Below are 45242 nucleotides of genomic sequence, written 5' to 3' on the forward strand. Positions count from 1 at the left end.
GGGTACTCGGAAGCCATGCAACTTGCCGTGATCGCCATCACCAGCCCGTCGCCGGGCTTTGGCGGCTGGCCGATCTCGTTGGCGGCAGCAACGGTCGAGCGGGTCATCGACACGACGGCAGCAGCGAGCGCCGTGGCAGCAGCAGTCGCCGCGATCTTGGCGCGGCGTGCAAAGGCCGCCATGCGTGCATTGGCTTGGTCGAGCTCGCGCGACAGACGCCCCATGCCGCGGGTTCCCGCCTCGCCCACACCTTCCAACTCGGCACGCACTTGGGGCCCGCCGGTCGCAGAGAGGCGGACGGAGACTTTTTTCTCAGCCATGGCGGTGTTCGATCTCTTCGTTTGTCTTGCGCACCATCACCGCCTCAATGGGCGGCAAGAGCTCTGCGATGATGAGGGGCGAGAGCCCCAGGCGTACATGCGCGCTGGTGAGCGGCTGGCAGGCTGGAAGGCGACCACCGCCGCCTGGGGCAAGTTCCTGAGAGCCAACGGCATCGCAGCGGCCCGGGACAACCGGGCACGGCGTATCTTCCAGCACCGGGACGAGATCCTGCGGCAGCGGGGCAGCATCACCGGGCTCGAGGACGCGATCTTCGTCTGTCAGGAAATCGAAGACGGCGCCCATGCCGAGGCCGTCGCCGCTGCCCCGGCCGCTACCCCGGCACCCAAGAGGATGGGGCGACCGAGGAAGTCGGACGCCGCGAAGTGGGAAACCCAACTGAGGAACCTTCTCAGCAAGGCACCGCCCGAAGTTGCCTACCAGATCGACGGCCGGATCGTCACGGTCACGCTGGAAGGGTAAGATAGGACGGCGCGGGCTTCTTCGTGCCAAGGCTGGCCGTAGCGCAGAGAGTGCAGATCAGTCCGCCCTGTCCCTGCGGTCACGATAACGCCTCAGGTAGCCTGATGGTAGCCTAGATCGAAAAGCGGTCTGCACCGACGCCTCTGAAAACCTTCTAAGTGTTTGATTTTTATGGTGCCCCCACACGGACTCGAACCGCGGACCTACTGATTACAAATCAGTTGCTCTACCAGCTGAGCTATAGGGGCTTCGCGCGACGAACTACCCGCAAGATGGCTGTTCTGCAAGACTGAAAACGCGTCAGGATCGAAAGCAGTTTGACTGACCCATCCCAAGGCGCTACCCCAAAAGGATATTCAAGAGCAGGGTCTCCATCAGGACATGCAGATCATTTTTCATATGGGCGCGCATTTCACCGATGATGATCGGCTGATGAAGTGCCTGTTGCGCAACAAGGATGGGTTTTCCGCGCAAGGCATCGCGGTCCCCGGGCCGGGCAAATACCGCCAGTTGCTGCGCTCGACCCTTCAGGCCATGCGCAGCGCAGCGCCCGACCCGCAGGCCCGCGAAGTGTTGCTGGATGCGATCCTCGATGACGAAGACGCCGATCGGGTCATCCTGTCCAATGCGCATTTCTTTGGTGTGGCCAATGCCGCTGTGCGCGATGGCATCCTTTATCCCGCGGCGGCCGAACGACTGGCCAACCTGCGCCGGCTGTTTCCCGAAGACGAGCTTGAGATGTTCATGGCGCTGCGCAACCCGGCGACCTTTCTGCCGCTGGTGCAGGAGAAATCGCCCGAACGCAGCATGGATGAAATCCTTGGCGGGCGCGATCCGCGCACGCTGTTGTGGTCCGACATGATCCGTTCGGTGCGCGATGCGGCACCCGATGTGCCGATCACCATCTGGTGCAACGAAGATACGCCGCTCACATGGGCCCAGATCATCCGCGAAATGGCGGGGCTCGAGCATGGCGACAAGATCATCGGCGGGTTCGATCTGCTCAAGACGATCATGAGCAAGGAAGGCATGAATCGCTTTCGTACCTATCTGCACGAACACCCCCAGATGACCGAGATGCAAAAGCGCCGCGTGATTGCGGCGTTCCTCGACAAATTCGCTCTGGAAGATGAGTTGGAAGAAGAACTCGACATCCCCGGCTGGACCGAAGAACTGGTCGAGCAGATGACCGAGATCTATGACGAGGATGTTTTCGCAATAGAACGCATTCCCGGCGTGCAGTTCATCTCTCCCTAACCCAGAAATACCTTGCAAGCGGGCGATCCGGCTTGTCATATCGCCATGTCATGACACGGCTTTTTCTTCAGATTTACCTTGCGCTTGCCTTGGCTCTCATTGCGGGCACGGCGCAGGCGCGCAATGTGGTTGTCTTCGCCGCTGCCAGCCTCAAGAACGTGCTCGACGACGCGGTGGGCGACTTTGAGGCGCAAACGGGAACGGGCGTCGCGCTCTCTTATGCGGGCAGTTCGGCTCTGGCACGCCAGATTCAGCAGGGGGCACCGGCGGATATCTTCATCTCGGCCAACATGCTCTGGATGGACGCGCTGGAACAGACCGGCCTGATCCGACCCGCAAGCCGTGTGATCATCGCCGGCAACAGTTTGGTGCTGATTTCGCAAACCGACAGCCCGCTTGAACTGTCCTCGGACGCCTTGCGCGCAGCCCTCGGCTCCGAAGGCCGGATCGCCATGGCGCTGGTGGATGCGGTTCCGGCAGGGATCTACGGCAAGGCGGCTTTTGAAACGCTGGGGCTTTGGGAAGATCTCGCGCCTTCGGTCGTGCAGACCGACAATGTGCGTGCGGCCCTGCGCCTTGTGGCCCTGGGCGAGGCGCAACTGGGCGTCGCCTATACCACGGATGCCATGATCGAAAGCCAGGTCCATGTTGCGGCCCGGTTTCCCGAGGGCACGCATCCGGCAATCCTCTACCCGGCCGCCATCACCTCCGAAAGCACGCATGAGGCCGCCCCTGCCCTGCTCGACTTCCTTCTGAGCGCACGGGCCCGCGCCATATTCGCCGACTATGGCTTTACCATAGTCCGGCAATGACCGGTTGGCTGGGCCCCGAGGAATGGCAGGCCGTTGCGCTGTCCATTCAGGTGTCTTTCTGGGCGACCCTGCTCAGCCTGCCCTTCGGCATCGCGGTCGCCTATGCGCTGGCCCGCTGGGAGTTTCGCGGCAAGCAATTGCTGAACATGGCCGTGCATTTGCCGCTGATCCTGCCCCCGGTTGTCACGGGTTATCTGCTGTTGCTCTCATTCGGGCGGCGCGGCCCGATCGGCGGCTGGCTCGAAGAGACATTCGGCCTTGTGCTGGCATTTCGCTGGACCGGCGCGGCACTGGCGGCGGCCATCATGGCCTTTCCGCTGATGGTGCGCGCTATCCGGCTGGCGATCGAGGCGGTCGACCCCCGCCTTGAAGAGGCCGCCGCCACCCTCGGGGCCTCGCGCATCCGGGTCTTCGTGACCATCACCATGCCGCTGATCATGCCCGGATTGATCGCGGGCGCACTTTTGGCTTTTGCCAAGGCCATCGGTGAATTCGGTGCCACCATCACCTTCGTGTCCAACATCCCCGGCCAGACCCAGACCATTCCCTCGGCCATCTATGCCTTCCTGCAGATTCCGGGCGGTGAAAGCGGCGCGATGCGGCTGGTGATTGTCTCCATCTGCATCGCCATGGCCGCGCTGCTGGCCTCCGAGGCGCTGGCCCGGCGTGCCCAGCGCCGTGCCACCGGTCGGGACGAAAGCGCATGAGCCTTTCGGTCGATCTCTCTCACAGCTTCGGTGGCTTTGATCTCAACGTCGCCTTCGAGGCCCCGGACGGCATCACCGTTCTGTTCGGCCGCTCGGGCACCGGCAAAACCACTGTGATCAACGCCGTTGCCGGTCTGTTGCGGCCCGACCACGCGCGGATTTCGCTGAATGGAGATATGCTCCACGACAGCGCCGCGCGCCGCTTTGTGCCTGTGCACAAGCGCCGCCTTGGCTATGTCTTTCAGGAGGCGCGGCTGTTTCCACATCTCAATGTCGCTCAGAACCTCGCCTATGGTCAGAAATACGCGCCCGCCGATGCCAGGGGACCGGGGCGCGACGAGGTCGCCGACCTGCTGGGGATCGGTCATCTGATGGAGCGCGCGCCGAACGCCTTGTCGGGGGGCGAAAAGCAACGCGTCGCCATTGGCCGCGCGCTCCTGACCCGACCCCGGATGCTGCTGATGGACGAACCGCTGGCCGCGCTCGATGCCGCGCGCAAGGCCGATATCCTGCCCTATCTCGAACGGCTGCGCGATCAGCTTGGCCTGCCCATCCTCTATGTCAGCCATTCGGTTGCCGAAGTGGCGCGTCTGGCCACCACGCTTGTGGTCCTCGAAGAGGGGCGCGTCGCCCGTTCAGGCCCCGCCGAAGCGATGCTGTCGGACCCCGACATGGTGCGCCAGATCGGTGTGCGCGAAGCAGGGGCGGTTCTGTCCGCACGGGTGGTCAGCCATCACGACGACGGCCTGACCGAGCTTGAAGCCTCGGGCGGTCGCCTGTTCTTGCCACGCACGCAGACCGAACCGGGCACCGCCACCCGGGTGCGCATTCTCGCACAGGACGTGATCCTGTCGAAATCGCCCCCCGTGGGACTGTCCGCGCTCAATATCCTGCCGGTCAAGGTGGTTGCCCTGCGCGAGGGCGTCGGTCCGGGCGTGATCGTTCAGCTGACCTGTGGCACCGACAAGCTGCTGGCGCGCATCACCCGACGCTCGGCCGAGGCGCTCTCGATCGCCCCCGGCGACGACGCGTTCGCAATTGTCAAAACCGTCTCCATCGCCCGCGTGGATATCGGCGCGGGTTAACCGTCAGCGCCGGCGCGGGAACCGGCGCACGTCACGTTCGGTCACGATCATGTCCAGCGGCTGGTCGGTCGCTTCCAGCGGCAAGGCCTCGCCCTCCTGACCCGCATAGGCAAACCCGATCGCCAGCGTTCCTCGCCGGGCGCGCAACATCTCAAGCGTGCGGTCATAAAACCCGCCGCCATAGCCCAGCCTGTTGCCCTGCGCGTCAAAAGCCACAAGCGGCAAGATCAGAATTTCCGGCTCAAAGAACGCATCCACCTCGGGGATCAGCGCCCCGAACGGACCTTCCTTCATCGCGCAGTCCGGCTCCCAGCGCGAAAACAGCAGCGCCAGACCTGCGCCCTGAATGACCGGCACCCCCACAGGCCCATAGGCCGCGGCCTCTGCCATGGCGGGCAAGGGGTCGATCTCGGTGCGGATCGGCATATAGCCCGAGATCGGCACGCCGCGATGACCCGCAAGAACCTCGGACAGCAAGCCGGCCGCCCCCGGCCCCGCCGCGGCATGCGCCGCCTTGCGCCGGGCAAACCCGGCCTTGCGCGCATCCGCTTTCAGGATGGCCAGATCGCTCACAACAGGATCGCCGCCGCAAGCCCGAGAAAGGCGAAAAAGCCGACCACATCGGTCACCGTCGTCACGAATGCACCCGAGGCCAGCGCCGGGTCGATCCCGAGGCGATCCAGCAGCACCGGGATCACGGTGCCGGCAAACCCGGCAACAACCAGATTGATCACCATGGCCGCTGCGATCACATATCCCAGCACCAGAGAGCCGAACCAGATATACCCGACGATCCCCATCACCAGCGCAAAGACCAAACCATTGATCAGCCCCACCAGCACTTCGCGCCGGATCACCCGCCAGACATTCGACCCGGTCAGATCCTTGGTCGCAATCGCGCGCACCGCCACGGTCAGAGACTGTGTCCCCGCATTGCCCCCCATCGACGCCACGATCGGCATCAAGACCGCAAGCGCCACGATCTGCGCCAGCGCCACCTCGAACTGTGCAATCACCAAAGAAGCCAGAATGGCCGTCGCAAGGTTCACGAACAGCCATGGAAAGCGCCGCTTGGTGGTCTCGATCACACGGTCCGACAATGAGCTTTCCTCGCCCACACCGGCCAGACGCAGAATGTCTTCCTCATGCTCTTCATCCAGAACGGTCATCGCGTCGTCGATGGTGATCACCCCGACCAGCCGCCCCTCTTCGTCCACGACCGGCGCCGAGATCAGGTGATACTGGTTGAACGCGTAAGCCACTTCGCTTTCGGCCTGCGTAGCCGGAATGGCGCGAAACGTGTCTTCGGTCAGATCCAGCAAAGGCACTTCGCGGCGCGAGCGCATCAGCTTGCCCAATGTGACATTGCCCACCGGGTGCAGACGCGGATCAACCAGAACCAGATGATAGAACTGCTCGGGCAGGTTGTCGGACGCACGCAGATGATCAATCGCCTCGCCCACGGTCCAGTGTTCCGGTGCCATGGCAACTTCGCGCTGCATGAGTCGCCCGGCCGAATAGATCGGATAGGCCAGCGCCTGTTCCACCGCGACCCGGTCCGCATCCTCAAGCGCATCAAGGATCGCCTCCTGCTGAGGCTCGGTCAGATCCTCGACCAGATCGACGACATCGTCGCTTTCCATCTCGCGCACGGCATCGGCCAGAACCTGCGGACGCAGAACCGAAATCACCTCTTCGCGGATGCTCTCATCCAGTTCCGACAGGATCTCACCGTCAAACTCGCGGTCATAAAGCCGGATCAGCCGCGCCCGGTCACCGCTGTTGAACTGCTCCAGCATGTCGGCGATATCGGCCGCATGCAAAGGCTCCATAAGTTCGGTCAGCAGGACCTGATCATCGGCCTCGACCGAGGCCAGGATGGCGTTTATGGACTTGCGATCCAGCGTATAGGCAGACTCGTCCCCTGCGATTTCCGCGTCTGTGATGAAATCGTCTGAACTCATATCCGCCCCCTTTGAGCAGCACATCTTCAAGGCAATCAGGCTAAAAGAAGGTGCTGTTGGAAAACAATGATAATGGGCCGATTTACCCCTGCCAGCGCCCGGGCTAATCTGTTGGTCGCCCTGACGCAAGCAGGGTTGCACAAAAAACAGGAGCGCGACACCCCTGGCTTTGACCGTTATCCTGACCGGGCAGGTTCTGTCCTTTCGTGGCTCTCCCTTTGACGGCGATCCGGCGCAGGCCACCCGTCTGGACGAGGCGATCGCGCTAGGCGACGGTCGGGTCGTGGCCCTGGGATCGCTCAGCGATCTTCGTGCTCAATTCCCCGATGCGCCCATCGAACATCACGGCGCGCGCGTGCTGATGGCGGGGTTCGTGGATGCCCATGTCCACTATCCTCAGACCGCGATCATCGCCAGTTGGGGCAAGCGCCTGATCGATTGGCTCAATACCTATACTTTCCCCGAAGAAACGCGATTTTCCGATCCCCGCTATGCCGCCGAAATCGCCACGCGCTATCTTGATGTAACGGTGAAAGAAGGCACCACAACCATCTGTTCATATTGCACAATCCATCCCCAAAGCGTGGATGCGATCATGACCGCCGCACAGGCGCGTGGCCAGCGCATCATCGCCGGGAAAACCTGCATGGACCGCAACGCCCCCGAGGGGCTGCGCGACACCGCCCAATCGGCCTATGACGACAGCCGCGCCCTGCTGCAGCGCTGGCACGGCACCGACCGGCTGTCCTATGCCATCACACCGCGCTTTTCGCCCACCTCGACACCTGAACAGCTCGACGCACTTGGCGCGCTCTGGGCCGAGCATCCCGAGTGCCTGATGCAAACCCATCTGAGCGAGCAGACCGACGAAATCGCCTGGGTCAAGACGCTCTATCCCCAGGCGCGGGACTATCTGGATACCTACGAAGCGCATGGCCTGCTTGGGGCCAACGGGCTTTATGGCCATGCGATCCATCTTGAACCGCGCGAACGCGACCGCCTGCGCGAGGTTGGCGGTGCGCTGATCCATTGCCCGACCTCCAACAGCTTCATCGGCTCGGGGCTGTTCGACATGGCCGCCCGCATGGCCGAGGGCCAGCGCGTGGGGCTGGCCACGGACACCGGGGGCGGGTCATCCTTTTCGATGCTGCGCACGATGGCGGCGGCCTATGAAATCGGCCAGCTCAGCGGAACGGCGCTGCATCCTGCCCAGCTTTTGTGGCTGGCGACCTGCGGATCGGCCCGTGCCCTGCGCTTGGGTGACAGGATCGGCAACCTGGCACCGGGCATGGAGGCCGATCTGATCGCGCTTGACCTTGCCTCGACCCCGGCGATCTCCCAGCGCGCGTCGCGCGCCGATGACATCTGGGAGGCGCTATTTCCCACGATCATGATGGGCGATGACCGCGCAATTGCTCAGGTGTGGATTGCGGGGCGCGCGCAGGTCAGCACCCCGGACGCCCCAGCACCATGACCCAAAGCGCACCCTCGGCACGTGCAAGCCCGATTTCGCTGGCCCGCCGGTCCAGCATGTTGCGCCGGTGCCCGCGCGAGTTGACCCAGCTTTCCATCACCGCCTGCTGCGTGCGCTGCCCCTTGGCGATGTTTTCCGCAATGAAGCAAAAGCCGTATCCCACGCGCCGCGCTCGATCCGACAGGGTCGATCCGTCGCTTCCCCTATGCGAGAAGAACCCCCGTGCCGCCATGTCGCGCGCATGAATTTCAGCGACGCGTTGCAGCCTTGTGGAATAGGTAAGCGCTGCGCGATCGGCATCGGCCCGCAGGGCGTTCACCGCCGATAAAATCGTCGCATCAGCCGCGGCCCCAGAGGCGGAGCACAGCAAGAACATCGCTGAAAGTACCGCATATAACCGGTTGAAAGACATCGCTAAACTCCTTCCGAAAGCCTGGCGGCAAGACGGTTCTGCTGTGCAATGACAGCAGGCAGATCCAGCGTCACGATCTGCCCGTCCCGCACGACCTGTCTGCCTTCGACAATCAGATGGTGCACCCGTGTCGGCCCGGCCAGAAGCAGGGCGGCGGGATCCCAGCTACCTGCGGACTGAAGGCCCGAAACATCCCACAGCGCAAGATCGGCGCGTTTGCCCACGGCGATCTGGCCGCAATCGGGACGGCCCAGAACCTCGGCCCCGCCGCGGGTGGCGATCTCCAATGCTTCGCGCGCGCTCATGGCATCGGCCCCCTTGGCGACCCGTTGCAACAGCATGGCCTGACGCGCCTCCAGCACCAGGTTTCCCGCGTCATTGCTGGCGGATCCGTCAACGCCAAGGCCGACAGGCACGCCCGCATCGCGCATCGCGCGCAACGGCGCGATACCGCTGCCCAATCGACAGTTCGAACAGGGACAATGCGCAACACCTGTTCTGCTTTTGGCAAACAGATCAATCTCCTGGCCGTCCAACTTCACGCAATGGGCATGCCAGACATCCGGCCCGGTCCAGCCAAGATCCTCGGCATATTGCCCCGGCCTGCAGCCGAATTTCGCCTCGGAATAGGCGATATCCTCGTCGTTTTCGGCCAGGTGAGTGTGCATCATCACGCCCTTGTCGCGCGCCAGAATGGCCGCGTCGCGCATCAGGTCACGACTGACCGAAAACGGCGAGCACGGGGCCACGCCCACGCGCAGCATCGCGCCCTCGCAAGGGTCGTGAAACGCGTCGATCACCCGGATCATATCGTCAAGAATGGCCGCTTCGGCCTCGACCAGCGCATCCGGAGGAAGGCCGCCCGCGCTCTCTCCGATACTCATGGCCCCGCGTGTGGGCTGAAAGCGCAAACCGACCTCGCCAGCCGCTGCAATCGTGTCATCCAGCCGCGCGCCATTTGGAAAAAGATAGAGATGGTCAGAGCTTAGCGTGCATCCTGAAAGTGCCAGCTCGGCCAGGCCGATCTGCGCCGAGACAAACATTTCCTCGGGCCCAAAGCGCGCCCAGATGGGATAAAGCGTCTGTAACCAACCGAAAAGCAAAGCATCCTGCCCCCCCGGAACGGCGCGGGTGAGCGTCTGGTAGAGATGGTGATGGGTGTTGACCAGACCCGGCGTCACCACAAGGCGGGCAGCATGGATCACCTCGGCCCCCGCCGGATCAAGCGCGACGCCGATCTCGGTGATCACGCCGCCCGATATGCGGATATCGGCACCGCTCAGCTCGCGGCGCTGATCATCCATCGTCAGGATGTTTTGTGCGTTTTGTACAAGGATATCAGCCATGGATGTGCGTTTCGTACCCCCAAAACCTGACCCTAGCCCGCCGGACCCCGCAGGCCAAGTCAGCCCGCGAAGGGACTCAGCCGTTTCAGCGCGCTTGCGTGGATGTCGGCATTGGCCGCGGCAAGAACCTGCCCGCCCTGATGCACCGCGCCGCCGCGCCAGTCTGTCACGATCCCGCCCGCCGCCTCGATCACCGCAAGGGGGCCCTGGATGTCATAAGCGTTCAGACCGGCCTCGATCACCAGGTCAATCTGCCCGGCCGCCAGCAACGCATAGGCGTAACAATCCATCCCATAGCGCACGAGCTGCACCGCGTTTCCGACCGCCTCGAACCCGGCACGATCCTGCGAACGGCCGACTTCGGGGAAGGTGGTGAACAGGATCGCCGCCCCCAGATCGCGCGCCGCGCGGGTCTGCAGCCGGCTCAACCCCGCAGGACCCCGGCAAAAGGCACCTCCGGCATTGCCCCAGAATCGCTCCTGAATATAGGGCTGGTCGATCATGCCCAGATCCGGCCCCTGCCCCTCAGGGCCCACCGCGATCAGAACGCCCCATGTGGGCGTGCCGCTGATAAAGCCGCGCGTGCCATCGATGGGGTCAAGCACCCACAGGCGCCCCGAGTCCCCGCGGGATTGGCCGAACTCTTCGCCCCAGATGCCATCCTGGGGGCGGTGGCGGGCCAGAACGGCGCGCATCGCCTCCTCGGCGGCGCGGTCGGCCTGCGTCACCGGATCGAACCCGGCGGCATCCTTGTTGTCAGCACTCAGATCATGCGCGCGAAAATACGGCAGAATGACTGCGCGCGCCGCGTCGGCCATCGCATGAGCAACATCGAGATCAGAGAGAGGTTGGTCTGTCATGGCACCCGATGTGCCAGTTCAGACCAAAGCGTGCAAGCCGCGGCTTGCGCCCGGCTATGCACGCGAGACAGGATTTTAGGCGACGTCGCTGAGTACGCGGGCCAGTTCGAACAGCCGTTTGCGCTGATTTTCGGGAATGGCATAGTAGGAGCGCACGAGATCAAGCGCCTCTTTATCGCCCAGGAGATCGGCGGGAACACCGTTGATGCCGGCACCGTTCTGGACCTCATCCTCCAGACCTTCGAAAAAGAAGCTGACCGGCACATCAAGCGCGTCGGAAATATCCCAGAGGCGAGACGCGCTGACACGATTCGCTCCGGTTTCGTACTTCTGGATTTGCTGGAATTTTATTCCGACTTTTTCGGCGAGCTGCTGTTGCGTCATTCCGATCAACCAGCGCCGATGCCGCACACGTTTTCCGACGTGAACGTCCACAGGGTGAGCCATAATTTACCTCCGTCACAAGCATCTTGATTGAACCGGACGTACTATGGTCTTTTGATCAGTGGCCTGATCAAAGGGGGCCGGCTCTTACACATTCACACACATCGTCCAGGCCGTGCTCACAAGCCGGGTCGACATGGCAAAGTGTAGTCCTACTTCTTGGTTGAGCACAAGGTTTATGATTCACCAGTAGCGAGTATTTTGACGGATTGGTTAACGAAAAGTTAACAGAATCAACAAAGCTGACGTTGGGTCAACATGACGCAGCCAACCCGGTTCCGGCCCTGCGTTGTCGCAGCGTCATCCTGGGTTTGTGAGGCTGGACTTTGCCTTCACTTTACCGGCTAACTATTGGCAAACAGGGACATTGACATGCTTGCATACCATATTGCCAAAGCCGGGGATGCACCGGCCCTCACCGACATTCCCACCCCCGAACCCGGGCCGGGTCAGGTCCGGCTGACCATCCGCGCCTGCGGGTTGAATTTTGCCGATCTTTTGATGCAGTCGGGCACCTATCAGGACACGCCCGAGGCTCCGTTCACGCTGGGCATGGAGGTTGCCGGCGAGATCAACGCCCTGGGAGATTCGGTCCCGGGCCTCCAGGTCGGCGACCGGGTGGCGGTCTTTGGTGGCGGCGGAGGCCTGGCCGAACAGGGCGTCTATGACGCGACCCGGGTGGTCCGACTGCCCGATGCCATGAGCTTTGAACATGCGGCGGCCTTCCAGATCGCCTATGGCACAAGCCATGTGGCGCTGGAGTATCGCGCCGGGCTGAAGGCGGGCGAGACCCTTGTGGTTCTGGGGGCCGCAGGCGGCGTCGGCCTCACGGCGGTTGAGATCGGCAAGCTCATGGGCGCGCGGGTGATTGCGGTGGCGCGCGGCACCGACAAGCTGGAGGTGGCGCGCAAGGCCGGTGCGGATCATGTGATCGACGGCGACACCGATGATCTGCGCGGCGCGATCAAGGCGCTTGGCGGGGCCGATGTGGTCTATGACCCGGTGGGGGGCGATGCGTTCAAGGCGGCCTTTCGCGCCTGCAACCCCGAGGCGCGGATCCTCACCATCGGCTTTGCCAGCGGCGATATCCCGATGATCCCGGCGAACCACCTGCTGGTCAAGAACATCAGCGTGCTGGGATTTTACTGGGGCGGCTACATGGCGTTCAAGCCCGCCGTCATCGTGGACAGTCTGAAAACGCTGACCGGCTGGTACCTGGAGGGCAAGCTGAACCCGCATATCAGCCACAGCCTGCCCCTGAGCGAGGTGGCGCAGGGGATGGAGCTGCTCAGATCGCGCAAATCGACGGGCAAGGTGATCATCACGCCATGAGCCCACGCCCCGTGGCGGCGGGGTGAGGGGTATTTGCAACCAGAAAGAAGCCGGAATCAGGCGCTGAGCTGCATGTCTTCGCCGTTTTTGGCCCGGTTGCGATAGGTCGTGCTGATCAGCTTGTGCAGGGCCTGTGCAACCGGCGTATCGCTGCGGTCGCGATAGAGAATGATGCGGGTTTCGCCCGGATCAGGCAGCAGCCCGCCGTGATCGATCACGCTGGTCTGGCGGGGATAGACGCCCTGAATGACGGCCGTGATGGCGAGATCGGCGCTGACCATGGCTTCGACCGCATTGTCGAGATCGGATTCCACCGCCATGTCCCAGACCGTGTTCGCCCGGTCCAGTCGGCGCAGCACATCGGGGCGGAAGATGCAGTTCGAGCAGAAGGCCACCGGCAGGGGCGTGCGTTTCCAGGCGGTGCCGTCGATGGCCCCGACCCAGACCAGCGGCAGGCGCACCAACACCTCGCCGCCCGGTCCGGCCTGTTCCTCGGTGGTCAGGATGATGTCGCACTGGCCACGCCCGAACATGTTGCGCAGCGCCCGCGTCGGGGCCGAGATCAGGCGCACCTGCATGCGCGGGAAATCCATCGCGAAGCGGCGCAGCACCTGGGGAATATAGGGATAGATGATGTCATGGGGCACGCCCAGCGTGATCTCTCCCTCATATTCGTTGGCCGTCAGCCGCCCCCAGGCCTCGTCATTGAGTTCAAGGATGCGCCGGGCATAGCCCAGGAGCTGTTCGCCCGAGGCCGTCAGGGCGATGCCGCGCCCGCTGCGATCCAGCAGGTCCAGCCCGAGGCTGTCCTCGAGGCGCTTGAGCTGCATGGAGACCGCCGATTGCGTCAGGTGCAGAAAGCCCGCCGCCCGGGTGACACCGCCGCTGTCGGCCACGGCCACGAAGGAGCGCAGCGTGGTGATGTCGAGATTGCGCATATATCACAGACCTTGATTGATTATCTCACAAACATTCGTTTTCCAAATACATCACAGCAGGCCATATACATCAAGGAAATTGATTGACACGCATATCATCATCACGAACTCCGGAAAGGACATACGACATGACCTATATCGCCTCGAGCCGCGCCGCCTTTCACCGCCCCGCGCGGCGCCTGAAGCTGTCGACCATCCTGGCCGCATGGCGGTCGCGTCAGCATCTCAAGGCGCTGGATGCACGCGCCCTGGAGGATATCGGATTGAGCCGCGCGGCCGCACGCGCCGAAGCGCGCCGCCCGATCTGGGATGTGCCGAGCACCTGGAAATACTGATCCGGGCGCAAAAATAGGCCCTGAAAGCCCGGATTGTGTCCTCTCGCAACGGCCTTGCGGAATTTCGCAGGAATTCTTGACTTATTCCCTGTGGAAATCCTTGAAAAAGATGACTCCTCTGCCAATATTTGACCCGAGAGCTTTCGGCGCAGGGCCGGAGGCACAGATATCGTCGCATTATGGAGACCATTAATGGCTGAATTCGACACAATCCGGACAACCGCCGGCGCACAGGCTGCCCAGATTGACGCGGGGCTGCGTGCACATATGAACAAGGTCTACGGCACGATGTCCGTAGGTATGCTTCTCACCTTTGCCGCAGCCTGGGCGATTTCAGGTCTTGCGGTGACCACCGAGCCGACTGCCTATCAGATCGGTGCCAATGAATACCTGACCGGTCTGGGTGTGGCCCTGTATGCCTCGCCGCTGAAATGGCTGGTGATGTTCGCGCCGCTGATCTTCGTCTTCGGCTTCAGCGCGATGATCAACCGCATGTCGGCTGCCACCGCGCAGACCGTGTTTTACGCGTTTGCCGCCGTGATGGGCATCTCGATCAGCTCGATCTTCCTGGTGTTCACCGGATATTCGATCGCGCAGATCTTCCTGATCACCTCGATCGCCTTCGCCGGTCTGTCCCTCTGGGGCTATACCACCCAGAAGGACATCTCGGGCTGGGGATCGTTCCTGATCATGGGTGTGATCGGTCTGGTCGTGGCGATGATCGTCAACCTGTTCCTGCAATCGCCTGCCATGGTCTTTGCGATCTCGGCGATCGGCGTGCTGATCTTTGCCGGTCTGACCGCCTATGACACGCAGCGCATCAAGACCGAATATGTGGCCCATGCCGTCCATGGCGACACGGAATGGCTGGGTAAAGCCGCCATCATGGGCGCGCTGAGCCTCTATCTGAACTTCATCAACATGTTCATGATGCTGCTGCAACTGTTCGGAAATCGCGAATAACACCGCGTTTCATCGCAGCGAAACGACAAAGCCGACCCACCCGGGTCGGCTTTTTTCGGTGTCGGCTTTCTTCGGTGTGCTCGGGCCCCTGCGGCGTCAGCAGACCAGCGGTGTCGCCGTCGCCATCCCCGAGGCCTCACCGTAAAACGGACCGCCCTGCGCGCATCCCGTCAAGAGCCGCGCATTGAGCGTGAAGGCCAAGCTGGCCCCACCCGATACTGGACCGGCCCCGGACGGGCGCAGCACCGCATAGCGTTGGCCGCTGACATCCACGAGGTTCATGCGCAGCGTCTGATCGCCCAGGCGCACCACATCGCCCCCCGCCGACGGTGCGGCGAAGACCTCGCGCAGCTGGCGCTGCGTGCGGCGCGGGTTGGTGGGTGCAACCACCAGCGACGAGGTCAGGCTTTGATAGCCCGTACCGCCTGTGAGTTGTGACCCCGCGCCCTGCTGGCGGGATACGGCGATCGGTTCGCTACCAAGGCCGGTAAAGCCCACGCCCTCGCGTGGACTACAAGCGGCGACGCTACACAGCAGCGCTGCGATGATAAGGGGGTGTTTCAAAACTGTCCTCCTGACGACCCTGATACTCTGAATGTCTGGCTGCCATGAAACGCTACCAAGGCAAGCGGAGTCCAGAGGTAAGGTACAGATCCCGTCATTCATCCCGCATCGCGCCGGGCCGATCCATGCCCCTGACGCCCGCCCATGCGCTTGTCTGCGGCGCACAGAGCCGGGGCGTGATCGCAAAAGAAAAGGGCCACGCGCTGGCGTGGCCCCTGAAACACCAGTCTGAAATCAGACTTACTTGATTTTGCCTTCTTTGTATTCGACATGCTTGCGAACCACCGGGTCATATTTCCGGATCGACATTTTTTCGGTCATGGTGCGCGCGTTCTTCTTGGTCACATAGAAATGGCCAGTGCCAGCGGTCGAGTTCAGGCGGATCTTGATGGTGGTCGGCTTCGCCATGGTCTGTCTCCTGCATCCGAGAGGCGACGCCTGTCGGGGAATTCGTTATGAGCGCCCGCTTTTACCCGCCTTGGGCAGCGAGTCAAGCCGGTTTCGCCGCAAGCCTCACGTCAGTTGGGAAACGGGGCGTGATTCATGTTGGCCGTGATGTCGCGCGTCATGGCCACAATGGCCATGACCTCGCCGTTCTGATCGAAAACCGGCGTCAGGTTCACCGACCAGAGGCGGCCATCGCCATCCTCGGTTTCCCGGGGCAATTCGCAATAGATGTGACGTCCCTGCGACGTCAGTTCCAGCGCCTCTTCCAGCGCGGGTCTCGCGCGCGCGGGCCAGTAGGCGCTCCAGATCGAGTCGCGCACCTCGTGCAGCGCGCCCCCCATCAGCTCATCCAGACCGATCTGATTCACGAACACGATCCGCCCATCCATGGACAGGATCTTCACGCAATCGGATGTGGCCTGAATAAGAGACAACACAAAGGATGGCGCAATAAATCCCAGAATATCAAGGACTTCTTCGTCCCGTCCGGGCGGGACAGGTCTTTCGAGCAACTTAACCTTCACTTGGGCTTCCTCCGCGCGGCTAGCGCAAAGACGCATGATAGCGCCTGCGACAATGTATACCACAATACACCGTCCGCCTATAGTTTTGTTGGTCAGGCTGCGCGGAAGGCCTGTAAGCCGGATTCTGTCTCCACCAGATCGCTCTGGCGGTGGATGACCATTCATCTTGGCCTGGGGTTGCCCCCAGGCCTCTAGCTGCCGACCCGACCCCTCTTGGCTGAAGCGCGCCTAGCGGCGGTATCGGCTTGCGCCGACCTGCCCGCGCGGGGGTCCTATTTGGCATTGCTCCCGGTGGGGCTTGCCGTGCCACTCCTGTTGCCAGTCGCGCGGTGGGCTCTTACCCCACCGTTTCACCCTTACCCGGGCTTGCGCCAGGGCGGTTTGTTTTCTGTGGCGCTATCCGTCGGGTTGCCCCGCCCGGGAGTTACCCGGCACCGTTACTTCATGGAGTCCGGACTTTCCTCGAACCTTGACAGGCCCGCGGCCATCCAGCCTTCCGCGCAGACGCTCAGTTACGCATGCCCCGCCGTCCGGTCAAGGGGCTGTGCCTGCGCCAGTGCCTCAAGGATGGCGTGATCCTCTGGGCTGGCCGGCCCGCTGGCCTGCGGGCGGTGGCGCAGCCGGAAGGCCGCCAGCCGGTCCTCGCACGAAACCGGCGCGCTATAGCCTGCGGCCACAAGCGCTGCCTCCAGATCACCGCCCTGCCCGGCGCGGGCCTTGGGCGTGGGGGCGGCAAGCGACTGCAGGGCCAGCCGCGCCCAGTCAAAACGCGCCCCGGGATCCCCCTTGCGTCCCGGCGCAAGGTCGGAATGGGCGATCACGGCCTCGGGCGGCAGGGCCCAGCGCGACAGGATATCGGCCAGAAGCCGATCCAGAACCGCCATCTGGGCTTCGCTGAAGGGATGGGTGCCACGGTTATCCAACTCGATCCCGATCGAGCGCGAGTTGATATCACTCAGCCCCCGCCACTCCCCTGCCCCGGCATGCCAGGCGCGGTCTTCTTCGCGCACCATCTGCCAGAGCGTTCCGCTGTTCGAGATCAGGTAATGCGCCGACACCTCGGCCTCGGGGTCACACAGCCGGACCAGTGCGGCCTCGGCGGTGTCCATTGCCGTGTAATGCAGCACCACGAATTGCGGGCGCAGCCCATCCCGGCGCGGGCCGAAATTGGGGCTGGGGTGCCAGATCACGGGCGCAGGGCTCAGTTCTGGACAGCCGCGCGGAACGGGGTCGGATCCCAGGCGCAGGCATAGCCGTCACCATCCGGATCAAGCGCCTTGCGATCGCGGCGCGGCCCGCCATTGGCCAGAAAATCAATCTGCGCCTGATCCGACGAGGGATAGGTTGCACAGTTGCGCTGCGAGCGGGCAGCCAGGTTGATGCCGGTGCGCGAATAAAGCCGGGTACCGCGCGGATGGCGCGTTTCCAGCGCATATTGTACGATATTGGGCTGTTCATTGCCGGTGCGCGTGGGCACGGCGGTGGGGGCCACGACCAGGTATTGCGCGCGGTTCTGTTCGATGCGCGCCGCGTCGCTCTGGATGGATTCGCGCTCGGCCACGGCGGCAAAGTCGTTCTCATCCGAGATCCCGGGATTGCCGATGATCTGGGGCGCGGGATTGGAGGGGCTGGCCTGCAGCGGCGCGACGCCCGAATTGGCCTGCGTCTCGCTCAGCGAGGCCGCCGCTTGGATGATCGCGTCCCCCTCGCTCTGCGGTGCCGGGGCGGCCGTTGCGACGGTTGCGACCGGTGCCGCGGCGGGCAGCGCTGTGGGGGCGGCCAGCTGTTCATTCGAAATCGCCGTCGGTGGCGGCAGCGGCGAGACCGCGCGCTGCTGTGACAACGCGGCATCACGCGCGCGCTGCGCCTCAAGAGAGTTGTTGAACCCGACACCTGCCGCGCTGTCGGGGACTTGGGCACATGCACCAAGGATGATCAGCGCCAAGGCTGTAATTGCAAATCTCATCGCTCTGCTGTCCTGCCTTACGGTTTTTTTTGTTTGGGCCGCTTTTACCACCATTTCGCAGGTTTTGCCACAAATCCGGCGGCACGTTCCAGCGCATAGGCCGAATTGAGCAGATCGCCCTCTTCCCAGGGGCGTCCGATCAGTTGCAGACCCAGGGGCAAGCCTTGCGCATCCATGCCGGTGGGCACGGCAATGCCGGGCAATCCGGCAAGGTTCACCGTCACGGTGAACACATCGTTCAGATACATCTGTACCGGATCGGCATCGGTCATCTCACCCAGACCGAAAGCGGCAGAGGGTGTGGCCGGCGTCAGGATCGCGTCGATCCCTTGCGCGAAGACATCGTCAAAGTCTTTCTTGATCAGCGCGCGCACCTTGCGGGCACGGTTGTAATAGGCGTCATAGAACCCCGCTGACAGAACATAGGTTCCGATCATCACCCGGCGCTGCACTTCGGCCCCGAAGCCTTGGGCGCGGGTCTTTTCATACATCTCGGTGATGCCATCGCCCTGGCTCAGCGTCGCGCGGTGGCCATAACGCACCCCGTCATAGCGCGCCAGGTTCGACGAGGCCTCGGCAGGGGCGATCACATAATAGGCAGGCAGCGCATATTTCGTGTGCGGCAACGAGATATCGACGATCTTCGCGCCGGCATCTTCCATCATCTTGCGCCCTTCGGTCCAAAGCGCCTCGATCTCATCGGGCATGCCATCCATGCGGTACTCGCGCGGGATACCGATGGTCTTGCCGCGGATATCCCCGGTCAGGGCCGCTTCGAAATCCGGCACGGGCAGAGCGCTCGAGGTGCTGTCCTTGGGGTCATGGCTGCACATCGCCTCCAGCATGATCGCCGAGTCGCGCACGGTTTTGGTCATCGGCCCCGCCTGATCCAGCGATGAGGCAAAGGCAACGATGCCCCAGCGCGAACAGCGCCCATAGGTCGGCTTGATCCCGGTGATGCCGGTAAAGGCCGCAGGCTGGCGGATCGAACCGCCGGTATCGGTGCCGGTGGCCGCCAGGCACAGATCCGCCGACACGGCCGAGGCCGACCCTCCCGAAGACCCGCCGGGCGTCAGCGGCGTGTCGTCATTGTCGCGCCGCCAGGGGCTTATCGCATTGCCATAGACCGAGGTTTCATTGGACGAGCCCATGGCGAATTCATCCATGTTCAGCTTGCCCAGCATCACCGCGCCCGCATCCATCAGGTTCTGGCTGACGGTGGATTCATATTCGGGCCGGAAGCCTTCTAGAATGGCGCTTGCCGCCTGGCTGGGCACGCCCTTGGTGCAAAACAGATCCTTGATGCCAATCGGCAGACCACACATGGCCGGCGCATTGCCTGCCTTGATGCGCTCATCGGCGGCCCTGGCGCGTTCCATCGCGATCTCGGGCGTCTTGTGCACGAAGGCATTGAGCGCATCCGCGGCGTCGATCGCGCCCAGGCAGGCCTCGGTCAGCTCGACCGAGGTCGTCTCGCCCTTGCGCAGGGCATCGCGGGCCTCGGCCAGCGTGAGTTTGTTCAGATCAGACATGGCTCACTCCACCACTTTGGGCACGGCGAAAAACCCTTCGCGTGCATCCGGCGCATTGGACAGGATCTTGTCCTGCTGGTTGCCGTCCGTGACGATATCCTCGCGCCGCTTCAGGCGCATGGGCGTGACCGAGACCATGGGCTCGACCCCGTCGACATCGACCTCGCTCAGTTGCTCGATAAAGCCCAGAATGGTGTTGAATTCCTGCGCGAGCGCGGGAAGCTGGTCTTCCTCTACCCGGATGCGGGCGAGCTTGGCGACTTTCGCCGCGGTGCTGGTGTCGATGGACATGTGTCTGGCCTCTGATAACAAGGATCGCCCGCATGTAACGCGGGGGCGCGGCGATGCCAAGCCGTTGCCCGCGCTTGGACGCGTCCTTGCACGATTTTCGCGCGAAATTCCCAAACCCCCTGCCCGTTTCTGGGCGCGCGGACAGCGCAAACCCCGCCAATGCGCCCGAGTATGGAATACCCCACTCTCGCTCCGGCCACACACGCGGTAAGGTCCGCTATCAGCACAGCGGTGTCTCACGCCGTCAGCTTGCCCTGATCGCGCACCCTCAAAAGGAGGTCTTCCATGAAAGTGACTGTTTCCAAGGCGCGTCTGGGCCTGACGAGCGCCGCCCTCGCCGTGGCGCTCACCGCCTGCGTGCCGATCCCGGTGCCACAGCGCAACTATGTGCCCAACTCGGCCGATGTCACCGTATCCAAAGGCAGCAACGTCTGTTCGTTGTTTGGCACCTTTGCGCGGGGCGTTGTGAAGACAGGCAACGCGACAATCGACACTTACCTGCGCACCGAGAACGCCGACAGCGCACAGGCCTACGCGGTCTATCAAGTGGCCGTGATGGAAGAGGTCACCAATGGCCGCTTCTCGGATGTCTCGCTGGTGGCCTCCCGGATCACCCTGACCGAAAAGAACCGCACGCTGACCGCACGGTTGGAAGACAAAAGCGTCAAGCAGGACGGCAAATTCCGCTACACACGGTTCAGACTGCGCTTTCCGGCCCCCTCCGGCCTTGCCGAGACGCTGACCGTCAGCTCCCGCGCAGGTGCTATTCGCATCAGTGGCCAGTCGCTGCCCGCCTCTACGGTGCGCTATGATCTCAAAGAGACCCCCGAGGTGTATATCTTCCCCTGCATCCCCGCCTGACGCGGCCTAACGCACGCGCGGGCCGCCTTCTTGCAACAGACCGCGCAACGCCGCACAGTCTGGCCGACCCCCATCGGCAAGGCAGAGCACATGAAACTCACCCTCCACCATATCAATCTCGCCACCGAAAAGGTCGCGGAAATGGACGCGTTCAAGGCAGATCTGGCGGCAAGCGGCGTACCTTGTTCGGATTGGGGTCACATGGAGGGCTAGCCCCCTTGCCGCGCCCGGTGCCGCAAGAACACCTCGATCATCCAGCCCAGCATGATCGCGTTCAGAATATGCCAGCCGAAATGCGTTCCCATCGGGATCAGCGCGCACAAGGGCTCATCCAGCGTGCGCGCAGCCAGCGAGGCGATCAGGATCAGCGCCCCGATCACGAAGCCGCGCGCCAGGGCGGGCTCTCTCCTGCGCAGCAACACCGCATAGATCAGGATCAGCAGCGGCACAGGCGCATATCCGGCCGACGCGCCAATCGGCAAAAGCTGAAACACCGGCACGGTCAGTGCCGCATAGGGAAAGAACAAGGCCGTCAGCCCCAACGCGCCCCATGTGCCAAACCCCCAGACATCGCGGTTGATCGCAAAGATATAGACCAGGATGAACCCAAGGATCGGCACCACATCGGCGATTGCCGACCAGACCTGTGCATGGGTGTGAAACAGATAGCTCCCCAGCCCGATCATCCCCAGGATCACCGCAAGCAGCCGCGCCAGGGGCAGACCCGCCGAGCGATGCCACATGACCACGGCGGCCAGCAAGAACGCCGCATTGGTCACCGCATTCACCGGCTCGGCCCAATAGCCTGCGTCGATACGTTCGCAATAGGCATCAATCGCGCGTGTCAATTCCATGGATTTTTGCCATCCTCATGCTAGCGTGTCGCTCATAGATAGGGAGAGAACCATGAAAATCATCTGGCTGGGTCACGGCAGTTTCCGTTTTGAGATCGCAGGGCAAACGCTGCTTCTGGATCCCTGGCTGACGGGCAATCCGGTGCTGCCCGAAGATCAGCACGACGCCGCCATCGACGGGGCCACCCATATCCTGCTCACCCACACGCATTTCGACCATGTGGTCGATGTGGTTCCGCTTGCGCGCAAGCTCTCCATCCCGGCGGTGGGGCAGTACGACATCATGAGCCACTGGGCCGAAGCCGAAAGCATCGAGACCGTGGGGTTCAACAAGGGCGGCACGGTTGATCTGGGCGGCGTGAAGGTGGCGATGGTGCCGGCCTCGCATTCCTCGACATTCGCCACCCGGGACGGGCTGCGCACGGGCGGCTCGGAAGTCGGCTTCATGATCATGGGCGAAGGCCACACGATCTATGCCAGCGGAGACACCGCGATCATGGCCGACATGTCCTGGATGGGCGATTACTTCAAACCCGATATCGGCATCCTGTCGGCGGGCGGGCATTTCACCATGGACATGGCGCAGGCCGCCTATGCCGCGAAAACCTATTTCGATTTCAAGACGGTGATCCCCTGCCATTACGGCACCTTCCCGATCCTTGAACAGAGCGCGGATGCGTTGCGCGCGGGCCTGCCCGGCGTGAGCGTGATCGAACCGCAGGTGATGCACGCAATCGAGGTCTGAGCACATGCCAGCCCTGTCCCCCTCGCCCGAGCTGGAAGCCATCGCCCGGCGCTGGCTGCACGCCTATTCGGTGGGCGACAAGGACACCGTCATCAATCTGCTGTCGGATGATCCGCTGCTCAGCTATGTCGGCTCGGCCCCCGACGAGGTGCTGCGCGACAAGGTCATGCGGCGCGGGTTTGCCAGCATGATGGACACGACGCCGAAATTCGAATGGGTCGTGGTCGAATGCCACAGTGTCGCCAGCGAAAGCATCGGCTGGGTCGAACTGCACCTGGATACCTCGGTCGCGGCCACCGGAATGAGCGTCCGACACCGCGCCGTCATGATCTTTCATCTGGAAAAGGGCGTCTGGAAGATCGTGCATGGCCACACCTCCACCCCGGTCCCGAACATTCAGGCGCTGGGCTATGAGATCGACCGGTTCGATGATCTGATCGAGGCCACGCAGGCCACCGACTTCGCCCAGACCGGCATCGCCACGATCATGTTCACCGATATCGCCGACAGCACCACCATCGCCGAAACCATCGGCGATGCGCGCTGGTCGCGCGCGGTCAACGCACATGTGCGCGCCGTGCAGGGCATCATCGAAGACCATGGCGGCACGCTGGTCAAATCCCTGGGCGACGGGACGATGTCCTCCTTTCCCTCGGCACGCGCGGCGCTGTCCTGCGCCATCGCCCTGCAACGGGCGATGGGTGATGACATCTCGGAACCCCACCTGATGATCCGCATCGGCCTGCATACCGGCGATCTGATCGAACAGGACGGCGATATGTTCGGCACCGTGGTCAACAAGGCCGCCCGCATCGCCGCCATCGCCAATCCCGGTGACATCCGCCTCAGCGATGCCACCCGCATCATGGTGGGCAGCGGGGAATTCATCTTTGCCGATCCCATCGCCACCCCCATCAAGGGCCTTGAGGGCGAACATACCCTTCACCGGCTGGACTGGCGCGCGTGATCCGCCCCTCGCCCGAGATCGAAGCCATCATGCGCCGCTGGACGGAACAGATCCGCCGGCACAATGTCGACGATCTGCCCCATTACCTGTCGTCCTCGGACGCGCTTGTCTACGTCGGCACCAGCGACGGCGAACTCTGGCGCGGAAAGCTGGTGCGCGACGGCATTTCGGCGCATATGGCCGAAGTGCCCGATTTCACCGAAGACGAGATCGAGATCGAAGCCTTCGAAAACGGCGAAACCGGCTGGGCCACCTATCGCAGCCGCTTTTCGTTTCCCGCCACCGGCGCGCAAGGCATTCACCGGGTCACGGCCGTCTTCGTGCTGGAGAAGGGCAGTTGGAAGATGATCCAGCATCACATCAGCCAGCCCGATTCCAACATTGAGAAGATGGGGGTCGAACACAGCGCCATTCAGGCGCTGGTCGAGGCCGCGCAACAGGGATTCTCGCTGGGCCAGCGCGAGGGGCTGGCCTCGGTCATGTTCACCGATATCGTGGAGTCCTCGACCCTGGCCTCGGCCATGGGCGACCGCGCATGGTCCTCCCTGATCAGCCGCCATTTCGCCACCCTGCGCCAGATCATCGAAACCCATGACGGCCAGTTCGTCAAATCTCTGGGCGACGGCACGATGTCGTGCTTTTCATCCGCCCGCCAGGCGCTGAGTGCGGCCCGCGCGATCCAGACCATGCTGGCCCAAGAGCCCACCGAACCGCATCTGAGCACCCGCATCGGCCTGCATACCGGCGATGTGGTGCAATCGGATGACGATTTCTTCGGCACCGTGGTCAACAAGGCCGCCCGCATCACCGCCCTGGCAGGTCCGGGCGAAATCGCCGTGTCCGACGTCACCCGCGCGATGATCGGCGTGCTGCCCGATTTCACCTTCTCGGACGCTGCGCCGGCGACGCTGAAGGGTCTTGAGGGCACACATCTGATCCATCGGCTGGACTAGCGCAGCTGATCGGATGCGCGGCGCGCGTATGTACAGGATGTGTACAGGGTGTGTACGCAGATCATACAGCCGTTTTCAGCGCCTGAGCCCTGCAAAGAACGCCTTGAGCAAGACGTCCGACTCCTCTGCCCCGATCCCGTCATAGACCTCGGGCACATGATGCGCCTGCGGATGCGAGAACACCCGCGCGCCATGTGCCACCCCGCCGGATTTCGGATCCGACGCCCCGTAATAGACCCGCCCGATCCGCGCCGCCGCGATGGCTGCGGCACACATCGCGCAGGGCTCCAGCGTGACATAGAGATCATGGCCCACCAGCCGTTCGGAACCGGCCCGCGCGCAGCCCTCGCGGATCACCAGCACCTCGGCATGGGCGGTCGGATCGCATAATTCGCGCGTGCGATTGCCCGCCGCCGCGACAATCTCGCCCGAGGGCGAGACCAGCACGGCCCCCACGGGAACCTCGCCGCGATCCGCGGCGGCCCGCGCTTGCTCAAGTGCCTGATTCATATGGGATTTGAAGACCATGCCCCATCCTGCCCGCCAATCGGCGCTTTCGCAAGCCGCGCACATGCGCTAAGCGATCTTCATGACTGATCCCACTCCTCCCGGCGACCGCATCGCCAAGGTTCTGGCCCGTGCGGGCCTTGCATCGCGCCGCGAGGCCGAGCGGATGATCGCTGCCGGTCGCGTCAGCGTGAATGGCAAGGTCATCGACAGCCCCGCGTTGAACGTGACCGAGGCAGATCGCATCTCGGTGGATGGCAAGGCCATTGCCGAGGCCGAACCTGCCCGGCTCTGGCTTTATCACAAGCCCCAGGGCCTTGTGACCAGCGCGCGTGACGACAAGGGGCGCGCCACGGTCTTTGACAGCCTGCCCGAAGACATGCCGCGGGTGATGAGCGTCGGCCGGCTTGACCTGAACTCGGAAGGCCTTTTGCTTCTCACCAATGACGGTGCCATCAAGCGCAAACTGGAACTCCCCTCGACCGGCTGGCTGCGGCGGTATCGCGTGCGCATCAATGGCCGCCCAAGCGAGGCGGATTTCGCGCCCCTGCGCAAAGGACTGACCGTGGGAGAAGACAGGTTCCAGCCCATGCAGGTGACGCTGGATCGCCAGCAGGGCGCAAACGCCTGGCTCACGATCGGCTTGCGCGAGGGCAAAAATCGCGAGATCCGCCGTGCGATCGAAGATATCGGCTTTACCGTGAACCGGCTGATCCGCATCAGCTATGGCCCGTTTCAGCTGGGCAATCTCAAACCCGGCGAAGTCGAGGAACTGCGCCGCCGTGTCGTGAGAGAGCAACTTGGGCTGGACGCGGATGAGCCCGCCCCCACCGGAACAGCCAAGCCAAAGCGCAAGCCTGCGGGCAAACCGATACGCAAAACCCGCGCTAAATCCTGATCCAGCAGGCGAAAATTCGCATAACTGACGCAGTCTTGCGCCGCTTCCCCCTAGAAAGCGTGCCCACCATGGCTTAGGTTTTGTTCAACTTTGACAGCCGGGGAACCATAATGTCCGCACGCGGGCTCCAAAAGATAGCGTATGTTGCGCTTTTGATCATCATGTTCGGCACCTCCACCGGCTGGCTCGGAGGGCTTTGACGAGATGTCAAAACGCTTTGGTGGCAAGTTCAGTCCCACCCCGGGTGAGCAACAGGACAGCACGCCGCGCGGCAGCTTTCAGAACGCACGGGTCGATCCCGCAGGGGCGCGCTCAAACCTGCTGTTTTTGCCGCCTGTTCTGCTGGGTGCCTTCTCGATCAATGATGGCGCGATCGGCCTGGCCATCGGTCTGGTCGGGGCTGCGATCCTGCTGCTGGCCGCATGGCTTTTGCGTGACGGCTTGCGCGCTCAGGCCGCTTATGACGCGCGCAAAGTGGCGCGTCGCCCTGCCCTGCCACGCAAGATACTTGCCTCGATCCTGACCGGTATCGGTGTGGGGCTTGCCGCCTATAAATCCGACCCCGGACTGCTTGCACCGGTCATCTTCGGCTTGGCCGCAACCGGGCTGCACAGTGCCTCCTTTGGGCTGGACCCGCTGAGCGACAAGGGCATCGAGGGCATCGACAGCTTTCAGCAAGACCGCGTGGCCCGCGTCGTGGATGAGGCCGAACGGCATCTGCGCGCCATGACGGATGCCATCAAACGCGCGGGCGATCGTCAGATGGAGGCGCGGGTGGAACGCTTTCAGGACACCGCCCGCGAGATGTTCCGCACCGTCGAAGAAGACCCCCGCGATCTGTCCGGCGCGCGCCGCTATCTTGGCGTCTACCTGCTGGGCGCCAAGGACGCGACGGCCAAATTCGCCGATATCTATGCACGCACACGCGACGCAAAAGCCCGCGCCGATTACGCCGCGCTGCTGGATGATCTGGAGCGCGGCTTTTCTGCGCGCACCCGCAAGATGCTACTGGAAGACCGCAGCGATCTGACCGTCGAGATCGACGTGCTGCGCGAACGCCTTGAACGTGAGGGGGTTCATCTGTGAACCGCTACGCCCTGCCGAATTTAAACAGTGAGGTCCAAAATGTCTGAGAATGTGCGTGTGAAAGCCCAGGAAGCCCTGGCAGAAGTCGAAGCTGTGACGGCCGTGCTCCTGCCCGAACCCAGCACCGACATCGTGCCCTATGCCGAGGCCGACGCGCCGGTCAGCGCTGAAATCCAGAAGCGCATGAACGAGGTCGACATGAGCAACACGAATTCGATCGTGTCCTTTGGCTCAAAAGCGCAGGCCGAATTGCAACAGATCAGTCAGGCGATGCTGGCGGATGTGCGCAACAAGGACGTTGGACCTGCCGGGGATTCCCTGCGCAACATCGTCTCGACCATCCGGGGGTTCTCGGTATCGGAACTGGACGTGCGGCGCGAACGCACATGGTGGGAAAAGCTGCTGGGCAAAGCCGCCCCCTTTGCCGATTTCACAGCCAAGTTCGAACGGGTTCAGGGCCAGATCGACCGCATCACCGACGATCTGCTGGCCCATGAGCACACGCTTCTCAAAGACATCAAGTCGTTGGATATGCTGTATGAAAAGACGCTGGCCTTTTATGATGAGCTGGCCCTTTACATCGCGGCCGGCGAAGAAAAGCTGCGGGTTCTGGATACGGAAACGATCCCGGCCAAAGCCGCCGAGGTCGATGCCGCGGATGAGAACGCACAAGTCATGGTCGCGCAGGAGCTGCGCGATCTGCGCGCCGCGCGCGACGATCTGGAGCGCCGGGTGCATGATCTCAAACTGACTCGCCAGGTCACGATGCAGTCGCTTCCGTCGATCCGTCTGGTTCAGGAAAACGACAAGAGCCTGGTCACCAAGATCAACTCGACGCTGGTCAACACGGTCCCGCTCTGGGAGACCCAGCTGGCACAGGCCGTCACGATCCAGCGCAGCGCCGAAGCCGCCGCCGCCGTGCGTGACGCCAATGATCTGACCAATGAGCTTTTGACCTCGAACGCCAAGAACCTGCGCGAGAGCAACAAGCTGATCCGCGAAGAAATGGAGCGTGGCGTGTTCGATATCGAAGCGGTCAAACAGGCCAATGCCGATCTGATCGGCACGATCGAGGAAAGCCTTCAGATCGCCGACGAGGGCAAGGCCCGCCGCGCCGCCGCCGAAGAAGACCTCAAGAAAATGGAAGCCGATCTGCGCGATACATTGGCCTCGGCCAAGGCGCGCGGCGATGGCAAGGGCGATGTTGCCGGCACGGCTGTGCCGGGCTGATCCGCGCATGGTGCGTCGCCATATCAAACGGCTTGCCGGTCTCGGTCTTGCGCTGGCGCTGGCAGGCTGCGATATGCCCGCACCAACCCCGGTCGCGGCCCCCGCGGTCGTTCCCGAGATCGCCCCGCCCCCCGGTTCGGGCACCCGGTCTTTGCGCAGTGAACAGCTGACGCGCTATTATGCGCAGCTTCAGGCGGATCTGCTGACCCAGGGCCTTTTGCGCACCGATGGCGGCGGGCCCGACACTCCGTATTCCGCCGATACGCTGATGCGCAATTTCGAACGGATCGCGTTTTTTGACGAATATGCCGAAGGGGCCGGGATTTCGGCCTCCGCCGGGCTGGCCGCGGGCAAGCTGCGCCGCTGGGACGCGCCGGTGCGCATGGATGTCAGTTTCGGGGCCAGCGTTCCGGTCAGCCGGCGCAACGAGGATCTGGCATCGGTGCGCAATTACATCGGCAGGCTGTCGCGGGTGACGGGCCATTCGATTACCTATTCCAGCAGCGGCAATTTCCATGTGCTTTTCATGAGCGAGGATGACAAGGACGAAGCCGCACGCGTCTTGCGGCAGAAAGTGCCCAATATCTCTGAGCGCACTCTGGAGATCATCACCAACCTGCCGCGCTCGATCCATTGTCTGGTCGTGGCGTTTTCCGGGAATGAAAACCCGCAGAGCTATACGCGCGCGGTGGCCCTGATCCGGGCCGAACACCCGGATCTGATCCGGCTCAGCTGTGTCCATGAAGAGCTGGCACAGGGCTTGGGTCTGGCCAATGACAGCCCCGAAGCTCGCCCGTCGATCTTTAACGATGACGACGAATTCGCCCTGCTGACCAGCCATGACGAACAGCTTCTGGGCATACTCTATGATCCGCGCCTCAGCCCCGGTATGGATGCCGAAGAGGCGCGCCCCATTGTGCGCATCATCGCCCGTGAACGGCTGGGCGAGCCCCTATGACATTTTCATCCTGAAGGAGACCACCCATGGGCATTTTCGACTTTCTCTCAGGCGAGTTCATCGACGTCATCCACTGGGTCGATGACACCCGCGACACCATGGTCTGGCGCTTTGAGCGGGAAGGCCACGCGATCAAATACGGAGCCAAGCTGACCGTCCGGGAAGGGCAAGCGGCGGTTTTTGTGCATGAGGGCCAGCTGGCGGATGTGTTCACACCCGGTCTTTACATGCTTGAGACAAACAACATGCCGATCATGACGACGCTTCAGCATTGGGATCACGGCTTCAAGAGCCCGTTCAAATCCGAGATCTATTTCGTCAACACGACACGGTTCAACAACCTCAAATGGGGCACCAAGAACCCGGTGATCTGTCGCGATCCCGAATTTGGCCCCGTCCGCCTGCGAGCTTTCGGCACCTATAGCGTGCGCGTTGCCGATCCGGCGAAGTTCCTGATCGAGATCGTCGGAACCGATGGTGAATTCACCATGGACGAGATCAGCTTTCAGCTCCGCAACATCATCGTTCAGGAATTCTCGCGCACCATTGCGCGGGCCGGCATTCCGGTGATGGACATGGCTGCCAACACCCGAGAGCTAGGCCAGTTGGTTGCGCGCGATATCGCCCCGACCATCGCGCAATACGGTCTCGAGATCCCCGAGCTTTATGTCGAAAACATCTCGCTGCCGCCTGCGGTCGAAGAGGTGATGGACAAGCGCACATCCATGGGTGTGATCGGCAATCTCAGTGAATACATGCAGTTTCAGGCCGCCGAGGCGCTGGCGCGCGACGGTGCAGGGGCAGCGGCCATTCAGGCGGGTCTGGGCGCGGGACTGGGTATGCAGATCGGCCATCAGGCCGCGCAGGCCGGTCCCTGGGGTGCACGCCCGGTCGAGGCGGCACCGCAACCGGCGGCGATCATGCCCCCACCCCCGCCCGTGGAACACGTGTGGCACATCGCCGAGAATGGCGAGACCCGTGGGCCGTTCTCCAAGGCCTCGATGGGGCGCATGGCCAGCGATGGCGCGCTGACCCGGGAAAGCTTTGTGTGGACCGCCGGCCAGGATGGCTGGAAGCGCGCGGAAGATGTGGCTGAACTGGCGCAGCTGTTCACCGTGCTGCCGCCTCCGCCACCGGGCGCATGAGACCTGGCAGCCCAAGGCCAATGACACAAGACGTGAAGCATATCTTGCCATGAGCGGCACGCTGGCCCAACCTGCTGCGCCATCCAAGGAGCACCGCTTTCCCTGCGAGCAATGCGGGGCGGACTATCGGTTCGATCCGGCCGCTGGAGAGCTGCGCTGTGATCATTGTGGCCATGCCCAGTCGATCCAGTCGGGGCCATGGCGCGGTGCGACGCTGCGCGAGATGTCCTTTGACGCGGCCATCGCGCAGAACCTGCCAGAGGTCGAGATCGAAGAGACCCGTGTGCTGTCCTGCCCCAACTGCGCCGCCCAGGTCGAGTTCGACCCCTCGATCCATGCCAAGGAATGCCCGTTCTGCGCGACACCGGTGGTGACCGATACCGGCACCCATCGCCACATCAAGCCGCGCGGGATATTGCCCTTTGCGCTTAGTGAGAAACAGGCGCGTGATGCGATGACGGACTGGCTGGGCCGCTTGTGGTTTGCCCCCAACGGCTTGCAGGAATACGCCCGCAAGGGGCGCAAGATGCAGGGTATCTATGTGCCCTACTGGACCTTTGACGCGGATACCACGACAGACTATCGCGGAGAGCGTGGCACCGTCTATTACGAGACCCACACCGTGATGCGCGATGGAAAACGCGTGCAAACTCAGGTGGCGCGCGTGCGCTGGAACCCGGCGTCGGGGCGGGTTGCGCGGTTCTTTGATGACGTTCTGGTGCTGGCCTCCAAAAGCCTTCCCAAATCCTACACTGATGCCCTTGAGCCGTGGGATCTGCCCGAGCTGCAACCCTATCGGCCCGAGTTTCTGGCCGGGTTTCGCGCCGAAGGCTATGCGATCACCCTGCCCGAAGGCTATCAGGCCGCGCGCGGGATCATGGCCCGGGTGATCGAGCGGGATGTGCGCTTTGCTATCGGCGGGGATCAGCAGCGCATTCATGCCGTCGACACGGACATCCGTGATGTGCATTTCAAACATGTGCTGTTGCCGGTCTGGCTTGCCGCTTACAAGTTCCGTGGCAAGACATATCGCTTTGTCGTCAACGGTCGCACCGGCCGTGTGCAGGGAGAGCGGCCCTTTTCGGTCATCAAGATATCGATTGCCGTCGTGCTGGGTCTCGTGGTCGCGGCTGGGCTGGGCTATCTCTTTGCCGATGCCTGATGGCGCGTCCTGCTCTTGCAGTCCTTGAGCCCGAGCGCCATTCTTTCCCGCACCCAACAAAGGGACACCGCTGATGAGCACAGAATATGACACACTGGATGCGGTCTTTGCCGCGCGGTTTTCCTGCCGGGCCTTTCGCCCCGACCCGGTTGCGCAGGACGACATCGAACGGATCATAGCCCTTGCGCGCCGCGTGCCCAGCTGGTGCAATGCGCAGCCCTGGCAGGTGGTGATCACACGCGGTGACGAGACCGACCGCTTTCGCCGGGCGCTGCAACTTGAAGTCGAAAGCGCAAGCCACACCCCGGACATTCCCTTTCCCGACAGCTATTCCGGCGTCTATCAGGCGCGGCGGCGCACCTGCGGCTTCCAGCTTTATGAATCCCTCGGCATCGATCGGGCCGACCGTGGCGGGCGCAATGCACAGATGATGCGGAACTTTGCGCTTTTTGATGCACCGCATGTGGCGATCATCACCTCGCCTGCCGAACTGGGGCCCTATGGTGCGATGGATTGCGGCGGCTTTGTCACTGCCTTTACGGTGGCGGCGCAATCCCTGGGCATCGCGACCATCCCGCAAGCGGCCATTGCCTCATATGCGCCTTTCGTGCATCGCCATTTCGACATTGCAGAGGATCGGCTGGTGCTTTGTGCGATCTCTTTCGGCTATGGCGACATGAGCGATCCGGCCAACGGGTTTCGCACCGAACGCGCCGAGATCGACGAGATCGTCGACTGGCGAGGATGAACCGGCGCAATCTGCACTATGCCCGATGGCGCGGACGGGCGATCCGGTGACGGATCGCTCACCGGATATCCTCTGCGCAGGAGAAGCGGTCATCGACATGATCCCCGACGGTGATGTCTTTCGCCCGGTTCCCGGAGGAGCCGCCCTGAATTCAGCGCGCGCTGCCGCGCGTCTGGGGGCCTCCGTCGGATTTCTGGGGGCCTTGTCGCGCGATGCCCTTGGGCGCGGGCTGGCCGAGGCGGCCCGAGCAGAGGGCGTGGACTTACGCTTTTGCCTGCGCTCGGATGCGCCTACGCCAATCTCGATCGCCGAACTGCAGGATGGCAATGCGCGATACGCCATCCATCACGCAGGCACAGCGGGCGAGGCCATCACGTCATCAACCATACCCCGACCCGATGCGGCACGCGTGCTTCTGTTGGGCGGATTCAGCCTGATCCAGCCCCTGGCAGGCGATGCATTCGAATCCCTCGCAAGCCAGCGGCCCCCTGCTTGCCTGCTCTATCTCGATCTCAACATCAGGCCTGGCATGATCACAGATGCTGCCGGCTATCGCGCCCGTTTGCATCGCTTGATCGCATGCAGTGATATCATCAAGGCTTCCGAGGAAGACCTGGACTGGCTGGGCGATGACCCTTTGGCGGCAGCGCCCCGGGCGCTGTTTTTGCACACGCTTGGGGCGGGTGGAGCCAGCGCGCAAAAGGGCAATGTGAAAGTTCATGTCGCGGCCCCCCAGGGGGCGGTGATCGACACCGTCGGCGCGGGGGATGTGTTCAACGCCGCATGGCTTGCCTTTGGTCTGCAAAGCGGCGAATTTGCGCCGCAAAGCGAAACCGAGCTGCGCAACGCCCTCACCTTCGCCGTCACCGCCGCCAGCCTCAGCACGAGGCAGCGCGGCGCGATCGGCCCAACCCTGCAGGAGATACCATGCGCGCCCTGATTCAACGCGTTACACAAGCCAGCGTCGCCGTGGACGCGGCGATCATCGGCGAAATCGGGAGCGGTCTTTTGATCCTTGTCTGTGCGATGCAGGGCGATAGCGAAGCCCAGGCAGATCAACTGGCGGCCAAGATCGCCAAGCTGCGCATTTTCCGCGATGAGGCGGGCAAGATGAACCGGTCCCTTTTGGATGCAGGCGGCAGCGCCCTGGTCGTCAGCCAGTTCACGCTTGCAGCGGATACATCGCGCGGCAACAGGCCGGGCTTTTCGCAGGCCGCGCCGCCCGCAGAGGGCGAAGCACTTTACACCTATTTTGCTGGGGCCATGGCCGCCCTGGGCATCCCGGTTCAGACCGGCCAATTCGGGGCGGATATGGCGGTCTCGCTGATCAATGATGGCCCGGTGACCATCTGGATCGAAACATGAGCGCGCGCGACACCGCCCTGCGTCTGTGGCATGCAGGCGTCCAGGCGGTTGATGGGTATACTGCCACCGCGCGCGCGCTTGAGGGTCCGCCCCCGGATCAGATCATCGCCGTTGGCAAAGCCGCCGCCTCGATGGCGCGGGCCGCGCTTGATCATTTTGGCGACCTGCCCTGTCTGGTTGTGACCAAGGATGGCCATGGGGGCGATCTGCCAAGCTCTGTGCAGCTGATCGAGGCGTCACATCCGGTGCCGGATGCGCGCAGCCTGGCGGCTGGAGCTGCGCTGCGCAGCACCGTGGCCGGGCTGGGCGCGGCAAGCCGCCTGTTGTTGCTGGTTTCCGGCGGGGCCTCGGCATTGGCCGAAGATCCGGTCGACGGCGAAACTTTGGAAAGCCTCATGGCGCTCAACACCGCGCTTCTGGCGAGCGGGCTGGACATCAACGCGATGAATGCCGAGCGGCGCACGAGGTCGCGCATCAAGGGCGGTGGATTACTGTCGGGCTTTGGCGGCAGCTTTGTGCAGGTCTTGGCGATTTCGGACGTGCCGCGCGATGATATCGGCGTCATCGGTTCCGGGATCGGAGCCGAGCCCGCTGCGCATGGCTTTGAGTATGACTGCAGGATTGTTGCCTCCAACCGCATCGCGCGCGCGGCGGCGGCGGCACTGGCCGAGGGGCTGATCGCCAATGAAGAGTGTCTTTATGATGACGTGAGCGCCTTGGCACCAGGCATCGGAGCGCGTCTGCGCGCCATGCCGAAGGGCGTTCTGATCCTGGGAGGAGAGCCGACGGTCATCCTGCCGGACAACCCCGGAAACGGCGGGCGCAATCAGGCCCTGGCGCTGGAACTGGCGCGTGAGATTGCCGGGATCGACAATCTGGTGGTGGTCGTCGGGGGCACGGATGGAAGTGACGGGCCCACGGACGCCGCCGGCGGGATCGTGGATGGAACCGTCTGGGGCGATGGCGCGGATGAGGCGTTGCGCCGCGCCGATAGCGGAGGCTTTCTGGAAAGCCGCAACGCGCGGCTGATCACCGGCCCGACGGGTACGAATGTCATGGATGTGCTTGTGGCCGTCAAATGCTGACCCAAAGCTGCGCGGTGTTTGCCGTCACATCGGTGTGGTTTTCTCCTCGAGTTGTTTGCGCAACTCGGTTTTGAGAACCTTGCCATAGTTGTTCTTTGGAAGTTCCGGCACGGTGATGTAAGCCTTGGGCCTTTTGAACCGCGCGATGTTGTCGGTGCACAACCGGTCAAGTTCCGACGGATCGGCTGAACCAACAATGAAGGCCACGACCTCTTCGCCCCATTCCGGATGGGGACGCCCGACCACCGACACTTCGCTCACGGCCTGATGGGTCAGCAAGACCTCTTCGACCTCGCGCGGATAGACGTTGGAGCCGCCGGTGATGATCATGTCCTTTGAGCGATCCTGCATCGTCAGGTACCCGTCCGCATCCAGAAACCCCATATCGCCTGTCATCAGCCAGCCATTGACGATGGTTTTCGCGCTTGCCTCTTCGTTGCGCCAATAGCCCGGCATCACCGTATCGCCGCGCACCATGATTTCACCGTGTTCCCCGACAGGCAGCGGTCTGCCTTGCGCATCACCGATGGCAAGCTCGACCGCGGATTGCGCGCGCCCCACGCTGCCCAGTCGCTCGCGCCAGCGCGGGTGGCTGCGGTCTGTCACATCATGTCGCGACAAGGCCGTGATGCCCATCGGACATTCGCCCTGCCCGTAAATCTGCACGAAAACAGGGCCAAAATGCTCAACCGCTTCGATGATATCGGCGCTGTACATCGGCCCGCCTGCGTAAACGACGGTACGCAGCCCCTCGCCCGTCTCGCCGGTGGCTTTGGCGGCCTGTGTCATCCGTTTGACCATCGTCGGAGCCGCAAACATCTGAACCGAGCCTAACCTGCGCGCCAGATCAAAAATCTCGGCCTCGTCAAAGCCGCCGGACGCCGGACAGACATGGCGTGCGCCCTTGAGCACATGCATCATGTTGTAAATCCCCGCACCATGGCTCATCGGGGCGGAATAGAGGATGGCATCTTCGGAACTGACGGGATCGCAATCGACCTCGTAACACAGGCTCATCGTGATCAGCATCCGGTGCGTGATCATCACACCCTTGGGCTGACCGGTGGTGCCGGATGTGTAAAACAACCAGCACAAATCATCAGAAGCCCGCGCAGCGGGAGCAGCCACAGGTGCGTGATCCATCACCGCGCTCCAATCGGCCCCCGAGATATCGACGATCCGCCCCGGAGCCTGCGCCGCGCTCAGCGCCGTGTTCAGACCCGGTGAGGTAAAGGTGATCGCGCTGTCCGAGTTGCCAAGGATGAAGGCAGCCTCACGTCCATGCAGTTTGGCGTTTATCGGCACGACCGCAGCACCTGCACACCAGATGCCATATTGCGCGATCAGGTATTCGGGGCAGTTCTTCATGAAGATCGCCACCCGATCCCCCGGCTGAATGCCCTGTGCCTGCAACCATCCGGCAACGCGCAGGGCGCGGTCATGGAACCCGGCATAATCGGCAACCAGCTGGTGCCCCAGAAACAACGCGGGGCGATCGGGTGTCAGGCTGGCGGTGCGCTCGAGCCATTGGGCGATGTTCATACCGATGTCTCCTGCGGTGTCGATCAAAGGCCGCGCGGGCGGTGCGTCGGACATTCATGCAGCAAAACATCAGATTGTTCGGGCGATCAATAGGCACGCGCACAGGTCTGTTCGGAGGCTGCATACAGATGACGGGGAGAGCGCCGTTTGCTTTCCCTCTGGTCATTTACGCCAAAACCTAGCATCTAGGACACAGAGCGCCGCCATCCTTTTCCTAGAGAGAGACATGGCTTATAAGGCGGGAACGCAACGCCCGCGCACAGATGGGCGACAGACGAAAACCGGTCGAGGACACGCATGGCAAACAAATCGCATGAAGCAGACGTGGCATTCATCAAGGCTCTGGCCGAGCTTTTGAATGAAAATGATCTGACCGAGCTGCAGGTCAAACGCGAATATGGAGAGAACGACGGGCTGAACGTGCGCGTCAGCCGCGCTGTGGCAGCCGCCCCTGTTCAGGTTCCTGTCGCAGCTCCGGTCGCCGCAGTCGCCGCGCCCGTTGCCGCCGCACCCGCGGCCGCACCCGCCACTCCCGAGGATCCGGCCAGCCATCCCGGTGCGGTCGCCTCTCCGATGGTGGGCACCGTCTATATGCAGGCCGAACCCGGCGCACCGGCCTTCATCAGCGTCGGAGCAACGGTAAGCGAAGGCGACACATTGCTGATCGTAGAAGCCATGAAGACCATGAACCACATTCCGGCCCCCACCTCGGGAACCATCAAGCGCATCCTTGTCGAGGATGGTGCGGCCGTTGAATACGGCACTCCGCTGGTGATCATCGAGTAAGGCCCGGACAGATGTTCCAGAAAATCCTGATTGCCAACCGCGGAGAGATCGCCCTGCGTGTGGTGCGTGCGGCGCGCGAGATGGGCATCGCTTCGGTTGCGGTGCATTCGACAGCGGATGCCGATGCCATGCATGTGCGCATGGCGGATGAAAGCGTTTGTATCGGCCCGCCCTCCAGCGCGGAAAGCTATCTGTCGGTCCCCGCGATCATGGCGGCCTGCGAAATCACCGGCGCGCAGGCGATCCACCCCGGTTACGGTTTCCTCAGCGAAAACGCCCAATTCGTGCAAATCGTCGAAGATCACGGGCTCAGCTTTATTGGTCCCACCTCTGAACATATCCGTATCATGGGCGACAAGATCACCGCCAAGGATACGATGAAGGCACTGGGCGTGCCCTGTGTTCCGGGATCCGACGGAGGTGTCGCCACGCTGGACGAGGCCAAGGCGCTTGGGGCTGAAATCGGGTATCCGGTGATCATCAAGGCCACGGCCGGTGGCGGCGGACGCGGCATGAAAGTGGCCCAGACCGCGGCGGATATGGAAAAGGCGTTCATGACCGCACGCGCCGAGGGCAAAGCCGCCTTTGGAAATGACGAGGTCTATATCGAGAAATACCTGCAGAAACCGCGCCACATCGAGATTCAGGTCTTTGGCGATGGCAAGGGAAACGCGGTGCATCTGGGCGAGCGTGACTGCTCGCTGCAGCGGCGTCACCAAAAAGTCTTTGAAGAAGCCCCCGGCCCGTCGATCACCCAAGCAGAGCGCGACCGGATCGGCAAGATCTGTGCGGATGCCGTCGCACGCATCAACTATACCGGTGCCGGCACGATCGAGTTTCTGTACGAAGACGGCGAGTTCTATTTCATAGAGATGAACACCCGGCTTCAAGTTGAACATCCCGTCACCGAAGCCATCTTTGGCGTCGATCTGGTGCGCGAACAAATCCGCGTGGCGGCGGGCCTGCCGATGTCCTTTACGCAGGATGATCTCAAGATCAACGGCCATGCGATCGAAGTGCGCATCAACGCGGAAAAACTCCCGGATTTCCGACCCTGTCCGGGGCGCATCACGCAGTATCACGCGCCCGGTGGTCTGGGCGTTCGGATGGATTCGGCCCTCTATGACGGCTATTCCATCCCGCCCTATTACGACAGCCTGATCGGCAAACTGATCGTGCACGGGCGGGATCGCCCCGAAGCGCTTGCGCGCCTGAACCGGGCGCTGGGCGAGTTGATCGTGGATGGCGTGGATACGACCGTGCCGCTGTTTCATGCACTTTTGCAGGAAAAAGACATCCAGACGGGCAATTACAATATTCACTGGCTTGAGAAGTGGCTGGATCGCACACTGGCTGAGAGCTGAGTTTGACGGGCGCTGCGCGGCGGCTATGGTGATGCCATCGCTTTGGACACCTGCGCCATGACCCTCACGCCAGAACTTTTGCTCCATGGGTATTCCATCGGTATTTTCCCGATGGCCGAGCACCGCAATGATCCGGATATCTTCTGGGTTGATCCACGCCGGCGCGGTGTCATGCCACTGAACCGGTTGCACCTGTCACGATCCTTGCGCCGCGCCCTGCGGCAATCGCTGTATCGCCCTGCGTTGAACGAGGATTTTGCCGGAACCGTAGAGGCCTGTGCGGATCGCTCCGAGACCTGGATCAACGACGAAATCCGCGCGCTTTACGCGCAGTTGCATGCAAAGGGCCATGCACATTCGGTTGAACTCTGGGAAGAGGATGAACTGATTGGCGGCGTCTATGGCGTGACGCTGGGGGCTGCGTTTTTCGGGGAAAGCATGTTCTCGCGACGCCCGAATGCGTCGAAAATGGCGCTGGCCTATCTGGTGGACCGGTTGCGGCTGGGAGGGTTCGTGCTGTTTGACACGCAATTCATCACGCCGCATCTCGCCTCGCTGGGCGCGGTCGAAATCAGCCGCGCGGCCTATCACAGCATGTTGCAGGAGGCGCTGAGACTGCCTGCGGATTTTCTGGGCCCGGCGATCCCGTCACCTCAGGAGGTGATACAGCGCAACACCCAGACGTCATAGCGTGCATGATCCAATGCGTTGAGCGCGGGCGATGATGCCACCATCCAGCCGGCAAACACCGCGCCATCGGCATTTTGCTCGCGGATCACAATATAGGCAAATGCATCTCCAGCCGGGTTGCCCGCAGGGTAGCGGCACTCGCTCAGACCGACCTCAAGCCCCAGCATCAGCACGCTTTGACCCTCGGGCAGTTCGACGTCGATTGTGGAGCCATCGACCTTGTCCAGCGCGCGCAACACGGCACCGGTGCCACGTTCGCCCCGTTCTGCCGGATCAACCGGCTGCGGCAGCGTTTCGGGTTCATCCGTGAGGGGCGTGGTCTCGATCGTGATGGATTGCGCCCCGGCGGTCAGTGGTGCCAGCAGCAACGCGACCAGCATCAGCGGGCGGATCATTCCGCCTCTCCGTCACCGGACACAAAGCGCAACAGCAGCGTGATCAGGCTGACCGAACTTTGCGTGTCGAGGATCTCGTCCCCGGCTGCAAAGTAGAAGGGTGACCCCCCCGGCATGATTTCCACGAAATTACCGCCAAGCAGACCCTCGGACGAAATCACCACCGCGCTGTCATCAGGGATGTCGATACCATTCACGATACTCATCGTGGTATCGGCGCGGTAGGTCTCGGGGTTGAGATCGACGTCACTGACAGTGCCGATTTTCACGCCACCCAGACGGACATCGGTGCCCACCGTGACCCCTTCGATCGAGCGGAACGAAGCGGTCAGCGGATAGCCCGCGGAAGAGGTCGAAAATCCGGTCGCCTGACCGGCATAGACAGCAAAGGCCACAGCGGCGGCCAGAACGGCACCACCCAGGGCAATTTCAGTTTTTGAATGGCTCGACATGCCGTCTTTTACCCAGCGTTCACTCGGGTGTCCACGCTTCGTAGTCACGACGCTGCTCGGGTTCGGCGCGTCGGATGGAACCCGCCGGTGCATAGGCCAGAGCAGTGCCGGTCAGGTTCTCCTGATGTGGCTTTTCCCAATCCTTGCGCGGCAGGGGTTTCTTGGTGGGCGGATCGTTCCAGGTGCGGTGCAACCAGCCGTGCCATTCCGGCGATACCCGGCTGGCCTCGGCCTCGCCGTTGAAAATCACCCACCGGCGTTTGTCGTCCTTGGTACGATAGAAGATGTTACCCTGATCGTCTTCGCCGACCCGTTCACCCTTGCGCCAGGTAAACAGCTGCGTGTTGAGGGTCTGGCCGTTCCACCAGGTGACGGACCGCAAAAGCGTGTTCAGGATACCCATGGGTGTCTCCGATAAACTGTTGGCGCAGATATGACGGATTGTGCCGGTCAGGTCCAGTGTGCAGAACGGGACAAGACCGCGCGGTCTCGATCAGATTGCGGCGCTCAGGGCAGAACGGCGGTCACCTCGATCTCGATCCGGTATTTCGGATCAAGCAGACCGCATTCAATCATCGTCGCGGCAGGCGGGTTGTCCCCGAAGGTTTCGGCAAGAAGCGGCCAGCAGGGTTCGAAATCATGCCGATCAGGCAGGATGTAGGTGACGCGCACGACATCGGCCATGCTGGCACCCGCCTGTTCCAGCGCGCCTTTGATCGCACCAAGCGCCGAGGCGCACTGGCCCACGACATCTTCGGGAATGTCCTGGCCCTGCGCGGTCGTGCCCGCCACATGGACAAAGCCACCCGCGACGACGGCCCGGCAATAGCCGAGTTTCTTTTCGAAGATACCGCCCGATGAAATGCGTCTGATCGTCATATCAACCCTCTGGAAACTGATCCGGCATGAAAAACGGCGCGAGCTGAACCGCGCCGTTCCCGTTCATTTCGCCGCGTGGCCTTCAGCCCGCGCTGGCTTCTTCTTTCTCGCCCTCGGCATGGATCATCAGGGGTCCGGCGTCGGAATTCACCGCCTCTTCGTTCACCACCACTTTGGTCACGCTGTCGAGGCCGGGCAGTTCGAACATGGTGTCGAGCAGGATGTCCTCGAGGATAGAGCGCAGACCCCGTGCACCGGTTTTCCGCTCGATCGCACGTTTGGCGATGGCTGCAAGCGCATCATCCGTGAAGGTCAGCTCGGTATCTTCCAGCTCGAACAGGCGCTGGTACTGTTTGACCAGCGCGTTTTTCGGTTTGGTCAGGATGGTGACAAGAGCGTCCTCATCCAGGTCTTCCAGAGTGGCCAGAACCGGCAGACGGCCGACGAATTCGGGAATCAGGCCGAACTTGAGAAGATCCTCGGGTTCGAGATCCTGAAACACCTCGCCCACGCCGCGCTCATCATTGGCGCGCACATCTGCTCCAAAGCCCATGGCCGAGCCCTTGCCGCGCTGCGCGATGATCTTGTCCAGACCCGCAAAAGCGCCCCCGCAGATAAACAGAATGTTGGTCGTGTCCACCTGCAGGAATTCCTGCTGGGGATGCTTGCGGCCGCCCTGCGGCGGAACCGAGGCGACGGTGCCTTCCATCAGTTTGAGCAACGCCTGCTGAACACCCTCGCCCGACACGTCGCGGGTGATCGAAGGATTCTCGGATTTGCGCGTGATCTTGTCGACCTCGTCGATATAGACGATGCCGCGCTGCGCGCGCTCGACATTGTATTCGGAGGATTGCAGCAGCTTGAGGATGATGTTTTCCACATCTTCCCCGACATAGCCCGCTTCGGTCAGTGTCGTGGCATCCGCCATGGTGAAGGGCACATCCAGGATCCGTGCCAGCGTCTGGGCCAGCAGTGTCTTGCCGCAGCCCGTCGGGCCGATCAGCAGTATGTTCGACTTGGCCAGCTCGATATCGTTGCCGGCTTTCTGGGAATGATTGAGGCGCTTGTAGTGGTTGTGTACCGCAACCGACAGCACGCGTTTTGCCCGGGCCTGACCGATCACATAATCGTCAAGAACACCGCAAATGTCGCGGGGCGTCGGCACACCGTCAGACGATTTGAGCCCGCTGGCCTTTGTTTCTTCACGGATGATATCCATGCACAGTTCGACGCATTCGTCGCAGATGAACACCGTCGGGCCCGCGATCAGCTTGCGTACCTCGTGCTGGCTCTTGCCGCAAAAACTGCAGTAAAGCGTGTTTTTGCTATCGCCGCCTGAGTTCGTTGCCATGACTTACCTTTCTGGCTTCGAGTATCGCGTTGACCCCTCGCCCCATATGGAGCGCGGGGCATGGACCCACCTTGCCGATAGCTTAGGACAGCCAAATGGGGTCCACAATCGCAAAATGACCCGCGGCGCGGCGGGCCGGGGCAATCGGCGCTTACAATGGCGCGTGTTTACGCATCATCATCCGTGGCCTTGCCGCGGCTTTCAACAATCTCGTCGATATGGCCCCATTCCTTGGCTTCCTCGGGCGACATGAAGTTGTCGCGATCCAGAGCCTTTTCGACGGCCTTTTTGGTCTGACCCGTATGTTTGACATAGATGTCATACAGGCGATCCTTGAGCTTTTGCGTTTCGGCCGCATGGATCATGATGTCAGAGGCCTGACCCTGATAACCGCCGGACGGCTGGTGGACCATGATGCGGCTGTTGGGCAGCGAAAAGCGCATCCCATGCTCGCCACCTGCCAGAAGAACCGATCCCATGGACGCGGCCTGACCGATCACCAGGGTCGAAACCTTGGGTTTGATGTATTGCATCGTGTCATAGATCGACAGGCCCGACGTCACCACGCCACCGGGCGAGTTGATGTAAATGCTGATCTCTTTCTTGGGATTTTCGGCTTCAAGATGGAGCAACTGGGCGACGATCAGATGCGACATGCCATCATGGATCGGACCGTTGATGAAAATGATCCGCTCTTTGAGCAGCCGCGAGAAGATGTCATAGGCGCGTTCGCCCCGGCTGGTCTGTTCAACGACCATTGGGACAAGGTTATTGTAGGTTTCGATGGGATCAAACATGTAGGAGCCTGCTAATAGTTGACCGGGACCATACCCGGTGGATGGTTAACTGAGTCTTAGTGTTGGGCACCGGGGTCTGCAAGGTGTGCCCGAAAATGCGATGCATATCTGTTGAGATTGCGCATATATGCTGCAGGCGAACCTGTCCGGTTGAAGAGATTTGCGCCCACGCTAGCTGCCTGATCATGACATCTGACTTCCTTCCCACGCGCACCGCCGCCCTTGAACGCCTGTCGCGCTTTTTGCCGCAGGCCGGTGCAACCTATGCCGCAAGGCGCAATTTCGATCTTGGCGCAGGTCGGCACAGCCATGTCTCGACTCTTTCGCCCTATCTGCGCCACCGGCTCATTACCGAGGCCGAGGTGCTGCAAGCCGTTCTTGCCCGCCATTCGTTGCGCGCCGCCGAGAAGTTCGTGCAGGAGGTATATTGGCGGACCTATTGGAAAGGCTGGCTCGAGATGAGGCCCGCTGTCTGGCAGGATTATCTGGCCGAGCGTTCGGCGGCCTGGAACGCGGTGCAAACCCAATCCGGCTTGCGCCGGCGATGGGAAGAAGCCTGCGCAGGCGACACCGGCATCGATGCCTTTGATTCCTGGGCACAGGAACTGGTTGAAACCGGATATCTGCATAATCATGCCCGGATGTGGTTCGCCTCGATCTGGATTTTCACCCTGCGTTTGCCCTGGTCGCTGGGAGCGGATTTCTTTCTGCGCCACCTGTTGGATGGCGATGTGGCCTCGAACACTCTCAGCTGGCGCTGGGTGGCGGGGCTGCAAACCAAGGGCAAGACATATCTGGCCCGCGCCTCCAACATCACCCAGTTCACCGAAGGGCGGTTTGCCCCCCGAGGGCTGGCTCAAGAAGCACCGCCCCTGCAGGGGCCGGACCATCCGCTCCTTCAGGCCCTGCCCCGGCCCGGCGAGGTGGCGCATGATCTGCGCACCGGCCTGCTGATCACCCCCGACGATCTATCCCCCGGCTTCATCGCAGATGCGCTTGCAGATCCCGTAACGGTTGCGCTGACCTCGCATCGCACCGCGCTGAGCCACCTTGCGATCGCGCCCCAGGTGCTGGCCTGGGAGGATGGCGCGCTGACTGAAACCGCAACTAGGTGGGCAGACCGCCTTGGGCCAATCACCCGCGCCCCGGATCTGGTTGAATGGGTGCGGACCCATGATCTGGAACAGGTCGTCACCGCCTATGCACCCGTGGGCGTCGAAGCCGACGCCCTGCGCCACCTGAGCACGGCAACCGATGTGCGGGTAACGCAGCTGCGCCGTCCCTATGACAGCGCCGCCTGGCCCCATGCCAGTCATGGCTTCTTTCGCTTCAAGGAAAAAATCCCCGAGCTGATCGGCCGGCTCAAGGGGCTGACCCTGGCATGATCCGGCGGCGCAGAATATCCGCATATCCCCGCCAGTTTTCGCACCCGGCTTCACAGGCCTGCACTTCCTCAAAAACAGCTCCTCAAAAAGCCCTTCAAAAGCAGGGGCAAAGCCCTGTGTCAGCGTTGATTTACAGGGGCTTAAGATCCGAAAACCGATCCGACTGTGGTAGCGGTTGCAAAAGCCCGTCAACGTGCGGTAAACCTCGAAGGGAAGCGGAGTAGCAGCACAACAGCTAGGCAGCTTCGCATTGGATGCAGCCAAGCCCCGCGATGATGATGGATGGATGCCGATATGCTGATGCGATGTGACGCCAGCCCAACCCACGGGGCGGCTCGGGTCGGGGGGGCAGTGTCAATTACCATTTGCAAGGCAGGGGGGTGCACCGCCGGGGTTCCTGATTTCTGACTAAAATTCTCACTTAAAGTGCGTTCCCGCACACAAACAATCTCAAAGTGGATTTTCCACGCACCACCGCACAGTGCATTTTTGCACACAAACCAGCCAAGGAGGCTATAATTACAAAGAAACGCACACTGAAAGCCCACCACGATCTGCGGTATCTGGACGAAATCCCGCCAGCACCGCCGCATTTCGACGACGAACTGACTGCAACCTGGAACCAAACCTGCGACATCCTGATGGACCGATATGAGTTAACAGAAGGTGATCTGACCCTGGTAGAAACGTACTGCACGGGAATGTCCGCTCACAGGAAGCTGGTGATCCAGCTGGGCGACAACCACGTTGTGGAAGATCGCTTTGGCCAGCTGACAGCCAACCCGTTGCACCAGCACATCCAACGCTATGCGGCACAGCTCAGTCAGATCACAAGCTTGCTAGGCCTGAACCCGAAAAGCCGCCGTGACTTGAAGGAGAGCGATCGCAAGGCAAGCGGAGCGGCGTCAAACGCAGTAACGGGGGCGTTCTGATAAAGCGGTTGCAGGCCACGATGGAGTCGATGCCTGTGGGCGGCAAGATCC

At 62.3% G+C, this 45242-nt stretch carries 52 protein-coding genes, 1 tRNA gene, 1 other RNA gene and 1 pseudogene; 28 read left to right on the forward strand and 27 right to left on the reverse strand.

Annotated features, from left to right (window positions below):
• From WAO69_RS13060 to WAO69_RS13070, 3 genes and pseudogenes are all read right to left on the reverse strand, one after another.
• Nucleotides 1–320 (reverse strand): annotated as a pseudogene (locus WAO69_RS13060) (hypothetical protein); the annotation flags it as partial.
• Nucleotides 313–624 (reverse strand): DUF7697 family protein, encoded by a 312-nt coding sequence (locus WAO69_RS13065; protein WP_422179817.1) that lies wholly within the window; start codon nucleotides 622–624, stop codon nucleotides 313–315. The gene WAO69_RS13065 and the pseudogene WAO69_RS13060, both read right to left, overlap by 8 nt.
• A gap of 349 nt (nucleotides 625–973) precedes the next feature.
• Nucleotides 974–1049, reverse strand: a tRNA-Thr gene (locus WAO69_RS13070).
• Nucleotides 1050–1182: 133 nt separating this feature from the next.
• On the opposite strand from WAO69_RS13070, the gene WAO69_RS13075 reads away from it, so the two are divergent.
• Genes WAO69_RS13075 through modC form a run of 4 tightly spaced genes read left to right on the forward strand, consistent with a single transcriptional unit; the run spans nucleotide 1183 to nucleotide 4662 of the window.
• The gene (locus WAO69_RS13075; protein ID WP_422179819.1) at nucleotides 1183–2058 is read left to right on the forward strand and encodes a hypothetical protein; all 876 of its coding nucleotides are present in this window, start codon (nucleotides 1183–1185) and stop codon (nucleotides 2056–2058) included.
• 50 nt (nucleotides 2059–2108) lie between these two features.
• A complete protein-coding gene (modA, locus tag WAO69_RS13080; protein WP_422179821.1) occupies nucleotides 2109–2870 on the forward strand; it encodes a molybdate ABC transporter substrate-binding protein in 762 nt (253 codons plus the stop codon).
• Nucleotides 2867–3577 carry a molybdate ABC transporter permease subunit gene (gene modB / locus WAO69_RS13085; RefSeq protein ID WP_422179823.1) on the forward strand — a complete coding sequence of 237 codons (711 nt, stop codon included), beginning with the start codon at nucleotides 2867–2869 and terminating at the stop codon, nucleotides 3575–3577. The genes modA and modB overlap by 4 nt, the downstream gene beginning before the upstream one ends.
• Nucleotides 3574–4662 carry a molybdenum ABC transporter ATP-binding protein gene (gene modC, locus WAO69_RS13090; protein ID WP_422179825.1) on the forward strand — a complete coding sequence of 363 codons (1089 nt, stop codon included), beginning with the start codon at nucleotides 3574–3576 and terminating at the stop codon, nucleotides 4660–4662. Before modB ends, modC begins: the two co-directional genes overlap by 4 nt.
• 3 nt (nucleotides 4663–4665) lie before the next feature.
• Here modC and WAO69_RS13095 read toward each other — a convergent pair whose 3' ends face one another.
• Nucleotides 4666–5235, reverse strand: coding sequence for a 5-formyltetrahydrofolate cyclo-ligase (locus WAO69_RS13095; protein WP_422179827.1), 570 nt, complete (start codon nucleotides 5233–5235; stop codon nucleotides 4666–4668).
• On the reverse strand, nucleotides 5232–6626 hold the full coding sequence (gene mgtE / locus WAO69_RS13100; RefSeq protein WP_422179829.1) for a magnesium transporter: 1395 nt from the start codon (nucleotides 6624–6626) through the stop codon (nucleotides 5232–5234). The genes WAO69_RS13095 and mgtE overlap by 4 nt, the downstream gene beginning before the upstream one ends.
• A gap of 163 nt (nucleotides 6627–6789) precedes the next feature.
• Between mgtE and guaD the strand changes: the two genes are divergently transcribed.
• On the forward strand, nucleotides 6790–8100 hold the full coding sequence (gene guaD / locus WAO69_RS13105) for a guanine deaminase (protein WP_422179916.1): 1311 nt from the start codon (nucleotides 6790–6792) through the stop codon (nucleotides 8098–8100).
• On the opposite strand, the gene WAO69_RS13110 is transcribed toward guaD, so the two are convergent.
• The 4 genes from WAO69_RS13110 to WAO69_RS13125 all read right to left on the reverse strand — a co-directional run bounded on the left by WAO69_RS13110 (nucleotide 8072) and on the right by WAO69_RS13125 (nucleotide 11165).
• Nucleotides 8072–8512: a CAP domain-containing protein gene (locus WAO69_RS13110; protein ID WP_422179831.1), complete on the reverse strand. Its 441-nt coding sequence runs from the start codon at nucleotides 8510–8512 to the stop codon at nucleotides 8072–8074. The two genes, guaD and WAO69_RS13110, sit on opposite strands and share 29 nt — an antisense overlap.
• 2 nt (nucleotides 8513–8514) lie before the next feature.
• Nucleotides 8515–9858 carry an 8-oxoguanine deaminase gene (locus tag WAO69_RS13115; RefSeq protein WP_422179833.1) on the reverse strand — a complete coding sequence of 448 codons (1344 nt, stop codon included), beginning with the start codon at nucleotides 9856–9858 and terminating at the stop codon, nucleotides 8515–8517.
• A gap of 59 nt (nucleotides 9859–9917) precedes the next feature.
• Nucleotides 9918–10718 carry a histidinol-phosphatase gene (gene hisN / locus WAO69_RS13120; RefSeq protein WP_422179835.1) on the reverse strand — a complete coding sequence of 267 codons (801 nt, stop codon included), beginning with the start codon at nucleotides 10716–10718 and terminating at the stop codon, nucleotides 9918–9920.
• 75 nt (nucleotides 10719–10793) lie between these two features.
• The gene (locus tag WAO69_RS13125; RefSeq protein ID WP_422179837.1) at nucleotides 10794–11165 is read right to left on the reverse strand and encodes a helix-turn-helix domain-containing protein; all 372 of its coding nucleotides are present in this window, start codon (nucleotides 11163–11165) and stop codon (nucleotides 10794–10796) included.
• A 369-nt stretch (nucleotides 11166–11534) separates the two neighbouring features.
• Between WAO69_RS13125 and WAO69_RS13130 the strand changes: the two genes are divergently transcribed.
• The gene (locus tag WAO69_RS13130) at nucleotides 11535–12494 is read left to right on the forward strand and encodes an NADPH:quinone oxidoreductase family protein (RefSeq protein WP_422179839.1); all 960 of its coding nucleotides are present in this window, start codon (nucleotides 11535–11537) and stop codon (nucleotides 12492–12494) included.
• Nucleotides 12495–12550: 56 nt separating this feature from the next.
• On the opposite strand, the gene WAO69_RS13135 is transcribed toward WAO69_RS13130, so the two are convergent.
• On the reverse strand, nucleotides 12551–13432 hold the full coding sequence (locus WAO69_RS13135; protein ID WP_422179841.1) for a LysR family transcriptional regulator: 882 nt from the start codon (nucleotides 13430–13432) through the stop codon (nucleotides 12551–12553).
• A 128-nt stretch (nucleotides 13433–13560) separates the two neighbouring features.
• Here WAO69_RS13135 and WAO69_RS13140 point away from each other — a divergent pair, with 128 nt between their 5' ends.
• Together WAO69_RS13140 and WAO69_RS13145 are read left to right on the forward strand one after the other, a co-directional pair.
• Nucleotides 13561–13767 carry a DUF1127 domain-containing protein gene (locus WAO69_RS13140; protein ID WP_422179843.1) on the forward strand — a complete coding sequence of 69 codons (207 nt, stop codon included), beginning with the start codon at nucleotides 13561–13563 and terminating at the stop codon, nucleotides 13765–13767.
• A gap of 192 nt (nucleotides 13768–13959) precedes the next feature.
• Nucleotides 13960–14730: a Bax inhibitor-1/YccA family protein gene (locus WAO69_RS13145; RefSeq protein ID WP_422179845.1), complete on the forward strand. Its 771-nt coding sequence runs from the start codon at nucleotides 13960–13962 to the stop codon at nucleotides 14728–14730.
• 96 nt (nucleotides 14731–14826) lie between these two features.
• Here the strand turns inward: WAO69_RS13145 and WAO69_RS13150 are convergent, their stop codons facing one another.
• The 8 genes from WAO69_RS13150 to gatC all read right to left on the reverse strand — a co-directional run bounded on the left by WAO69_RS13150 (nucleotide 14827) and on the right by gatC (nucleotide 20054).
• Nucleotides 14827–15294, reverse strand: a complete 468-nt coding sequence (locus WAO69_RS13150; RefSeq protein ID WP_422179847.1) for a hypothetical protein — start codon at nucleotides 15292–15294, stop codon at nucleotides 14827–14829.
• Between the two features lie 240 nt (nucleotides 15295–15534).
• The gene (gene rpmG / locus WAO69_RS13155; RefSeq protein ID WP_274961353.1) at nucleotides 15535–15702 is read right to left on the reverse strand and encodes a 50S ribosomal protein L33; all 168 of its coding nucleotides are present in this window, start codon (nucleotides 15700–15702) and stop codon (nucleotides 15535–15537) included.
• Nucleotides 15703–15812: 110 nt separating this feature from the next.
• Nucleotides 15813–16265: a PAS domain-containing protein gene (locus WAO69_RS13160; protein ID WP_422179850.1), complete on the reverse strand. Its 453-nt coding sequence runs from the start codon at nucleotides 16263–16265 to the stop codon at nucleotides 15813–15815.
• A 97-nt stretch (nucleotides 16266–16362) separates the two neighbouring features.
• An RNA gene (gene rnpB / locus WAO69_RS13165) (RNase P RNA component class A) lies at nucleotides 16363–16765 on the reverse strand.
• 12 nt (nucleotides 16766–16777) lie between these two features.
• Complete coding sequence (locus WAO69_RS13170) at nucleotides 16778–17455, reverse strand: N-acetylmuramoyl-L-alanine amidase (protein WP_422179852.1); 678 nt, start codon at nucleotides 17453–17455, stop codon at nucleotides 16778–16780.
• Nucleotides 17456–17466: 11 nt separating this feature from the next.
• Nucleotides 17467–18231 carry a hypothetical protein gene (locus WAO69_RS13175; protein WP_422179854.1) on the reverse strand — a complete coding sequence of 255 codons (765 nt, stop codon included), beginning with the start codon at nucleotides 18229–18231 and terminating at the stop codon, nucleotides 17467–17469.
• Nucleotides 18232–18275: 44 nt separating this feature from the next.
• Entirely contained in the window at nucleotides 18276–19763 is a 1488-nt protein-coding gene (gatA, locus tag WAO69_RS13180) for an Asp-tRNA(Asn)/Glu-tRNA(Gln) amidotransferase subunit GatA (protein WP_422179856.1), read from the reverse strand.
• Between the two features lie 3 nt (nucleotides 19764–19766).
• Nucleotides 19767–20054 carry an Asp-tRNA(Asn)/Glu-tRNA(Gln) amidotransferase subunit GatC gene (gene gatC, locus WAO69_RS13185; RefSeq protein ID WP_422179859.1) on the reverse strand — a complete coding sequence of 96 codons (288 nt, stop codon included), beginning with the start codon at nucleotides 20052–20054 and terminating at the stop codon, nucleotides 19767–19769.
• 285 nt (nucleotides 20055–20339) lie between these two features.
• Between gatC and WAO69_RS13190 the strand changes: the two genes are divergently transcribed.
• Both WAO69_RS13190 and WAO69_RS13195 read left to right on the forward strand, forming a co-directional pair.
• On the forward strand, nucleotides 20340–20915 hold the full coding sequence (locus WAO69_RS13190; RefSeq protein WP_422179861.1) for a hypothetical protein: 576 nt from the start codon (nucleotides 20340–20342) through the stop codon (nucleotides 20913–20915).
• Between the two features lie 90 nt (nucleotides 20916–21005).
• Nucleotides 21006–21128 carry a hypothetical protein gene (locus WAO69_RS13195; RefSeq protein WP_422179863.1) on the forward strand — a complete coding sequence of 41 codons (123 nt, stop codon included), beginning with the start codon at nucleotides 21006–21008 and terminating at the stop codon, nucleotides 21126–21128.
• Here the strand turns inward: WAO69_RS13195 and WAO69_RS13200 are convergent.
• On the reverse strand, nucleotides 21125–21769 hold the full coding sequence (locus WAO69_RS13200) for a ceramidase domain-containing protein (RefSeq protein WP_422179865.1): 645 nt from the start codon (nucleotides 21767–21769) through the stop codon (nucleotides 21125–21127). The two genes, WAO69_RS13195 and WAO69_RS13200, sit on opposite strands and share 4 nt — an antisense overlap.
• 52 nt (nucleotides 21770–21821) lie before the next feature.
• On the opposite strand from WAO69_RS13200, the gene WAO69_RS13205 reads away from it, so the two are divergent.
• The 3 genes from WAO69_RS13205 to WAO69_RS13215 are packed head-to-tail and all read left to right on the forward strand — an operon-like array spanning nucleotide 21822 to nucleotide 24434.
• A complete protein-coding gene (locus WAO69_RS13205; RefSeq protein ID WP_422179867.1) occupies nucleotides 21822–22514 on the forward strand; it encodes a metal-dependent hydrolase in 693 nt (230 codons plus the stop codon).
• 4 nt (nucleotides 22515–22518) lie between these two features.
• Complete coding sequence (locus tag WAO69_RS13210; RefSeq protein ID WP_422179869.1) at nucleotides 22519–23481, forward strand: nuclear transport factor 2 family protein; 963 nt, start codon at nucleotides 22519–22521, stop codon at nucleotides 23479–23481.
• Nucleotides 23478–24434: a nuclear transport factor 2 family protein gene (locus tag WAO69_RS13215; protein WP_422179871.1), complete on the forward strand. Its 957-nt coding sequence runs from the start codon at nucleotides 23478–23480 to the stop codon at nucleotides 24432–24434. Before WAO69_RS13210 ends, WAO69_RS13215 begins: the two co-directional genes overlap by 4 nt.
• Before the next feature lie 75 nt (nucleotides 24435–24509).
• Here the strand turns inward: WAO69_RS13215 and WAO69_RS13220 are convergent, their stop codons facing one another.
• Nucleotides 24510–24962, reverse strand: a complete 453-nt coding sequence (locus WAO69_RS13220; protein ID WP_422179873.1) for a nucleoside deaminase — start codon at nucleotides 24960–24962, stop codon at nucleotides 24510–24512.
• Nucleotides 24963–25023: 61 nt separating this feature from the next.
• On the opposite strand from WAO69_RS13220, the gene WAO69_RS13225 reads away from it, so the two are divergent.
• The 10 genes from WAO69_RS13225 (at nucleotide 25024) to WAO69_RS13270 (ending at nucleotide 34618) form a co-directional block, all read left to right on the forward strand.
• Nucleotides 25024–25839, forward strand: coding sequence for a pseudouridine synthase (locus WAO69_RS13225; RefSeq protein ID WP_422179875.1), 816 nt, complete (start codon nucleotides 25024–25026; stop codon nucleotides 25837–25839).
• 204 nt (nucleotides 25840–26043) lie between these two features.
• A complete protein-coding gene (locus WAO69_RS13230; RefSeq protein ID WP_422179877.1) occupies nucleotides 26044–26925 on the forward strand; it encodes a 5-bromo-4-chloroindolyl phosphate hydrolysis family protein in 882 nt (293 codons plus the stop codon).
• Between the two features lie 39 nt (nucleotides 26926–26964).
• Nucleotides 26965–28155 carry a toxic anion resistance protein gene (locus WAO69_RS13235; protein ID WP_422179879.1) on the forward strand — a complete coding sequence of 397 codons (1191 nt, stop codon included), beginning with the start codon at nucleotides 26965–26967 and terminating at the stop codon, nucleotides 28153–28155.
• Nucleotides 28115–29113: a DUF2927 domain-containing protein gene (locus WAO69_RS13240; RefSeq protein ID WP_422179881.1), complete on the forward strand. Its 999-nt coding sequence runs from the start codon at nucleotides 28115–28117 to the stop codon at nucleotides 29111–29113. The genes WAO69_RS13235 and WAO69_RS13240 overlap by 41 nt, the downstream gene beginning before the upstream one ends.
• Before the next feature lie 26 nt (nucleotides 29114–29139).
• Nucleotides 29140–30258 (forward strand): SPFH domain-containing protein, encoded by a 1119-nt coding sequence (locus WAO69_RS13245; protein WP_422179882.1) that lies wholly within the window; start codon nucleotides 29140–29142, stop codon nucleotides 30256–30258.
• A gap of 49 nt (nucleotides 30259–30307) precedes the next feature.
• Nucleotides 30308–31420 carry a primosomal protein N' (replication factor Y) - superfamily II helicase gene (locus WAO69_RS13250; RefSeq protein ID WP_422179884.1) on the forward strand — a complete coding sequence of 371 codons (1113 nt, stop codon included), beginning with the start codon at nucleotides 30308–30310 and terminating at the stop codon, nucleotides 31418–31420.
• Between the two features lie 73 nt (nucleotides 31421–31493).
• Nucleotides 31494–32168, forward strand: coding sequence for a nitroreductase (locus WAO69_RS13255; protein WP_422179886.1), 675 nt, complete (start codon nucleotides 31494–31496; stop codon nucleotides 32166–32168).
• A 25-nt stretch (nucleotides 32169–32193) separates the two neighbouring features.
• Nucleotides 32194–33108: a PfkB family carbohydrate kinase gene (locus WAO69_RS13260; protein ID WP_422179888.1), complete on the forward strand. Its 915-nt coding sequence runs from the start codon at nucleotides 32194–32196 to the stop codon at nucleotides 33106–33108.
• A complete protein-coding gene (gene dtd / locus WAO69_RS13265) occupies nucleotides 33096–33533 on the forward strand; it encodes a D-aminoacyl-tRNA deacylase (RefSeq protein WP_422179890.1) in 438 nt (145 codons plus the stop codon). The genes WAO69_RS13260 and dtd overlap by 13 nt, the downstream gene beginning before the upstream one ends.
• A complete protein-coding gene (locus WAO69_RS13270; protein WP_422179892.1) occupies nucleotides 33530–34618 on the forward strand; it encodes a DUF4147 domain-containing protein in 1089 nt (362 codons plus the stop codon). The genes dtd and WAO69_RS13270 overlap by 4 nt, the downstream gene beginning before the upstream one ends.
• Nucleotides 34619–34642: 24 nt before the next feature.
• On the opposite strand, the gene WAO69_RS13275 is transcribed toward WAO69_RS13270, so the two are convergent.
• A complete protein-coding gene (locus tag WAO69_RS13275) occupies nucleotides 34643–36160 on the reverse strand; it encodes a class I adenylate-forming enzyme family protein (RefSeq protein ID WP_422179918.1) in 1518 nt (505 codons plus the stop codon).
• A 297-nt stretch (nucleotides 36161–36457) separates the two neighbouring features.
• Here WAO69_RS13275 and accB point away from each other — a divergent pair, with 297 nt between their 5' ends.
• Genes accB through aat form a run of 3 tightly spaced genes read left to right on the forward strand, consistent with a single transcriptional unit; the run spans nucleotide 36458 to nucleotide 39000 of the window.
• On the forward strand, nucleotides 36458–36946 hold the full coding sequence (accB, locus tag WAO69_RS13280) for an acetyl-CoA carboxylase biotin carboxyl carrier protein (RefSeq protein ID WP_422179894.1): 489 nt from the start codon (nucleotides 36458–36460) through the stop codon (nucleotides 36944–36946).
• An 11-nt stretch (nucleotides 36947–36957) separates the two neighbouring features.
• Nucleotides 36958–38310, forward strand: a complete 1353-nt coding sequence (accC, locus tag WAO69_RS13285; protein ID WP_422179896.1) for an acetyl-CoA carboxylase biotin carboxylase subunit — start codon at nucleotides 36958–36960, stop codon at nucleotides 38308–38310.
• Nucleotides 38311–38367: 57 nt separating this feature from the next.
• On the forward strand, nucleotides 38368–39000 hold the full coding sequence (gene aat / locus WAO69_RS13290) for a leucyl/phenylalanyl-tRNA--protein transferase (protein WP_422179898.1): 633 nt from the start codon (nucleotides 38368–38370) through the stop codon (nucleotides 38998–39000).
• Here aat and WAO69_RS13295 read toward each other — a convergent pair.
• From WAO69_RS13295 to WAO69_RS13320, 6 genes are all read right to left on the reverse strand, one after another.
• Complete coding sequence (locus WAO69_RS13295; RefSeq protein ID WP_422179900.1) at nucleotides 38964–39395, reverse strand: DUF2155 domain-containing protein; 432 nt, start codon at nucleotides 39393–39395, stop codon at nucleotides 38964–38966. The genes aat and WAO69_RS13295 overlap by 37 nt on opposite strands.
• Nucleotides 39392–39847, reverse strand: coding sequence for an outer membrane lipid asymmetry maintenance protein MlaD (mlaD, locus tag WAO69_RS13300; protein ID WP_422179902.1), 456 nt, complete (start codon nucleotides 39845–39847; stop codon nucleotides 39392–39394). Before mlaD ends, WAO69_RS13295 begins: the two co-directional genes overlap by 4 nt.
• A 19-nt stretch (nucleotides 39848–39866) precedes the next feature.
• Nucleotides 39867–40250, reverse strand: coding sequence for an NADH:ubiquinone oxidoreductase subunit NDUFA12 (locus tag WAO69_RS13305; protein ID WP_422179904.1), 384 nt, complete (start codon nucleotides 40248–40250; stop codon nucleotides 39867–39869).
• Between the two features lie 104 nt (nucleotides 40251–40354).
• On the reverse strand, nucleotides 40355–40726 hold the full coding sequence (locus WAO69_RS13310; RefSeq protein WP_422179906.1) for a RidA family protein: 372 nt from the start codon (nucleotides 40724–40726) through the stop codon (nucleotides 40355–40357).
• An 82-nt stretch (nucleotides 40727–40808) separates the two neighbouring features.
• Nucleotides 40809–42077 (reverse strand): ATP-dependent Clp protease ATP-binding subunit ClpX, encoded by a 1269-nt coding sequence (gene clpX / locus WAO69_RS13315; RefSeq protein ID WP_422179908.1) that lies wholly within the window; start codon nucleotides 42075–42077, stop codon nucleotides 40809–40811.
• 167 nt (nucleotides 42078–42244) lie between these two features.
• Nucleotides 42245–42874, reverse strand: a complete 630-nt coding sequence (locus tag WAO69_RS13320) for an ATP-dependent Clp protease proteolytic subunit (protein WP_422179910.1) — start codon at nucleotides 42872–42874, stop codon at nucleotides 42245–42247.
• A gap of 185 nt (nucleotides 42875–43059) precedes the next feature.
• On the opposite strand from WAO69_RS13320, the gene WAO69_RS13325 reads away from it, so the two are divergent.
• The gene (locus WAO69_RS13325; RefSeq protein WP_422179912.1) at nucleotides 43060–44259 is read left to right on the forward strand and encodes an FAD-binding domain-containing protein; all 1200 of its coding nucleotides are present in this window, start codon (nucleotides 43060–43062) and stop codon (nucleotides 44257–44259) included.
• Nucleotides 44260–44714: 455 nt separating this feature from the next.
• On the forward strand, nucleotides 44715–45191 hold the full coding sequence (locus tag WAO69_RS13330; RefSeq protein WP_422179914.1) for a P27 family phage terminase small subunit: 477 nt from the start codon (nucleotides 44715–44717) through the stop codon (nucleotides 45189–45191).
• The last annotated feature ends 51 nt before the right edge of the window (nucleotides 45192–45242 follow it).

The organism is Aestuariivita sp. (genome assembly GCF_049276915.1).
Classification (GTDB): domain Bacteria; phylum Pseudomonadota; class Alphaproteobacteria; order Rhodobacterales; family Rhodobacteraceae; genus Aestuariivita.

Coding starts and splice junctions, on each gene's coding strand:
- WAO69_RS13125 (WP_422179837.1), bottom strand. CDS start 11,165: ATGGCTCACCCTGTGGACGTTCACGTCGGAAAACGTGTGCGGCATCGG.
- WAO69_RS13190 (WP_422179861.1), top strand. CDS start 20,340: ATGAAAGTGACTGTTTCCAAGGCGCGTCTGGGCCTGACGAGCGCCGCC.
- aat (WP_422179898.1), top strand. CDS start 38,368: ATGACCCTCACGCCAGAACTTTTGCTCCATGGGTATTCCATCGGTATT.
- WAO69_RS13305 (WP_422179904.1), bottom strand. CDS start 40,250: ATGGGTATCCTGAACACGCTTTTGCGGTCCGTCACCTGGTGGAACGGC.
- rpmG (WP_274961353.1), bottom strand. CDS start 15,702: ATGGCGAAGCCGACCACCATCAAGATCCGCCTGAACTCGACCGCTGGC.
- WAO69_RS13130 (WP_422179839.1), top strand. CDS start 11,535: ATGCTTGCATACCATATTGCCAAAGCCGGGGATGCACCGGCCCTCACC.
- mgtE (WP_422179829.1), bottom strand. CDS start 6,626: ATGAGTTCAGACGATTTCATCACAGACGCGGAAATCGCAGGGGACGAG.
- WAO69_RS13255 (WP_422179886.1), top strand. CDS start 31,494: ATGAGCACAGAATATGACACACTGGATGCGGTCTTTGCCGCGCGGTTT.
- hisN (WP_422179835.1), bottom strand. CDS start 10,718: ATGACAGACCAACCTCTCTCTGATCTCGATGTTGCTCATGCGATGGCC.
- modA (WP_422179821.1), top strand. CDS start 2,109: ATGACACGGCTTTTTCTTCAGATTTACCTTGCGCTTGCCTTGGCTCTC.
- modC (WP_422179825.1), top strand. CDS start 3,574: ATGAGCCTTTCGGTCGATCTCTCTCACAGCTTCGGTGGCTTTGATCTC.
- WAO69_RS13175 (WP_422179854.1), bottom strand. CDS start 18,231: ATGAGATTTGCAATTACAGCCTTGGCGCTGATCATCCTTGGTGCATGT.
- WAO69_RS13205 (WP_422179867.1), top strand. CDS start 21,822: ATGAAAATCATCTGGCTGGGTCACGGCAGTTTCCGTTTTGAGATCGCA.
- WAO69_RS13295 (WP_422179900.1), bottom strand. CDS start 39,395: ATGATCCGCCCGCTGATGCTGGTCGCGTTGCTGCTGGCACCACTGACC.
- WAO69_RS13235 (WP_422179879.1), top strand. CDS start 26,965: ATGTCTGAGAATGTGCGTGTGAAAGCCCAGGAAGCCCTGGCAGAAGTC.
- WAO69_RS13210 (WP_422179869.1), top strand. CDS start 22,519: ATGCCAGCCCTGTCCCCCTCGCCCGAGCTGGAAGCCATCGCCCGGCGC.
- WAO69_RS13325 (WP_422179912.1), top strand. CDS start 43,060: ATGACATCTGACTTCCTTCCCACGCGCACCGCCGCCCTTGAACGCCTG.
- WAO69_RS13195 (WP_422179863.1), top strand. CDS start 21,006: ATGAAACTCACCCTCCACCATATCAATCTCGCCACCGAAAAGGTCGCG.
- WAO69_RS13260 (WP_422179888.1), top strand. CDS start 32,194: ATGGCGCGGACGGGCGATCCGGTGACGGATCGCTCACCGGATATCCTC.
- WAO69_RS13225 (WP_422179875.1), top strand. CDS start 25,024: ATGACTGATCCCACTCCTCCCGGCGACCGCATCGCCAAGGTTCTGGCC.
- WAO69_RS13135 (WP_422179841.1), bottom strand. CDS start 13,432: ATGCGCAATCTCGACATCACCACGCTGCGCTCCTTCGTGGCCGTGGCC.
- mlaD (WP_422179902.1), bottom strand. CDS start 39,847: ATGTCGAGCCATTCAAAAACTGAAATTGCCCTGGGTGGTGCCGTTCTG.
- accB (WP_422179894.1), top strand. CDS start 36,458: ATGGCAAACAAATCGCATGAAGCAGACGTGGCATTCATCAAGGCTCTG.
- WAO69_RS13200 (WP_422179865.1), bottom strand. CDS start 21,769: ATGGAATTGACACGCGCGATTGATGCCTATTGCGAACGTATCGACGCA.
- clpX (WP_422179908.1), bottom strand. CDS start 42,077: ATGGCAACGAACTCAGGCGGCGATAGCAAAAACACGCTTTACTGCAGT.
- WAO69_RS13145 (WP_422179845.1), top strand. CDS start 13,960: ATGGCTGAATTCGACACAATCCGGACAACCGCCGGCGCACAGGCTGCC.
- gatC (WP_422179859.1), bottom strand. CDS start 20,054: ATGTCCATCGACACCAGCACCGCGGCGAAAGTCGCCAAGCTCGCCCGC.
- WAO69_RS13220 (WP_422179873.1), bottom strand. CDS start 24,962: ATGGTCTTCAAATCCCATATGAATCAGGCACTTGAGCAAGCGCGGGCC.
- WAO69_RS13275 (WP_422179918.1), bottom strand. CDS start 36,160: ATGAACATCGCCCAATGGCTCGAGCGCACCGCCAGCCTGACACCCGAT.
- WAO69_RS13140 (WP_422179843.1), top strand. CDS start 13,561: ATGACCTATATCGCCTCGAGCCGCGCCGCCTTTCACCGCCCCGCGCGG.
- WAO69_RS13065 (WP_422179817.1), bottom strand. CDS start 624: ATGGGCGCCGTCTTCGATTTCCTGACAGACGAAGATCGCGTCCTCGAG.
- WAO69_RS13270 (WP_422179892.1), top strand. CDS start 33,530: ATGAGCGCGCGCGACACCGCCCTGCGTCTGTGGCATGCAGGCGTCCAG.
- WAO69_RS13075 (WP_422179819.1), top strand. CDS start 1,183: ATGCAGATCATTTTTCATATGGGCGCGCATTTCACCGATGATGATCGG.
- WAO69_RS13110 (WP_422179831.1), bottom strand. CDS start 8,512: ATGTCTTTCAACCGGTTATATGCGGTACTTTCAGCGATGTTCTTGCTG.
- WAO69_RS13245 (WP_422179882.1), top strand. CDS start 29,140: ATGGGCATTTTCGACTTTCTCTCAGGCGAGTTCATCGACGTCATCCAC.
- WAO69_RS13240 (WP_422179881.1), top strand. CDS start 28,115: ATGGCAAGGGCGATGTTGCCGGCACGGCTGTGCCGGGCTGATCCGCGC.
- WAO69_RS13230 (WP_422179877.1), top strand. CDS start 26,044: ATGTCAAAACGCTTTGGTGGCAAGTTCAGTCCCACCCCGGGTGAGCAA.
- accC (WP_422179896.1), top strand. CDS start 36,958: ATGTTCCAGAAAATCCTGATTGCCAACCGCGGAGAGATCGCCCTGCGT.
- WAO69_RS13115 (WP_422179833.1), bottom strand. CDS start 9,858: ATGGCTGATATCCTTGTACAAAACGCACAAAACATCCTGACGATGGAT.
- WAO69_RS13320 (WP_422179910.1), bottom strand. CDS start 42,874: ATGTTTGATCCCATCGAAACCTACAATAACCTTGTCCCAATGGTCGTT.
- modB (WP_422179823.1), top strand. CDS start 2,867: ATGACCGGTTGGCTGGGCCCCGAGGAATGGCAGGCCGTTGCGCTGTCC.
- WAO69_RS13310 (WP_422179906.1), bottom strand. CDS start 40,726: ATGACGATCAGACGCATTTCATCGGGCGGTATCTTCGAAAAGAAACTC.
- gatA (WP_422179856.1), bottom strand. CDS start 19,763: ATGTCTGATCTGAACAAACTCACGCTGGCCGAGGCCCGCGATGCCCTG.
- dtd (WP_422179890.1), top strand. CDS start 33,096: ATGCGCGCCCTGATTCAACGCGTTACACAAGCCAGCGTCGCCGTGGAC.
- WAO69_RS13250 (WP_422179884.1), top strand. CDS start 30,308: ATGAGCGGCACGCTGGCCCAACCTGCTGCGCCATCCAAGGAGCACCGC.